Origin of the sequence: Mesorhizobium sp. B3-1-6 (genome assembly GCF_006439555.1) — a bacterium.
In the GTDB taxonomy this organism is placed as follows: domain Bacteria; phylum Pseudomonadota; class Alphaproteobacteria; order Rhizobiales; family Rhizobiaceae; genus Mesorhizobium.
Genome location: NZ_VFTM01000001.1, coordinates 226832 through 282551, shown reverse-complemented (window position 1 = coordinate 282551; position 55720 = coordinate 226832). Strand labels below are relative to the sequence as shown.

Sequence of the window (55720 nt, the reverse complement as noted above, 5' to 3'; positions counted from 1 at the left end):
CGATCAAGGGCGGCAAGAAACTGGATCCAGGCTTCTACAATGCCGGTTCGCAGATCGTGACCGCCGACAAGGTCGACATGGGCAACGGGCTGACGCCGATCTCTTTCGATGAGGCACAGAAGCTGGCGGCCGATCCGAAAGCGACCGCGGCCTATTACAAGGCCTGGACGCAGACGCTCACGGCCGACATGCTGTCGGCGACGCCGAAGCCGATTTCCGCGGAATCCGAATAAGCACCGCATCGTTTGAATGAAAGCGGGGTGGCGGAAGCCGCCCCCGATTCTGTCTGGGTCCCTTGCAAAGCACAGATGTCCGACCGGCCCATCATATCCGTGCACAACCTCGCCAAGCATTATGGCGGCGTCATTGCGCTCGACGATATGAGCCTGGCGGTGGAACGCGGCACCATCCACGCCGTGGTCGGTGAGAACGGCGCCGGCAAGTCGACCCTCATGAAGGTGCTGGCCGGTGTCGTCAGACCGGACAGCGGAACCATAGAACTTGACGGCACCACTGTCGCCATCGACGGACCGAACGCCGCACGCCAGCACGGCATTGGCATGGTGTACCAGGAGCTCAGCCTCTTTCCGGAGCGCTCGGTTCTGGCCAATTTGTTCGTCAACCGCGAGCCGGTGCGCCGCGGCCTCATCTCCAACACGGTTATGGAGGAACGATGCCGGCCGCTTCTTGACGAATTGGGGCTTCATGTCGACGTGAGGGCACCGGTCAACCGTCTGAGCATAGGTGAACGGCAGCTTGTCGAACTGTGCCGGGTGCTCCTTGAAAATCCCCGCCTGCTCATCCTGGACGAACCGAATTCGGCTTTGAACCAGCGCGAGACCGAGAAGCTGTTTGCGGTGCTGAAACGCATCCGCGAGCGCGGCATCACCATGATTTACGTTTCGCACCGGCTGGAAGAGGTTTTTTCAATCTGCGACCGCATCACCATAACCCGCAACGGTCGCGATGTGCTGACCGGGGATCGTTCAGCGCTTACCATTCCAGAAGTCATCGAAGGCATGATCGGACGCCAACGCGAGGCGCTGTTTCCGCCTGCTCTGCCTGCCAGAGCCGGAACTGCGAAAGAGATCGCCGTCAGCGGGCTCGGCGGCGGCAGGCTGCGTCAGATCGATTTCACGGCTCGGTCGGGCGAGGTCGTGGGTTTTGCCGGGCTCGAGGGATCCGGCATTTCAGACCTGTTCGATATCCTGTTTGGACTGCGCAGGGCGCGCAGGGGGGAGGTCCGCTTTCCCGACGGGCGTGGACCGCCAAAAAATCCGACGGATGCGGCCCGCCGCAATGTCTGCCTGGTGCCGGCAGACCGCCGCCGCAACGGTCTGATGCTCGACAAGTCGATCCTGTTCAACATTTCCAACATCGTGGTGGGCGCGCGAGACGACGGCCCATCGTGGTTCTCGCCAAAAGTCGCCCTGGGCCGCGCTGGCCGGCAGATCGAGGCTTTGCGCATCAAAGGCCGACCGCACGCGCTGACGAATTCGCTGTCGGGCGGTAACCAGCAGAAGGTCGTGATCGGGAAGTGGTTGGAGATAGGTCCGCAAGTCTTTCTGCTGGACGATCCGACGCGCGGCGTCGACGTCGGCGCCAAGCGAGAAATATACGGCCTCATCCGTCAGATGTCCGCCGATGGCGGCATCGTGCTGTTCAGCTCGACCGAATTGCCTGAACTCATCGGTCTCTGCGACCGCATCGTGGTTGTCTATCAGGGGCGATTGGCAGCCATTGTTTCCTCGGGCGCCATGGACAGCCGTTCCATCCTCCATCTTGTCAACACGGGCGAGATGCCGGGGAGGATTCGAAATCCGCAGCAAGAGACGAACAGGGCATGACCGAAGCCGACCGCACAGAAACAATCGCTCCACGGCTCCAGGACGGTCCGAAGTGGCGCTTTCGTATGCCGGAGGAGATCGGCGTGATCGTCGCCCTTGCCGTCATGATGGCGGTGATCGGCGTTGCCCGGCCGCGTTTCCTCAATCCGATCAACCTGTTTTCGCTGCTCGGCAACACGACGTTTCTTGGCATGCTGGCGATCGGCATGGTGTTTCTGCTGGCGATCCGGGAGATCGACCTCTCGGTCGGCTGGATGTTCAATTTCTCGGCGGTGATTGCAGCGCTTCTGATGGTCGCGGGGTTCGACCCGTGGCTTGCGGCGCTGGCCGGCATCGTGTTCGGGGCCTGTCTCGGGCTCGTCAACGGTCTGATTGCAGTTACGCTGCGTCTGCCGTCGATCATCGTGACGCTTGGCACCTATTCGATGTTCCAGGGGCTGTCGCTGGTGGTCAACCACGGCAGGGCGATCGTACCGTCCGACCAGAGCAGCAGCTTCTTCTGGGTGATTTCCTATAAACTGTTCGGAGTTCTGCCTGTGGCGGCGCTGGTGTTCGTGCTGCTGGCGATTGCAATGCACATTGTGCTTCACCGCACGCGTTTCGGTTACCGTGTGCAAGCGGTCGGCAGCAATCCGGAAGCCGCCACGCATGCCGGCATACCGACGGCCCGGGTGCGCCTTCAGACCTTGGTGCTGATGGGCGCGATATGCGGGCTATCGGGCACAATGTATCTCGGCTTTCGCGGCGCCATCGATCCGAATGAAGGCAGCGACTTCGTCCTGGTTGTCATTGCCGCCGTCATCATCGGCGGCACGCCGCTGTCTGGCGGGCACGGCACGATCATCGGCGCGGTGATCGGCATGATGATCATCCAGGTCATCTCGAGCGGGTTGATCTTCTTTGGCATCGATGCGACGTGGAGCACCTTCGTTACTGGAGCGGTGACCGTGCTCGCCGTCTCACTCGACCGATTGATCAAATATCATCGAACGCGACGTGCGGAGCTGCGGCGAGAATCCTTGCACGGTTGAGGGCGCCCGGGCACACGCGATTTTCAATTGGCGTTTCGAGGCTGGCGTCGCTCGGGCTGTTCCTTGGCTGAGTGCCCATGAACGAATTAATCGCTGACCGGCCGGCAAGAGCCGCCGAGAATGAGGTGCGTCGGAAAAGAAATGCGTTGCGCTGGTCGATCGGCCTGGCCGCCCAGCCGTTCAAGAAGAAGCAGCGCTGCCGTACGTCCTATCTCCTCGACCGGGCGGTCGATAAGCGTGATAGGGCCGGGATAAAGCATGGCCACATCGGAGCGGTCGCATCCGATAAGGGAAATATCGTTCGGCACCGAAACGCCTTGCTGCTGGAGGGCACGCAACACGCCGACCAGGATACGATTGCCTGCCGCTATGATGGCTGTCGGGCGTTCGCGCATCTGGAGCAGGGCAGTGGCTTCGCGGAAACCGAAATCCGCCGACAGGCTTTGCGAACGGATCAGATGCTCAGGCACGGCCAGCCCGCTTTTCTGGAACGCCTCGACGAATCCGCGGACGCGCTCGCGTCCTGGCCTTATGTCCTTGCCCGCCGTGATGATGGCGATGCGGCGATGACCGAGCTCGATCAAATAGCCGGTCGCCTGCCTCAAGCCCGTCGCGTGCTCGGTCAGCACCGCGTCGATCTCCAGCGGTATGTCGCGGTCGAGAAGCACGGAAGGCACGCGCAATTCCTTGAGCCGCTTGATGGTGCGCGGATCCTGTTCGTTGTTGATCGTCAGTATCATGCCGTCCGCGCGGCCGTGCTGGAGCATGTCGATGGCCGCGGCTTCGTCCGATGCCCGTCCGTTGGTGCTCATGAGGTAAAGGGAGAAGCCGCGCTCGCGCATCTGCGAGTCGACCGCCTTGAAACAGCTCGCATGCCACGGATTGGCGATATCATCGATGACGAAGCCCACCGTCATCGTGTTGCGGCGGCGCATGTTCTGCGCGCGTGAATCCGGTTGGAAACCAAGGGAATGGATCGCGGCACGTACCTTGCCGAGGGTTCCCGGCCGCACGGTATCAGGAGCATTCAGGCTGCGTGAAACGGTTCCGACAGAAACGCCGGAGACACGCGCCACGTCCCGAATTGTCGCCGGCTTGTCGATCCCTTTTCTCACCGAGCCCCCGTCAATACCGGTCGAACCAGACAACCATTTAACTGCCCAGTCTTGTTATAGAACTGCATAGTAGCGCGACGGCGACTTTGACGACAAGCGGGAAGGTCGTGCTTTGCGCTTGACCTCCGAAAGCCAAGCCCTTATTTTTGGAAACGTTTCGAAAAACGAGCGTTTCAATGTCAAGCTCCCTCAAAATAGAACGCATAGAATGCATTCCGCTCTGCATGCCGCTGCCACGTACCTTCAGGGGCAGCAACTATTTCATGACACACCGCTGCACAATCATCACGCGCGTCTACACCTCCGAGGGAATCATCGGCGAGGTCTACAACGGCGATGAGTTCGAAACCCAGGCGGAAGTTGTCAAGATCATCCTAGATGAGATCCAGCCGCTGTTGGTCGGCAAGGATGCCTTCAATATCGAAGGATGCTGGGAAGCGATGCGCAAGCCGAGCTACAATATCCTGCGTGACCGCAAACTCGCCATGTGCGCGCAGGCCTGCGTCGACAGTGCGTTGTGGGACGCTGTCGGCAAGGCGCTCGACACCCCTCTCTACAAGCTGTGGGGCGGCTATCGCGATGCGTTGCCGGTCATTTGCATCGCCGGATACTATGAGGAAAACAAGACTCTGGCGGATTTCGGCCGCGAGATGGAGCAGATACGCGCCGACGGATACGGCGGCTGCAAGTTCAAGGTGGGCGGACGGACGCCGAAGGAAGACGCCGAGCGCGTGCGCACGGCGCGCCAAGCCGCGGGCGAGGATTTCGCGCTTCTTGTGGACGCAAACCAAGGCTGGAGCCTGCGCGACGCGGTTGCGTTTTCGCGTTACGTGTCCGACCTCAACATCCGCTGGTTCGAGGAACCGGTCCGCTGGTACAACGACCGGCTCGACCTCGCTGCGGCGCGTAGCCAGACCGGTATTGCGATTGCGGCCGGGCAAAGCGAGATCAGCCGCGCCGGTTGCCGAGACCTGATGATGGCCGGCGCGATCGACGTCTGCAATTTCGATGCGAGCTGGGGTGGCGGACCGACCGAATGGCGCCGGGTCGCGGCCTTGGCGTCATGCTTCGCGGTGGAGATGGGGCATCACGAGGAGCCGCAGATTTCCGCGCACCTTCTGGCCTCGATATCCAACGGGACGTATTTGGAAACGTTTCATCCCGATCGCGATCCAATGTTCTATGCACTTGTGGCGAACCGGTCGAATTTCGACAATGGCGTCTACAAAGTGCCGCAGGGCGCCGGTTTCGGGCTTGTCCTCGACCAGAAGACGATCGGCAAATATAGACTCTGAGCCCGTTCAGCTCCTGTCGATGACTGAAATGCAGTCGACGTCACCGATCTTGCTGGTAACTCAAGGCCATAGCATACGACCGACGTGACAGCCGTCAGGCCGCTGCTTTTTCCTTGCGCCGCTTCTGTTCAAGCTGCGTGATGTCGGTGGCGAGCATCTCGACGTGCTCATAGTTGCCCACCCTCAGCGGCGCTGTCAGCATGCCCGCGGCGACGACATAGACAAGGTCGGCTGCTTCATAGACTTCCAATACTTCGGTGCAGAAGATGATGACCGTGTTGCCTGCATCGGCATAGTCGCGCAACAGCCTGTAGATCTCGGCCTTGCTGTGAATATCGACGCCGCGCGTCGGCTCTTCCAGAAGCAACAGTTTCGGGGCACAATGCAGCGCCTGGGCGATCGCGACTTTCTGCTGGTTGCCGCCGGACAGGGAACGGATGCCTTGCGTCGTCGTGCGGGTCTTGACCAGGAAACGACGCACTGCGTCCCTCGCCATGTCGCGCATCTTGCGCTTCTTCAGCGTGAGGCCGAACCCGGCGATTTCCGGATAGCCCAGCCGCACGAGCAAGTTCTCGCCGACGGAAAAATTGCTGTACAGGCTAAGCTGGCGCGTCGCCGGCACATAGGCGGTGCGATGCCGCAAGGCCGAGGCTGACGCCTCGCCCTCGATCTGCATCGTTCCCGTGCATCGCTCCAGCCCTGCAAACGAGCGGATCAGTTCGCGCGAGCCGGACCCTTCGACGCCCATCAGTGCGATGATCTCGCCGGCCCTGCCTTGCATCGATATGGCTCGGAATGCCTTGGAATGGGTCCAGTCGCGGACCGAAAAAAGCGTTTCGACCGTCGGGGAGCCGCTCGGGCGGCGGGCGGCAACGGCGTCGACAATGGCTGCGTCTGTCACCAACTGCCGCGCGATCGCGTCTTCCGTAAGCGCGTCGCCAGAAAGTATCGCCCTAACCTTGCCGTCACGCACGATCGCCACCCGGGTGCAATGCTCGACGAGATCGCCCAGACGGTGCGTGACGAGAAGCACGATCCTTCCGGTGCCGGCTAGCGCGTGCATCTCTCCGAAAAGCTGGTCCGACTCGTCTGCCGTCAAGGCGGAATTCGGCTCGTCGAAAAGGAAAACACGTGAATCGCGCGCTACCGCGCGGGCGATCTCGGTGCGTTGCTGGGTGGCCAGGGAACAATCGGCCAGTTGTCGGTCCTTCAGCCGACCGATGCCGAGCGCATCCATCACCTTGGCGTCGGCCGAACCGAGGCGCGGACGCGCGGAATTGGTGCCCTCGCGGCCAACCATGACGTTCTCCGCCACGGTCAGGTTGGGAAAGAGCTGCGGTTCCTGGTGCACGACGGCGACGGCATGCCAGTCAACCGAAGGGGACCATGGCCGGCCATCGAAGGTCAGCTTGCCTGCATCAGGCTTCTCCTCGCCGGCGATGATGCGCACCAGCGTGCTCTTTCCCGCGCCGTTCGGCCCGGCGATGCCAAGCACCTCGCCGGGCAAGATATCGAGGTCGATGCCGTCGAGCGCGATCGTGCTGCCGTAGCGCTTGGTAATCCCGCGGATGCTGATGCCTTCTGCGTTCATGCTGCGCGGCTCTTGCGCAACTTGGTCAGGAAAAGGTCGAGCGCGACCGCGCCGATCGTCACCGCGCCGAGGAATATCTGTTGCACATGCGGACCGGGAGAGAGCAGGGCGAGCCCGATCTGAAGCTCCGCCAGCAACAACGCGCCGCCCAGGGTGCCGATGATCGTGCCCTTGCCGCCGCTGAGGCTCGCCCCGCCGATGATGACGGCCGCGAAAACCGGAAATGTCTGCGACAGGCCGATATCGGGCTGGCTGGTCTGGATGAAGGAGAAGTCGAGGACGCCCGCGATAGCCGCAAGGATCGAGCACAGAATGAAGGCGAGGATCTTGTAGCGCCTGACCGGCAGGCGGGCGAGTTTACCCGCCTCGGGATTGCCGCCGATCGCCATCAGCCGGAAGCCGAACAGCGAGCGGTGCAAAAGGAAGCCAACGACAATTGCGATGCCGAGCATCCAGAAGATCTCCACCGACAGGCTGTATTTGCCGACGTTTTGGGTGAGCCCGATGAAGAAGTTCAGTTCGCCCTGGTCGACATTGCCTCCCGGCGGCGGATAATTCGGGTTGAACGTGCCGGTGTTGCTGATCCAGAGCGACAGCCCGTAGAGCAGATTGTAGCTGCCCAATGTGACGATGAAGGACGGGATTTTCAAACCCGTCACCATGAACCCGTTGAACAGTCCGACCAGGATGCCGACGCCGATTGCGATCGGGATTGCCAGGTAGACCGAAACACCCCACAGGATCCACACGACCGCCAGCGTGTTTGCCGCCAGCCCATACATCGCGCCGAACGACAGGTCGATTTCGCCGACGACGATGACCAGGGTCAGTCCCATCGCCATGATGGCGACGGAACTCATGGCTCTCAGCACCGAGACGGCGAGATTGGGATTGGCGAAGTTCGGATTGATAAAGACGAAGACGAGCGCGACCACGATAACGGCGGCAAACAGGCCGCCAATACGCAACGCCGCATCGATGGTCGCCTTTCCCGCAGCGGAAAACCCTTGGCGCCGCTCGGCTGGCTGCGTGGTTTCGCCTGAATGCATCCGTACCTCAAAGATTTTGTTGCCGCAGCGACTGCGAAATGACCGTGAGCCAGAATCGGACGGGCCGCAAGACGCAGACCCGTCCTGTCGGTGCGGTCGCTATTTTTGCGACATCGTGGTGTCGAGTTCCTTGCGCGCCTGCTCCACGCCGTCCTTCATCACCGCCTTGAGCGTCTGCGTGTTGGGCAGGATGACGCCATTCTTCAGGAATTGCGCGCAGGCCGGCGCCCCGAAAGCGGCCTGATCGGGCCAGCGCTGGTCGAGTTGGGCGACCTGGATGCCTTTCTCGATCGCGTCGAGCTGCCCTTTGGACGAATTCCAGCCAATCGTGAAGACCTTTCCTGTCAGGCCAAGGCTCTCGATCGCACGGTCGGCATGTTCGGCGCCGATGTCGACGTTCTCAATGAACTGAACGTCCGGATTGGCTGTCAGAAACGAGCGGAAGACATCGAATGTCTTGCCCGGCTCATAGCTGGTGTTGAGACCATTGGATGCCGACGTCACGAATTTGGCGTCGGGGATCGCGGCTTTGATGCCGTCCTCAAAACCTTTCATGCGGCCCTGCGCCCAGAATTGCGTCGGGTCGCCGCCGGAAACCGCGAAGACCTTGATGTCGGACTTGTTGTTGTCCTTGATCCACTTCAGCACGGTTTCGGCTGCGGTATGGCCTTCCTTGTCCGGAATCTGAGTGAAGTTGGTGAACTCATGCCCGCGCGACGTAACGCCGGCTGTAAAGACCGGAATGCCCTGATCCATCAGCTTGTTGGTGATGGCCGTCATCGCGTCCGAACTGACGGGCTCGATGCCGATGCAGTCGATCTCGCCAGTTGCAAGCTTGGCCTCGATCTGGCTGACCTGCTGGTTCGGGTCATTCTGCACCGGCGCGATCGCCGAACACTCCATCGGATAGATGTCCTTGCCCATCTTGCAGCCCATGTCGAAGCCCGCTTTGTACTGCGGCGAGAACAACGGAATGCCCGAGGCCTGGTAGGAGAAGACGTAATTGATCGACTCGCCTTTCTTGATCTTCTCGGCGATGCGGTCGGCGAGCTTGAAAGTGCCCCAATCCCGCTTCACTTCGAACGGGGCTCCGTCGACCTTTTCCCCTGTTGACGGGATCTGGCTTTCGCTGGCGTTCTGTGCGAACGCGGTCGCTGCGACTGCCAGAGTGGCGCAGCTTGCCGCTGCAAGCAACATATGACGATATGAAATACCCACTTCTTCCTCCCTGTTCTTGATCTCTTGGCGACGAGGCTGCTTTCGCGTCGCTATACCAACCCCAAGACCTTCTCGCTGCGGTAGCCCTCCACAACGTCTTCAATGACTTCGATGCCGAGCCCGGGACCCGTCGGCGGATAGACCCAGCCATCGACGTGTTCAAAGGGTTTGGTGACGAGATCGTGCTGCATCGGATTGCGCAGCGGTTTGAACTCGAACAGCTTGCACGATGGCGAGTTGAACGAAATGGCGAGGCTGGCCGCCGTTACGATGGCCGATGACCAGGCATGGGCATTGGCCTGACGGCGGTAGAACTCGCAGCGCTCGGTCACCTTCTTGAAGCCGGTGATGCCTTCGGCCCGGCCGGGATCGACGCCGATCACATCCACCGTTCCGGTCGCGATGACTCGCTCGAACTGCTCCAGCGTCCATTCGCGTTCGCCATAAGCGATACGGGTTGTCGTCTTGGAGCGAAGGTTGGCATAGCCCTCGGGATCCCAGGCGCCGAGCGGTTCCTCGATCCAGGCGAGATTGTATTCCTCCATCGCCTTGGCGCGGCGCACCGCATCGGTGACATCCCATTTGATGTTGATGCCGTTGTCGATCATCAGCATCTTGTCGCCGAGCACCTCGCGCATCGCCTTGACGTATGCCACGTCGCGCTTGTGGTCATAGCCGAGATTGGCGTTGCCGCGCTTGCCGAAGCCCGTCTTCAGCCCCTGCAGTCCCGTCGATACCCATTCGGCCGTCTCTTCGGCCATCTCTTCGATGGATTCGTAATGCGCATGGCAAGAGGCGATCGCCGGCAGCCGCTCATGAACGCAGCCCCCCAGCAGGTCGAGGACGCTGCGGCCCAGCGCCTTGCCCTTCAGATCCCACAATGCGATGTCGATCGCGGCCGTGGCGTAGGAGGCGATGCCGCCATGATAGCCGTACCACCAGGCCTGCTGCTTGTTCTGCCGCCACAACGCCTCGGTCTGCACCGGATCCTTGCCGATCAGGTTGGGCGCCATGCCTTCGATGATCGCCTTGGCGGCGAAATTCGCTTCGGGGAACTGGGTAATCGATTCACCCCAGCCGACCTGACCGTCATCGGCGGTAATCTTGGCGAGGCACAAATGCCGCAGCGCGTTGAAGTCGTTGGGTTCCGGGTAGCTGACCGGAATGGCTTCGATCCTGGCGATCTTCATGGTGGGCCGGTCCTTATCCGATCGCGCCGCGGAACAGCGGCATGCCTTCGACGCCGAGGCTTACTTCTATGAGGTTTCCGGTCATCGCGGCGCCGCTCGTATCGAACGGCCCCATGTCGCAGCAGAACAGCTTGCCGCCCTTGCCAAAGCAACAATTGAGGATGGTGCCGCCGGTTTCCAGGAACTCGACGTGCCTGCCGTCCCTGGAGAAATGGTCGACGCCACCGGCCGCGACGGCGGTGATCCAGAAATCGCCTTTCTCATCGATCTTCAACCCGTCAGGAATGTGTCCCTCCGGCATTTTGCACAACAGCGACTTGCTGCCGTCGGGTTTGCGGCGAATGACGTTCAACGTGTAAGATTCGACCCAGACGATCGAACCGTCCTTCTCGACAACGATGCCATTCGGATAGACGTGATCGAGCTCCTCGAGGATCCTGGCGACGCCGTTCTTTTCGATGACCACGATCCGGCCCGGATGCGGCTTGTCGGCCTGGTTCCAATCGCCTGAATCGGTGAAGTAAAGCCTGCCGTCCGGACCGAAGCTCAGGTCGTTCGGGCCGTCGAACTTCTTGCCGTCGGCTTCCGTCACGAGAATTTCGACTTTCCCGTTGGGCAAGGTCTTCTGGATGGACGGCGGTCTGTGCACCGGCGCGACCCACGAACCGACATTCGGGGTCTGCGTCGAATAGACTGCGCCGTCGCTGCCCAGCATGCAGGCGTTCGGGCCGCCGCCGACAAAGGCATATTGCCCTTGCTTGCCGGTCTTCGGGTCCCAGACTCCGATCTCGCTGGCGTAGGTGTTGGCGTAGATGACGCGCCCGTCGTCAAGTTCGTAGGGACCTTCGGGATGCCCGAGCCCCTTGGCCCGGATGACCTGCGGTTTCTTCACGATTCTCCTCCCTTCACCAGGTGACCATTCCGCCGGTGAAATTCACCGCCTGGCCGGTCATGTATGACGCCGCATCCGACAACAGAAACCAAATGAGGCCTGCGCACTCGTCGGCCGTCGCCGCGCGGCCCAGCGGCACGGCGCGGGTGCGAGCGCTCTCCAGTTCCGCGATCTCGGCTTGGCGCAGCTTCGACACGCCTGCCAGCACGTGATCTTGCATCGGCGTGTCGACAATGTCCGGGCAGATTGCGTTGACCCTTACAGGTCGCGATGCCAGCGCATAGGCAAAGGAGCGGGTAATGGAGGTAATGGTCGTCTTGGAAGCCGCATAGGCGGCGACCTCGACGGTTGCAGCCAGTTTCGCGGAACTCGAAGACAGGTTGACGATCGCGCCGCCCGGTTTCAGGCGCGGGCCGATCTGCTGGCAGAGGAAAAAAATCGACTCGGCGTTGACGGTCTGAATCCGCCGCCAGTCTTCAAGGCTAACGTCGAAGATCGACTTGATCAAAATAATGCCGTGCGAGTTCACCATGTAGTCGAAACCGTCGGCAGCCTCGGCAAGACGGGCGCGGGCATCGGCATCGGACAGGTCGATCGTCAATGTTTTGCATCCGGCGGATTTGACATCGGCGAGCTTTTCTTCGTCGATATCGACAGCAATGACGTCAATGCCTTGTCGCATAAGCCGCAATGCGGCGGCCTTGCCGATGCCGCTGCCGGCTCCGGTCACGACGCCGCGACGATTTCGCGCTGGCGAACCCATTCAGACGTCCTACCTCCCAGCGGCCAACCCGCGGCAGCTTCAAACCACGTCAGGAAGAAGGTGCCGTGCGATATCCCTCGAACTATATTGAAACGTTATCAAGACATGCAAGCAATTTCTGTCCGGCTCTCAAACGCGGGCTCGACGGATCACGTTCGCTTGAGCATATCCCTCTCGGCGATTTCGCCTTGAGCCGACGAAAATAGCCGCAAAATGCAGTATTCAGTCGCGGCTTGGCCAATATTTTGAGACTTTGACGCGCATGCCGGTCGAGAGCGGCGCGCCCCCTTTTCTTCCAAATCGTGCTGCAGGGGACGCTTGCAAAGAGGCTAAGTGGTGACTATGAATTGAAACGATATTTTCCCAAAGAGGCCCGACCGCCGTGGAGAATTGAGGATCATGTCATCGGCCAGAATCGCGGTCATCGAAGGAGACGGCATCGGCAAGGAAGTCGTACCCGAGGGACGTAAGGTCCTTGAAGCAGCGGCGCGTGTTTTCGGGCTGGATTTGCGTTTCGAGGCGTTCGACTGGGGTTGCGACCATCACGCCCGCTTCGGGCGTATGATGCCGGAAGCCGGCCTCGACAAGATCGCCGGGCATGATGCGATCTTCCTCGGCGCCATCGGTTGGCCAACCGTGTCCGACGTGGAGTCGCTGTGGACGTTGCTGATGCCGATCCGACGCAACTTCCAGCAGTATGTCAATCTGCGGCCCGTGCGGCTGTTCGGCGGCGTGCCGTCGCCGCTGGCAACGCCCGGCGTGATCGACTTCTACATCGTGCGGGAAAACAATGAGGGCGAATACTCCGAGATCGGCGGCCGGATGTTTCCCGGCATGGATCAGGAGATGGTCATCCAAAACACGGTGCTGACCCGCTTCGGCTGCGATCGCGTGATGCGCTTTGCCTTCGATCTCGCCATGAAGCGCAAACGCAGGCTGACCTCCGCAACCAAATCCAACGGCATCATTCACACAATGCCATTTTGGGATGAGAGATTCCGTGCTGTCGCCAAGGATTACCCCGCGGTCGCGACCGAGCAGTTTCACATCGACATTCTGGCCGCGCATTTCGTCGGACGCCCGTCGCGCTTCGACGTGGTGGTGGCAAGCAATCTGTTCGGCGATATCCTGTCGGATCTCGGCCCGGCGGTGACCGGAACGATCGGCATTGCACCTTCCGGCAACCTCAATCCGGAGCGCAGGTTTCCATCCATGTTCGAGCCCGTGCACGGCTCAGCGCCTGACATCGCCGGCAGGAACATCGCCAATCCGATTGGCCAGATCTGGTCGGGCGCGATGATGCTGGACCACCTAGGGGCGACCGAAGCCGCTGCTGCCATCGTCTGGGCGATCGAGCGGGTGCTTCTCTCAGGCGAGAACCTGACGCGCGACATGGGTGGCACGGCCTCGACCAGCGCGCTCGGCCAGGCCATAGCCGATGCCGTTTCAGCCCACCCCGCGGAAACGCGTCGCCATGGCTGAACTGCCCTTCGTCGATACGCATTTCCATCTGCACGACATGAAGCACCGGCAGCTTCGCTATGGCTGGCTGGAACCCGACGCGGTTCATGGCTTTCTGGCTGACACCGATCCACTGAAATCGCAGCATTATCTCGTCAAGGACTACATCGCCGAAATCCGCTTTTCCAACGTGCCCAAGGCGGTGCACGTTCAAGCCGCGGTCAATACGCCCGATCCGGTGGTCGAAACTGCCTGGCTGCAGGCTTTTGCCGACCAGACGGGCTATCCGCACGGCATCATCGCGGAATGCCATCTCGCCCGACCCGACGCGGCGAGCGTGCTCGACCAGCATCTGAAGTATCCGAATGTGCGCGGCATTCGCAATTTTGGCGACGGGCGCTACCTTGTCGATGCCGCCTGGCGGCGCGGCTTCGCCGAGCTTGGCTCCCGCAATCTGGTTTCCTGCATCGACACGCGAGTCGAACTGGCCGACGACATTCTGGACCTCGCCCGGGCCTTTCCGGACACGCAGATCTGTATCGACCATTGCGCGATTCCGATGGGCCGCGATCAGGCGAGCTTCCGGCGTTGGCGCTGCGCAATGGACGTGATGGCGAAGTCATCCAATGTCACCATGAAGATCTCAGGGCTGGGCATGGGCGATCCGCAGTGGACGGTCGAAACCATCCGCCCTTACGTGCTGGGCAGCATCGAGGCGTTCGGCGCGGACAGGGTGGTCTTTGGCACGAACTGGCCGGTCGACCGCATGTTCAGCTCATATCCGGATGTCATAAACGCCTATGCCGAGATCATTTCCGGCTTTCCGAAAATCGAGCAAGCAGCGATGTTTTCCGGTAATGCAGAGCGGCTGTTCAGGATTTGATGGCACGATGAGCCAAACCGCCCATACAATAGAAGCGGTGCACCACATCGGCATGACGGTGGCCAGCCTTGAAACCGCGCTCCGCTTCTGGGAGGCATTTCTGGGCAAGCCCGCGCGCTGGACCACCGTGCTCGACAGGCCTTATCTCAGCCGCGTCGTCGGTTATCCGAACGTCGCCATCAACGCGGCGTTCATCGACCTGCCTGGCGGTGGTGTGATCGAATTGCTCGATTATCGGGTTGCCGGCCGGACGGCGAATGCGGACGCGACCGCCAACCCCGGCAACGTGCATCTTTGCCTGAAAGTCGCCGATGCGCGCTCCACCTGGCAGCGCGCTGTCGATTGCGGCGCGAAGCCGATCTCGCCGGATGGTCCGGTGGCGATCGACGGCGGCCCCAACATCGGCGCTCAGGCGGCTTATCTGCGCATTCACGACGGCATTACGCTGGAACTTTTCCAGACACCGAGGAAGGATCGATCCGCATGATCAAGCGCATCAGTTTCCTGCGCCGCAAGGAAGGCATGAGCCAGGAAGATTTCTTCGCTCACTGGACAGGGCCGCATGCCGATATCGTGCGCCAGATGCCGGGCCTGCGCGGGCTTCGCTTCGGCCGCGTGCAAAGCTGGACGCCGGCGGAGGATGCCTGGGACGGCGTCGGCGAGATTTGGTTCGACAGCGTCGAGGACGCGCTGAAAGCCTTCGCCACCGAACCATTCAAGAGCCTCCTCGTCGAAGATCGGAAGAAATTCACCCGCGAAATACAGGCATGTTTCGTCACCGAGCAGACGGCGGTGCAACCACCGGCAATTGGCTGAAGGACGGCTCCATGGCTTTCAACATCGGTTCCGGGCTTGAAGGCAAAAGCGTCGTTGTCACCGGCGGCAGCGGCGGCATAGGCCGCGAGGTCTGCCTGGCCTTCGCTGCCGCCGGATCACGCGTCGCGGTCGTCGATCTCGATCAGGGCAAGGTCGTTGCGGTCGCTGCCGAAATGGAAGCCGGTCCGCATCTTCCGATCGCATGTGACCTGAAGCCGATCGCACATCACAAGACGCTGATAGAAAAGGTCGTGACCGTGTTCGGCGGCATCGACGTCCTGGTCTGCACGGCTGCGGTCCTGATCCGCCGGCCCAGCGTTTTCGACGTGAGCGAGGCGGACTGGGACCTCCAGCATGACGTCAACCTGAAAGCATCCTTCTTCCTGAATCAGGCGGTGGCGCGGGTCATGAAGGACCAGGGAAGGGGCGGCCGCATTATCAATTTCACCTCGCAAGGCTGGCAGAGTGGCGGTTTCGGCGGCTCCGTGGCGTATGCCGCCACCAAAGGCGGCGTCGTGTCGATGACGCGCGGACTGGCGCGGTCGCTCGCCAAGGACAAGATAACCGTAAATGCGGTATCCCCGGGCGCGGCCGACACGGCCATGATGCGCTCCGGAATGGATCAGGCGGCGCTCGACGCGCAAGTCGCCCAGATACCGCTTGGCTACATGGCCGCGCCGTCGGATCTGGCAGGCACGGTGCTGTTCCTGGCCTCAGACCATGCCGGCTACATTACCGGCGCTACCATCAACGTCAGCGGCGGCTGGCTGATGTACTGACGGCGACCGCAAGAAGGCCAGGTCCAGATCAGAGGAGGATGAACCGTGTCAGGATCGCTTTCGGGAAAAGTCGCGGTCGTCACGGGCGCGGGGCGCGGCATCGGCGATGCCATCGCGGGCCGACTGATTGCCGACGGCGCAAAAGTCTTTGCGCTGGACAAAATGCTTCCAGACGAGCCGCGCAGGGGCGTCACTTACATCGAGACGGATGTGACCGATCCGGCCAGTGTGGGCGCTGCGTTCAAGGCCGTCGACGACAAAGCGAGTCAAGTCGACATCCTCGTCAGCAACGCCGGCATCCAGCGTGTCGGCCTGGTCGGCAAGATATCGTTCGCCGACTTCTCTTCGGTGATCGCCACCCACTTGCACGGCCTCTTCCTGTGCGCCTCGGAAGTCGTACCGCGCATGGTCGAGCGCGGCGCCGGCGGGGCGATCGTCAGCATCGCATCCACCGCCGCTTTCGTCGGCCTGCCGGGGCGGGGGCCTTACTGCGCCGCCAAGGCAGGCATTCTCGGACTGACGCGCGCGCTGTCGCTTGAAGTCGCGACCGCGGGCATAAGGGTCAATGCGGTGGCCCCCGGCTTCACGCGCACCAAGTTCATAGAGCAGGGTTTGAAGGATGGCTCCTTGCAGGAAGACTGGATGGTGGCCCGTGTACCGATGAAGCGGTTGGCGCGGACCGAGGAGATCGCCGAGGCCGTCCGGTTTCTTGCCGGCGACGAGTCGTCCTACATGACGGGTCAAACGGTCGTGGTTGACGGTGGCTGGATCGTACAAGGTATTCCCGAAGCGCCGACCTGGCTGCAAACGCCAGCCTCATGATGCCGGCAAAGCTAAATCTTGCGGAATATTGCATCGGCCGCGCGGCTGCGATGAGTCCGGGCAAGACCGCGCTTCTTGTCGTGAGCGACGCCGACAGGCCGCAGGATGCCGAGCGTTGGACCTATGCGGCGCTCGATCTTGCCGTGCGCCGGGTGGCGGCAGGTCTTCTGGCGGAAGATCTTTCGCCCCGCGATCGTATCGTGCTGCGGTTGCCGAACACGAGCGACTATGCCCTGCTGTTTCTTGGCGCGATGGCGGCCGGCCTGGTGCCGGTTCCCATCTCGGCACAACTCACCGGCAGCGAAACGGCGTTCCTTGTCGGAGATTCCGGCGCTGCGGCGATGGTCGAGACATCGTCGCTGGCCTCCGTAACCGCTCCTTCCGCATGCAAGGTTCTGGATGACGCGGCCTTGATACGACTGAAAAATACAGCGGAGCCGGCTGGCTTTGCCGATACCGACGCCGAAGCACCGGCCTACATGATCTATACGTCGGGAACGTCCAGTCGGCCCAAAGGCGTCGTCCACGCGCACCGCACGGTTCTCGGGCGAAAACCAATGCACATCGACTGGCAAGGCCTTTCGGCATCCGATGTCGTGCTGCATGCCGGCGCCTTCAACTGGAGCTATACGCTCGGTGTCGGGCTCCTCGACCCTTGGGCATGCGGCGCCACCGCAGTGCTCTACAACGGGCCAAACGACATCGCGGTCTGGCCAAAGCTTGTCGATGCCGTGGGTGCAACGCTGTTTGCGGCTGTGCCTTCGCTGTATCGCCAGATGCTGAAATATTGCAGCTTGCAGCCAGGATGTCTGCCGACGCTTCGCCACGCGCTTGCTGCCGGCGAAGCGCTGAGCCCGGCGATCCTCCACGGCTGGCACGCCGCCACGGGCAAGCAACTGTATGAGGCTTTCGGGATGAGCGAATGCTCGACCTTCGTGTCCAATCATCCGGGCATGCCCGTCAAGCCGGGCAGTCCCGGCAAGCCGCAAGCCGGACGGCCGATCGCGGTGTTGCCGCTGGACGGCGGCGTGGAACCGGTTGCTGCCGGCGAGACAGGTTTGCTTGCCATTCACCGCAGCGATCCCGGTCTGATGCTTGGCTATTGGCAGCGGCCCGAAGAGCAGCAGGCTGTGTTTCGCGGTGATTGGTTTGTCGGCGGCGATCTCGCTGCGTTCGATGGCGACGGCTATCTCTGGCATCGCGGGCGTGCCGACGACATCATGAATGCAGGGGGCTATCGCGTGTCGCCGCTGGAGGTCGAGGCCGCGCTGACCGGATGCGCGGGGGTTGCCGAGATTGCGGCGGCTGAGCACCATGTGCGGAGCGACGTTACCGTGATTGCCGTCTTTGTCGTGCGTGACGGAGACGGCAGAACAACAGCCGATGACATCATGGCGATCGCCGAGCGGCGCCTTGCCGCCTATAAACGGCCGAAGCAGGTGTTCTTCGTCCCGAGCTTGCCTCGCAATGCCAATGGGAAGCTCTTGAGGCGCCAGCTTTCATTGGTGGTGGCTGGCGGTTGATCTTCCTGGCATAAGCCAAACATCAGCTTTCGGCTTTGGAGCTGGTGGCTGCAAAGCGGTCGAGCACCGCCTTCGTATCCGCGTCGAATGGACGTCCTGCATGGCGCACGCGGCCGGGCGTCTTCGAAAATCCTGCGACGACGTTTTGCATTGCGACGCCGTCAACCTGCGTGATCATGTTGCGGGCGCGATAATGCTCGTCGGCAAAGATATCCTTCATGTCGAGCACCTTGGCGATGGCTGCGTCGACGCGGCGGAACTCGCGGATCACTTCTTGCGAGGGTCGCGACGCCACCCAGTCGGCGACGTAGACCTCGAGCGCTTCGCGATTGCGGCTGCGGCCCTGGAATGTCGAGAAGCGGTCGTCGCTGCCCAGACCAACCAGCGCCAGCACCCGTTTGGCGATCGAATCCGCCGAGCTGGAAATCGCCACCCAGACGCCATCGGCGCATCGGTAAGTGCCGCGCGGCACCGTATAGGGAATACCCGAGCCAAGCCGCGGCTGCAGATAGCCCATATGGGCATAAGCCGAGGGCAGCGGACCCATGATCTGGAACATCGAGGTCAGAAGGTTGACGTCGATCGTTTGTCCCTCGCCGGTACGCTCGGCGTGGCGGAGCGCGGCCAGCGTGGCGAAGGCGCCGACCAGGGCCGTCACCTCGTCGGTCAGCGCCACCGGCGGCAGCAGCGGCTGGCCGCCTGCCTCACCCAGCAGATTGGAAAATCCGCTCATCGCCTCGGCGATCGTCGCAAAGCCCGGGTGCAAGGCATAAGGCCCGTCCTGGCCGAAGCCGGTCACGCGCAGCACCACCATCTTCGGATTGCGCCGCTGCAATTCGTCCGGGCCGAAACCGAGCGCTTCGAGCTTGCCCGGGCGCATGTTCTCTATCAGCACGTCGGCGCCTTCGAGCAGCGACCAAAGATTGCGCTGCCCGCTCTCGGTTTTGAGATCGAGCGAGACGACTTGCTTGTTGCGGTTCACCAGCTTCCAGAAATACGAATCGGTCTCGTCCGGGCCGGTCCAGCCCATGCGACGGGTCGGATCGCCGTTGGGACCTTCGACCTTGATCACTTCGGCGCCGTAGTCGGCCAGGTATCGCCCGGCACCCGGTCCGGCGACGACGGTGGCGAGTTCCACGACGCGTATGCCATCAAGAGGCCCGGGCGTCTCGCGCGCCAATTCGGGATCAGCCTTGTCCGTCATGCGATCGCTCTCCGCCGCCGACACTTCCATGCAAATGCGTTTTGACCCATGCGTTGCGCATCAGGTTTCGGCCGCCGCCGAAGCCGTCCGAGCGCGACCAGCCGGCCGGCCGGCGCGCATCGGCAAAAGCACGGCGCGGGTGAATGTGCAGACCTTTGCCCGGTCCTGGTTGAAGCCATCGGTGCGAACGGTGAGAATGCCTTCGCCGGGGCGGGAGGCGGATGGCCGCGTCTCAAGTATCTCGGTCTGGCCGTAGAGCGTGTCGCCATGGAACAGCGGCTTGAGATGGCGAAGTTCGCTGACGCCGAGATTGGCGATGGCGCGGCCGGAAATGTCGGGCACGCTCATCCCCAGCAGCAGCGAATAGATGTAGGTGCCGACAACGATGTTGCGGCCCTCGGCCATCTCCGTCTCCGCGAAGCGCCGGTCGATATGCAGTGGGCTGGCGGCCATCGTCAAAAGACAGAACAGATGGTTGTCCGCCTCCGTGATGGTCTTGCCCGGCCAATGTTCGAAAACATCGCCGGTCCGGTAGTCGTCGAGATACCCACCGAACCTTTCGTCGCGCGCGGAGTGAACTTTCGCCATTTCAGCCCTCGAGCACCAAAGTCGGCGCGCCGGTCCGGACGTCGTCGCCGACCTTGATCAGGATTTCCGCAACGGTGCCGGCGAACGGGGACGGGATTTCTACCTGGGTCTTGTCGGTCTCCACCACGAACAGGGTCTGGCCTTCGTTGACCTTGGCACCGACCTGGACCTGGATCTCGTTGATCACCACCTCGTCGACCGCGTCGCCGACCTTGGGCATCTTGAGCGTGGAACGCATTATCTGATCTCCATCAAAACATTGCCAAAAGGAGGATTTTCGCCAATCGAAACTTTGCCCTGGAAACGGAAGACGGCGTGCAAACCGCGACCGCCGGCCGTAATTCCCAGCAAAATCAGAATGGCTTTCCTCCCTATCACAACGCCTTGCCCGTGCTGCTATCGAAAAGGTGGATCCGCTCGCCGTCGACGACGAGTTCGAGGCTGGTTTCGCGTGCCGGCACGCGGCTGGCTCCGACGCGCAGCACGAGAAGCCGGGCGTCGATACGGACCAACTCCGCCGGATCGACAACCGCGCCGCGGGCGTAGTCGTCGGCTGTCCGGATGATGACCGAGGTGCTTGCGGGCGATACCGCGATGAACGATTCCGGCTCCAGTTGTTCGACCAACTCGACCTTGGCCGGAATGCCGGCGCCGCTGCCGGCAGGCTGCCAGGACAAATGCTCGGGCCTGATGCCAAGTATGACGGTGTCGCCGGCCGCGAGCCCAGGTTCTTTCACCTTTGGTCGCACGCTGACCTGCCGATCGCCGATAGATACAACGAGAGCATCGGCTTGCGTCTCGATGACCTTTGCTTCGAGGAAGTTCATGGCAGGGCTGCCGATGAAGCCGGCGACGAATATGTTGGCCGGTGCGTGGTACAGCGCGTGCGGCGTGTCGTATTGTTGCAGCGTTCCGCGCGAGAATACGGCGACGCGGCTGCCGAGCGTCATCGCCTCGACCTGGTCATGGGTAACGTGGATCGTCGTGACGCCAAGCCTTGTGTGCAGACGCGACAGCTCGGCCCGCAATTGCACGCGCAGCTTGGCGTCGAGGTTGGAGAGCGGCTCGTCAAGCAGGAACGCTTCCGGATTGCGGACGATGGCGCGGCCCATGGCGACGCGCTGACGCTGGCCGCCTGAGAGTTCGCGCGGCTTGCGGTCGAGCAAGTCCGACAGGTCGAGGATGCGGGCGGCTTCGGCAACCCGTTTATCGATCTCCGACTTCGGCGTCTTGCGCAGTTCCAGCGCGAAAGCGATGTTCTCGCGCACGGTCATCTGGGGGTAAAGCGCATAGTTCTGGAAAACCATCGCGATGTCGCGGTCGCGTGGCGACACGTCGTTCATGGTCTTGCCATTGATGCTGATCTCTCCCGACGTGACCGATTCAAGCCCGGCGATCATTCTCAGCAACGTGGATTTTCCGCAGCCGGAAGGTCCGACGAAGACAACAAATTCGCCGTCGCGTATTTCCAGGTTGACATCCTTCAGGGCCTGCACCGGGCCGTAGAGCTTACCAACCTTGCGAAGACCGATCGACCCCATCCAGAAACTCTTCGTCGCCTCAAAATTCGTGCCGCGATCCCGGTTGGGACCGCGCGCCGATGATGCCGAACCGGTACCTGAAACAAGGGCCGCAAAATGCCCTTGGACCCGTGAACGGAAGTCGAGACTAGGCAATCGCGAAAACCGTGTCAATCGTTTGACTAACGGCAATCAATCGGTTGACCGAGCAAAAATGCGTCGTTATGGTGGCGGCAAATTCCCGGCTCGGCCGGGCCCTTGGGAGGGGATGGAATGCCTAGTCCTTCTACTGTTGTCGACGTCAGCGTAGCCACCATTCAGGCTCAGCTGCCGGCGCCGGTGATTTTCGGCGACTGGGTCATGAAGATGCGCGAATTCGCCACGGTGCGGATACGCACGTCGTCGGGGCACGAGGGGTGGGCGTTCACGCTGACGCGCGACGGCGCCGTCGCCGAGCAGATCCGCAAGAGCATCGCTCCGGTCTATGCCGGCACCGACATCGCCGACCGCGAAGCGACCTTCCGGACCGCGAAGGGACGCACCTATGGTTCGCATAGCGCCGGCGTTGGTCTGCGGGCGCTTTCGATCGTCGACCTCGCCGCCTGGGACGCGGCCGCGAAGATCGCCGACAAGTCGATCGCCGAGTTCCTCGGCGGCAAGGTGAAGCCGATGCCTGCAACCTGCATCATCGGCTATCCGCCCGCGATCATGCCGCCGGACAAGACCGGCGCGCAGGCGGCTGATTTCTACGCCAAAGGATGGCGACGCTTCAAAGCCCCGATGGCGGCTACCTGGGAGCTGTCGGCCGCGCGGCTGCGCGCGGTGCGCAACGCGGCACCCGATGCCTGGCTCGGCACCGATCTTGTCTGGATGTTCAAGACCGTCGACGAGGCAGCCGCCTACGCCGACAGCATCGCCGACATCGACATGGGCTGCATCGAAGACATTTTCCCGCCCGGCAATGCCGGCATGCTCGCGGCGCTCCGCAAGCGCGTTCCCATGCCGATCTGGCAGGGCGATGAACAGGGTGGCTCCTACTACCCGGAAGCCCTGATCATGGCTGGGTCCGTCGATCGCGTTCGCGTCGACCTGACCTGCATGGGGGGTATCACCGGCGGCCGCGCCGTCATCGACGAGTGCCTCGCGGCGGGCGTCGATTTCGGCCCGCACATGTTCCCGCATACCCACAGTCAGGTGTTCAGCGCCTGGGGCTTCGACGACAAGCCGATCGAATGGGGCGTGCCGTGGACAGGGGTGCACCCTTATGACGATGCCCTCGCGCAGCCGCAGATCATGGCAGGCGGACTGATGAAGCCGCTGCCGCAGGGGCCGGGATTCGGCAAGATGATCGACAAGGCGTGGTGCCTGAGCCAGCCGCACCAGGATCCAGACAACATCCTGCAGTAGGAACGCACCGGTACAGGCGAGAGCTGTCATGGCGGACGATGAGATCACAGTACCCGCGAACTATACGGCAGGTCTTTTCGACATTTCTGGCCGCGTCGCCGTCGTCACCGGCGCCGGCAGCGGGCTGGGCGCGGCGATCGCGATCGGTTATGCGCAACTCGGCGTCACTGTCGTGCTCGCCGATATCAACGCCGCGGGAATGGCGGCGACGCTGGCGACGATCACCGAGCAGGGCGGCAAGGCCGTCGCTGCCGAACTCGACGTCACCAAGCGGGATCGCTGCTTCGACCTCGCCAGGAAAGTCAAAGCGGACCATGGCAGCGTCGATATTCTGGTGAACAGCGCCGGCTCCGCCTTCCGCAGTCCAGCCGAGGAGTTTCCGGAGGACAAGTTCAACTTCATCCTCGATCTCAACCTCAAGGGAACCTACTTCTGCTGCCAGGCTTTCGGCAATGTGATGCTGGCGCAGGGCAGGGGCAGCATCATCAACCTCGCCTCGATCGGCTCGTTCAACGCTTATCCCTGGGCCAGCGCCTATCTGGCCTCCAAGGGCGGCGTGCTGCAGATGACCAAGGCACTGGCGCTGGAGTGGCGAGACCGCGGCGTGCGCGTCAACGGCATCGGTCCGACGCTGATGGAATCGCCGCTCACCAAGGCCGCGGCTTCCCGCTCGTCGATCACGGCGGATTTCATCAAGGCGCGCATGCTGCGGCCCCGGCTCGGGCTGCCGCGCGAGTTGATCGGAACGGCCGTGTTTCTGGCGAGCGATGCGTCCGAACTCGTCACCGGGCACATCGTCATGTGCGACGACGGATATCTAACGGCATGAACACCGAACGCATAGGCCGACCACCGGCCGGAGGCTGACTTGGCAAGGATCACCAAAGCCCATCATACCGGATTCACCGTGCGCTCGCTCGAACGCTCGATCGCCTTCTATCGCGACATACTGGGCTTCGAGCTGGCCTTCCAATGGAACCCGCAGGCCGAATACATCGGCGAGCTTGTCGGCTATCCGAGCGTGGATCTGCACGGCGCCATTCTTCGGCTGCCGGGCACGGATGTATGCCTCGAGCTGCTCGAATACCGCAATATCGAACAGGTCCGGGTCGACATGCGCAACGGCAACATCGGCAATGGCCACATTGCGTTCAACGTCGACGACCTGTTGAGCCTCTACGAGGAGCTGGTGGCCAAAGGCGTGAAATCGGTCTCCGCCCCGGTCACGCCGACGATCGGTCCGAACAAGGGCGGCAAGGCGGTTTATCTCATCGATCCAGACGGTTTCCGCGTCGAACTGATCCAATCGGCGCAAGCCTTCGGGAGCTATAAGCCGGAGTGATCCCGATCAAATAAAAACGTTTCCAAATTTCGTTGCCTGCGCTAGCTTCGCAAGCCTGCACCAACCATCCGACCTGCGTATTGGGAGAATTTCGCCTTGGCTAAGATATGGGTTCGGCAAGCGGTCCTCAGGGCCCTCGATGATGCGATGACGGAAGATCCGACCGTCATCATGATGGGGGAAGACATTGCGGCCGCGGGCGGCCCGTTCAAGGTGACGGAGGGTCTGCTCGCCGTGCACGGTCCGCAGCGTGTCATCGACACGCCGATCTCGGAAATGGCCTTCATGGGGGCCGCCGTCGGTGCCGCTGTCTGCGGGCTCAAGCCGATCGTCGAGATGATGTTCATCGAATTCATCGGCGTGGCTCTCGACCAATTGACGACGCAGGCGGCGACGATGCGCTATCTTTCGCGCGGCAAACTGACGACGCCGCTGGTGGTGCGCGCTTCGGCCGGCGCCGGGCAGGGTTTTGGCTGCCAGCATTCGCAGATGCTCGACCACTGGTTCCGCGGTACCCCGGGCCTCAAGGTGTGCGTCACCAGCAACGCCCGCACGACCTACGGCTTGCTGCGCTCGGCGATCGAGGATCCGGATCCGGTGGTCGTGCTCGAACCACGTATTCTCTACGCTGAACGCGAGGAATACGAATTCGACAGCAGCTACCGCATCCCGCTCGGCAAGGCCGAGATCGTCAAGGCGGGCAAGGATGCGACGCTGCTCGCCTGCGGGGCGATGGTGCGGGTGGCCAAGGAAGCCGCCGAAAACAGCAGCGCCGACATCGAGGTGATCGATATGCTGACGCTGTGGCCGTGGGACCGCGATACGATCATGGAATCGGTTTCAAGAACCGGTCGTCTGGTGACGCTCGAAGAGGCCACCGCCGGCAACGGCTGGGGCGCCGAAGTGGTGTCTTCCGTCGCTGTCGAGGCCTTCGGTTCGCTGAAGGCGCCGCCGCACCGCATCACCTTGCCCGATGCGCCGGTGCCCTACAGCGGCAAGCTGGAAGCGCGCTTTCTGCCCAGCGCGGCCTACGTCGCCGAGCAGGTGTCCGCCCTGGTGTCGACCAACAAAACGCCAATGCCCTGGTGGAGGAACGCAGCATGACGCTCTCCAATTCCAACTCGCCGCTGGCGCGCCGGGAAGCCCTCGACGACAGGCTGGAGCAACTTCGCCGGATGATCGAGATCCGCTTCGTCGAGGAACGCATTCAGAAGCTGTTCGCGGAAGGCCACGTGCGCGGCAGCACGCATCTGGCGAGCGGCCAGGAAGGCGTGTCGGTCGGCATCGCACGCTCGATCGACCCCGACGACATCGTCACCTGCACTTATCGCGGCCACGGCCATGCGTTGGCATTGGGCCTAACGCCTGCGGGCGTCATCGGCGAGATCTGCGGCCGCGTCATCGGCTGTGCCGGCGGGGTTGGCGGATCGATGCACCTTGTCGAGCCGGCGATCGGACTGCTGCCCACGGCGGCCATCATCGGCGCCGGCCTGCCGATCGCCTGCGGCGCCGCGCTGGCGGCGCGCGCGCGCGGCACGGACCGCGTCGCGGTCGCCATCTTCGGCGACGGCTCGGCCAATATCGGGGCCTTCCATGAATCGCTGAATTTCGCCGCGATCCAGAAGCTGCCCGTGGTCTTCGTCTGCGAAAACAATCTGTACGGCGAATATACGCGCATCCAGCTGTCGACGCCGGTCGAGGACATCGCGATACGCGCCGCCAGCTACAACATGCCAGGGGTCATCGTCGACGGGCAGGACGCCGACAAGGTTGCGGAAGCGATGGCGACGGCCGTTGCGCGGGCGCGCCGCGGGGAAGGACCTTCGCTGGTCGAGATGAAGACATACCGCTATTCCGGCCATTCCCGCTCGGACCCGGCGACCTACCGGCCGGCCGGCGAACTCGACGCCTGGCTGAAGCGCGACCCGATCGACATCTTCGCCGAGCGCCTGACCGCCGAGACGCTGTTGGCGGCGGGCGGCCTCGATTCGCTCAAGACCGAAGTGCGCGAGGCGGTAGAAACGGCGACGGCGGAGGTGCTGGATTCGCCGGCGCCGGAACTCGGTGAGATCATGGCGCATGTCGGCGCTTACTCTGCAGGCGGCGATCAGCGCCATTTGTTTTGGTCGAATTGACCTGGCCGTTTTGGTGACGCAGGTCGCTGCAAAGCAGCCTGCGTCGGAAGGAATTTCTGACCGCACGCTGCCGGAGACGATATCCGGCGGCGATTTTATCGACTGCTGGCGCCCTTTGTCGGCGCAGGCCGGAGCAGAATGGGCACGCGTTCCGACATAGGCTTCGACGGCCCGCTTTTCGACGATCTCGCGATCGGCGACCGCTTCGACAGCGCGCCGACGATGCGGCTGACGGAAGGTCTGGCCGCCGTCCACCACGCAATCGTCGGCGGACGCCTGCGGTTGGCCTTCGATGCCAGGCTGTCCGAGGCCGTGACGGGGCAGGCATCGCCGTTTGCCGCGCCGGCTTTCGTGTGGGATATCGCCATAGGACAATCGACGCTTGTCACCCAACGCGCCGTCGCGAACCTGTTCTATCGTGGTTTGGTGTTCCGCCGCGCACCGGCGATCGGCGACAGCCTGACGACATCCACGACCGTCATTGGCTTGCGTCCGGCATCGGCAAAACCTGGCCGCCCACCGCGCGGACTTGTTGCCATGCGCATCGCGACGGTCGATCAGGAGCAGCGTCCGATCCTCGATTTCTGCCGTTGCGCCATGCTGCCCGCGCGCTCGGCCGATGCTGTGGCGGCGCAAGGCCAGACGGAGCTGCCGAAATCCGATTTCACCCAGACGCAACTGTTGGAAGCGGTATCAGGCTGGAATCTTGACGCTTTTCGCGATGCCACGCACGGTCCGCATTTTGATGACCTCGAAGCGGGTTCAGTGCACGATCTTGCCGGAGGCGACGTCGTCAGCAGCGCTCCGGAACTGGCCAGGCTGACCATGAATCTGGCGGTCATCCATCACGACCGTATCGCAGCAGGCGGACAGCGTCTGGTCTATGGCGGCCACACGATCGGCATCGCCGCCGCACAAATCACGCGCGTCTTCCCCGGCCTGGTGACCATCCTTGCCTGGCATGACTGCGACCATCTCGGCCCGGTGCATGAGGGCGATACGCTGCATTCGCAGGTCATCGTCGAACGCTGCCAGCCGCTGCCTGGCGGCGGCGGACTGGCGCATCTTCGCTGCAAGGTCCGGTCGACCGACGGTGCCAGTGAGACGTCGGACGTGCTCGACTGGCGGTTGGTAGGGCTGTTTGCATGACGCGAGCCATCCTGAGCGGCATGTCCGTGGTCGAAGGCTCGGCCTTCGTCGCGGCGCCGCTTGGAGGAATGACGCTGGCGCAGCTTGGCGCCGATGTCATCCGCTATGACCAAATCGGCGGCGGACTAGATTATCGCCGATGGCCGGTGACGGATAGCGCACAAAGCCTGTTCTGGGCCGGCATGAACAAGGGCAAACGCTCGATCCAGATCGACCTGCGTTCCGAGGAAGGGCAGGAGATCGTCGCCGCGCTGATAACCAGGCCCGGCACTGATCAAGGCTTCTATCTTACCAATTTCGCGGCGCGCGGAGCATTGTCCTACGAGGCATTGAAGGCACGGCGGACCGATCTCATCATGGTCGCCTTGAGCGGCAACGCCGACGGGTCGAGCGAGGTGGACTATACGGTCAATGTCGCCACGGGGTTCCCCGACATCACGGGTTTGCCTGGGTCTTGCGGCCCCACCAATGGCGTGCTGCCGGCCTGGGATATCGCGATGGGCGAACTCGCCGCGGTTGGTCTGCTTGCCGCCGACAGACACCGCAGCCGCACAGGCGAGGGTTCGCTGGTAAAGCTCGCTTTGTCCGACGTCGCTTTTGCCACCGTCGGACATCTGGGGCGTATCGCGCAGGCCGAACGCGGCGGCAGCGCGGCGAAGGACGGCAATTTCCTGTTTGGCGCGTTCGGGCGCGACTTTGCCACAAACGATGGTCGGAGGGTTATGGTCGTTGCGTTGACGGAACGGCAGTGGAAGTCGCTGGTCCAGGCCACAGGTATCGATGCCAAGGCGCTGGCCGCGGCGACCGGCGCCGATCTTGACAGCGAGGGAGGACGCTACGCTGCCCGCCATGCCATCGCGGACGCGATAGCGCCGTGGTTCGCGGCGCGTCGTTTCGACGAGGCGACGAAGGACCTGTCAGCCGCGGGGGTCTCCTGGGGGCCATATCAGAGTTTCCAGCAACTCGTCGCCGAAGACCCACGCTGCTCGCCGGCCAATCCGCTGTTCTCACCCGTCGATACGCCAGGCATCGGGACGGTGCTGACGCCCGCGTCGCCGCTCTACTTTTCGGTGGCGGATCGGCTGCCGGCCATGCGTGCGCCGGTGCTCGGGGAACATACCGACGAGATCCTAGCAGGTCTGGGCATCAGTGATGGCGAGATCGGCCGCCTGCACGACCGCGGCGTCGTCGCAGGAGCCGAGCGCCGCCTTTAGGACTTTATCTTTGGCGGCGGCCCAACGGATTCGCGCATCACCAGTTGCGGCGCAATGTCGATCACGACGTCCTGCGGCTCGCGGCCATGGACCATGGCGTCAAGTTCGACCACGGCGCGGGCGCCCATCTCGCTCAGCGGCGTGACGATGGCAGTCAGCGGCGGCGCGGTGAAGATGGCGTCTTCGCCGTCCAGAGAGACAACCGAAAGGTCACGCGGCACCTGGATGCCGCGTACGCGCGCCGCTGCCAGCGCGCCGATGCCGACCAGCATGTTGAAGGCGAAGATGCCGGTCGGCGGCGCCGGCTCGCTCATGATGTGGTGCAGGGCGTCGTAGCCGCCGCGCCGCGACACCGGCGCATTGGCGACGATCGCAGGCCCGAGGCCGGCAGCCTTGCAGGTTTCGATGAAGCCAATATGGCGGCGTCGCGAGGTATCGAGTTCCGGCATCGAACCGATGAAGCCGAGCCTCGTGTGTCCAGCCTCTATGAGCGTGCGCGCCGCCAGCCGGCCCGAGGCATGGTCGTCCACGGTGACGCTTCTGCCGATCGTGGAACGCCGGTTGACGAAGACGTGCGGCACCGGATTGTTCGCGATCGCCTCGATCATTTCGCGGCTCTCGGCCGTCACCGCGATGATCAGGCCATCGATGCGCCGCTCGCTGACCAGTCTCAGATAGGCCGCCGTCGACCGCTGCTCGTCCGCAACCTCGGCGATCAGCATGACATAGCCGGCTTTTTCAGCCTGCCGCATCGCACCGCGCACGGTCTCTGCGTAGACCGGGTTGGTCAGGTCGGGCAGCAGTATGCCAAGAGCGCCCGTGCGCTGGGTGCGCAGATTGCGCGCCAGCGCATGCGGCCGGTAGTTGACGCGCCCTGCCTCGTCCAGGATAGCCTGACGGGTCTGCGCGCGCACGCTGATGCCGCCATTGTTCAGCACTTTGGACACCGTCGAAACGTCAACGCCGACTGCGCGCGCTATATCTTTCAGCGTGGCACGTGCAGACGGAGGCGCAGCTGGTGTCGATGTTTTCACGAGACCTTCCCGTACCTCTCTAGCAGAGCTGCGTCCGGCTCGTAACGATAGCAGCGGGAGGTCAGGCCGCCATCGACCGCGAGAGACTGGCCGGTGACGAAGGAGGCTTCCGACGAGATAAGCCATGACACCGCCGCCGCTATCTCCTCCGGTTCGCCTATGCGTTCCAGCGGATGCTGGATGGACATTTCCCGTTCGGCGCGCGTGCTGTCCGGGCTATCGCGGATAACCCGCCGCACGAGCGATGTGCGCACCGCGCCGGGCGCCACTGCATTGGCTCGAATGCCCACCGGTCCGTATTCGACCGCGATGTAGCGGGTCAGCGCGTCAATGCCGGCCTTGGCGACGTCATAAGCCGCCCACATGTTGAAGGCGGAGCGGCCATGCACCGACGAGACGTTGACGATCGACCCGGCGACGCGGTCTCTCACCCATGTCTGGATCGCTTCCGAAGAGCCCCAGAAATGCGACATCAAATTGACCGCAAAGACGCGCTCGACATCGGCGTCTTTCGGTTCATGCAGATTGCCCATCAGTGCGACACCGACATTGTTGACCCAGCCTCGCAGGGGCGCGAGCTTTTCGGCGGCCTCTCGCGCTTTCTTCAGCACGGCACGGTCGGAGGCGTCGCCGCAAAGGCAGCCATGTCCCTTGCCCAGCTTCTTGCCCAGGTCGGATGCCGTTTCGGGGTTGATTTCAAGGCCGACGACGTTCCATCCATCGGCCGCCAGACGAACGGCTATGGCATGGCCGATGCCGTCGCCGGCTCCCGTTACGACAACGCTTCCGAGACTCATCGAGACCTCCCATTGGATCCGGGCGGGCGGCTCGGCTTGTCGACGCGCCATGGGTTTGTTGGTCGGCTTCAAGGGTCGTGCAGGACACACAACTAGAAGCTGCCCCCAACGCCTGTCAAGCGCATGGTTCCGGACCGTGCTCGGTTGCACTACAGCTCTCAATTATCACGCCGAATATGTTTGAGCAATCGATTGACTGTTGGGTTGTTCGGATGCACTGTTGCGTCAAGCCGGATGAATGAAACCGGCGGCGAAGAGAAAACCGGGGAGAGAGAATCATGGATGGAAAACTGGATAACAGGCATCTCGCCAAGGCCAAATCCGGCCATGCCGACGCTGCCGGCCTCACGCGTCGGGATCTGATGCAGCGCGCCGCGATGCTCGGCATCGCCGGCGCCTTCGCCAATTTCGGCTTCCCGGCGCTCGCCGCCGATTTCGACTGGAAGAAGCATGCCGGCACCAAGCTCAGCATCCTGATGACCGGCGACGAGAACGACCACCGGGCGTTGGGCGACATGTTGGACAAATTCAAGGAAGACACCGGCATGGAACTGGAGATCACGTCTCCGGCGCTGGGCGCGCTGATCGAAAAGACGCTGCAGAACCTGAAGGCCGACCATTCTTCGTTCGAGCTCATCGAATATCTCGGTTTCCTGACCACCCAGCAGGTCGGCGCCGGCTATTACGAGCAGCTCAATTCCTACATCGACGATCCGTCGAAGACCCCTCCGGACTGGGACGTCGCCGACTTCCTGCCGCCGGCCATGTCCAATGTCGGTATTTTCGACATGGCATCCGGGACCGTCGGCAAGGGCAAGGACATCTATGGCATTCCGGGCCTGCATTCCGGCTCGGTCATCTACTTCTACCGCAAGGATCTGTTCGAGGCGGCGGGCCTGAAGCCGGCCACGAACTGGGACGAGTTCAAAGACGCGGCGATGAAGCTCAACAAGGACGATGTCGCCGGCTGTTCCTTCATCGGCGCCAATGATTTCTCGCTCGCCGCCGTCGACTGGTACACGCGCTTCATCACCACGGGCGGCAAGCTGATGAGCGGCAGCCCGAAGGAAAAGAACTTCAAACCGAACGTGAATTCGCCCGAAGGCATCGGCGCGCTGCAAATGCTGATCGATCTTCTGCCCTACGCGCCGAAGAACGTGACGAAATACGGCTTTGCCGAGAACGTCGACGGCTTTTCCACCGGCAAGATCGCGCAGATGATCTTTTGGTCGACCATCGCCGGTCCGATCCTCAACGGCGACAATTCGATGGTGTCGGACAAGACGGGCACCGGTCCAGTGCCAGCCAAACCGGGCGAGACGGCGCGGGCAATTCAGGGCGGCTGGGGCATGGGCATTCCGAAGAACATCGATCCGGCCAAGAAGGATGCTGCCTGGCTCGCGTTGACCTGGATGACCAGCAAGGCGTTCAACAAGTTCGAGGTCGAGAAGTACCAGATCGACGCCAGCCGCACCTCGGCGTTCACCGATCCCGACCTGGTTGCCAAGCTACCCTATCTGCCGGACGCGCTGAAAGCGGCGTCGACGGCGGAGATCATTCCAACCTCGCTGATCCCGGAATTCTTCCAGTTGAACGACATCATGAATGTCGAGTTCAACGCCGCGCTGATCGGCACGCAGGATGCCAAGACCGCCTGCGAAAAGGTACAGACGCAGTGGGAGGCCATGCTGCGCAAGGCCGGCCATCTCGCCTGATCGGCTCACGATCGTCGGTTTGGAAGTGAGTGATGAGCATTGCTGCGCCGGCGTCGGCGAAATTCGTGTTCGGCACGCGCGACAGGCCGGGGAGGTCGGTATGGCTGCTCCTCGGTCCGTGCATCGCCTATCTCGTCATCTTCAGCATCTATCCGCTGTTCCACAGCCTGCGCCTGTCGCTGACCGACCTCACCGCGGCGACAGGCACCGGCAATTTCGTCGGTCTCGACAATTATCGCGCATTGCTGGTTGATCCGCAGTTCTGGAACGCGGCCTGGAACAGCGCCGTCATGGTGTCCTTGTCGGTGGCGATCCAGGTGGTTCTCGGCGTTGCGCTCGCCATGTTCTTCAACCTCCAGCTGCGCGGGTCGTGGATTGTGCGCGGCATCCTGCTCTTGCCGATGCTGATGACGCCAATCGTCGTCGGCGTCATGTGGCGGGCACTGCTCAATCCCGACTGGGGACTTGTCGATTGGGCCATCAAAGCGGTCGGACTGACGCCGCCCGACTGGCTGGGTACGGTCAGCATGTCGATGGTTACCGTCATCATGGTCGACTGCTGGCAATGGACGCCGTTCGTGTTCATGATCGTCTTCGCCCGACTGCAAGCCCTGCCACAGGAGGTGTTCGAAGCGGCGCAGGTCGATGGCGCTGGCCCGATCGTTACCTTCCGCCGCATCACCTTGCCGATGTTGAGGCCGGCGATCGTCTTTGCCGCCGTCTTCCGCGCGGTGGACGCCTTCCGCTCCTTCGATCTGATCTACGGGCTGAGCTATGGCGGTCCAGCGCGCAGCACCACGACGCTGAGTTTCTTTTCGTTCCAGAACGGGTTCCAGTTCCAGAACTACGGCTATGCGGCTGCGGTCGCCTATATGATGCTGATCATCCTCGCCGTCGGCACTACGGTCCTGCTGCAATACGTTCAGCTGCGGCCAGGGAATTCACGATGAAGTTCCGGCCCGGCAGGATCATCGCCTATCTGTTTCTGATCGTGCTTGCGGTCGTCGGCGCAGCACCCTTCCTTTATCTCGTCGTGCTGTCAACCAAGAAGCGCATCGAGATCCTGGCGCAGGTGCCGCCGAAGCTGACGTTCACCTGGGTGCAGGCGGCCAAAAACTACAACGAGGTGCTGTTCAGCCAGGGCATGCTGAGCTTTACGTTGAACTCGCTGATCGTGGTCAGCATCGCCACGGCGATCGCGCTTGTCATCGGCACGCCCGCTGCCTACGCGTTTTCGCGGCTGCGCTTCAAGAACAGCGAGCGCCTTGCCAGCACCATTCTATCTATGCGTTTCATGCCGCCAATCGCGGTTGCGATCCCACTTTTCCTGATGGTCAAGGCCGCGGGCCTGCAGGACAGCTATCCCGGGCTGATCCTGCCCTACGTCGCCTTCTCGCTGCCGCTTGTGGTTTGGATCATGATCGGCTTCTTCGACGAGATCCCAGGCGAGATCGACGAGGCGGCCCTGATCGACGGCTGCACGCGCGTCAGCGCGCTCTGGTACGTCATGCTGCCGATCGTCAGGCCCGGCCTCGTCACGGCCGCGCTGTTCGGCGCGCTGTTCATCTGGAACGAGTTCCTCGTCGCGCTGTATGTCATCGATTCGCGCGCGTTCCAGACCATCTCGCTCGGCGCCGCGACGCTGGTCAGCGCACAGCGTCCGATCGACTGGAACATCGCCGCAACGGTGGGTGTCGTCACGGTCATTCCGATCCTCATCTTCTCGCTCTTCGTCCAGCGCTACATTGTGCGCGGAATAACCGCCGGAGCTGTCAAATGAACTACGATCTCAAGCCGGAACTTGTGACTTCGGATCTCGGCTGGCCGGAGGGGCCGACCGTGATGCCGGACGGCAGCGTTGTCTTCGTTGAGAGCTACCGCAGCCAGCTGACCCTCGTCGGCGAGGACGGCAAGGCCAGGCAATTCGCCTACGTGACCGGCGCGCCGAATTCATGCGTGCTGGGTTCCGACGGCGCGCTCTACGTTTGCCAGAACGGCGGCACGGTCGGCCCGTGGCGCGCAGCCGAGATGACCTTGCCGTCGATCCAGCGGGTGCGGCCAGGCGGCAAGCCGGAAATCCTGGTGAGCGAAGTCGACGGCATCAAGATGAATGGGCCGAACGATCTGGTCTTCGGGCCGGATGGCACACTGGTCTGGACCGATCCGGGGACCTATAATCCGGCCAATCCCGATCCGAGCTACATCTATGCACTATCGCCGGACGGCAGGGCCAGCGTGAAGGTCGCGTTTCCCGCGCCAACGTTTCCGAACGGGGTCGTCGTCGAGGCCGACGGCTCGATCGTGTGGGATGAATCCTACACCGGCCATGTTTGCCGGCTGAAAACCGACGGAACGATTGAAGATCTCGGCAGGATGCCAGGCAAGAATCCCATTCTCGATGGCATGGCGATCGCCAAGGACGGCTCCCTGCTCGTTACCGACCTCGTTGGCGAAGGGTTTCACGTTTTGGCGCGCGATGGCACGCCGAAGGGCTTCGTGCGCACCGGCGGCTGTCCGACCAATCTTGCCTTCGATGGCGAAACGCTTTGGGTAACGGACGCCAGCGTCCTGGCTAGCAGCGCAGAGCCCAATTATGCGGGGCGATTGTGGCGGCTTACATTTCCTGGCGGCGGCGCTCCGACCTACAAGGGCTCGATCGAGATGAAGGTCAAGGCATGAGTGCGCGAGAAGCCTTTCCGGGCCTCTCCTACAAGGGAAAGGTTGCGTTTGTCACCGGTGGCGGCTCCGGGATCGGCCGCGAGACGGCGCTGACGCTCGCCGATTTGGGCGCCGATGTCGCGGTCCTCGATTGGACCGCCGGCGCGGCCGATGCCACGGCCGAGGCTGTGCGGAAGATTGGGCGCAAGGCCGTTGCCTTCAATGGAGATACAGGCGACGAGAAAACGGTTGTGGATGCCTTCGCGGCGACGCGCCAACAGCTCGGCGAGATCGACGTTGCGGTTGCCTGTGCCGGGATACTGGGCGCCGGCGGTCCGGTGTTCGAAACCTCGGTCGAGGATTTCGAGCAGGTAATGGCCGTCAATGTGCGTGGCTCGTTCCTGGTCACGCGCGAGGCCGCCAGCGGCATGCGACAGCGCAAGCGAGGCGCGATCGTGCTGCTGTCCAGCCTGGACGGCCTGCAGGCAGAGCACGGCATGTTTTCGTATTGCACATCCAAGGGCGCGCTCCTCAATTTGGCCCGCGCCGCCGCGCTCGATCTGGCGCGCGACGGTGTAACGGTAAATTGCGTGTGCCCGAGCGTGACGCACACGCCGCTGCTTGCGGGCCGCCTAGCAACACTGCCGAACGGCGACGAGATACTTGCCTCCTATGCAGCGCGCCATCCGCTCGGCCGGGTGTTGACGCCGCGCGATATCGCCTCCGCGATCGCTTTTGTCGCGTCGCCGATCGCCAATGGCATCACCGGGGCTGCGATCCCGGTCGACGCCGGTATCGGCGCGACCTGGGACAACTACCGCGATCCGCCGTGGATCGCTGCTGGCTGAAACGGGCGTCGGGCAATGCGGGACATTGATGCCTTTGGCCCACGAAAAGGCCAGCAAAATCAATACCCGTGACACATCCTCCGGGCCTACCATTATCTTTGATTCAATTGATGGAAGACCTCGGCCAAAAACGTTTTGGGCTCATTGTGGGCCGGCGTAAAGACATTGCTGGACCTGATGCCGATGCGCGCTTTCGCCGACACGGCTGATGTGGTGGCGGCGGTTCTGTATCTGGCGTCACCGGCTGCCAAGATCGTCACCGGCCATGTCCTGGCGGTTGACGGTGGCTATCTTGCCCGTTGAGTTCCCGATCACAAACTGTCGATGCTGATCGTTAGCGCGGGCGATTCGAGCTGTGGCACGTTGGCCCCTGCGGGTCCGGGCCCAGCAACATGCGAACAGCTCTGCCATTCTTGAGGGCGCGCCGGGTCAAGAGCGCATCGGCAATTCAATTGGTCTTCAGCGGACCCGCCCGGTTTTCGGCGATCCACCGCGCGGCCAGCACCAGCGCCCCCATGCTGAAATCCTTGCCGTGCTTGGCAACCATCTCTTCCGACAATTTGGCAAGGCGTTCGAAAAAGGCGTCCTTGCTCTTTTCCTCTGCAGTGAGCTCGGTTTGCATTCCATCCTCCTGTTGTCGGGCTTCGCCCTGGCTATTTGAAAAGCATTGCCGGGAAGGTGACGATCGCAGCAGTTCCATCCACCATGCCCACAGCCAAGTGCTGTCCATCGCCGGACCAGGCCAGCGCTGTGATCGCGCTGCCTGAAAATTTCACGACGAGCTCGTCACGCGAGCCGATCTGGGCGACTGTGATGCGGCCGTTGGCGTAGCCGGCGGCGATAAGGCTTCTCACCGGATGCGCCGCCATTGTTTCAACTGGAACAGGTGCCGCACGACCCGTTTCCAGCGCGCCGGAAGCCGCATGCTCAAATGGCGGGACAGCCATTGACCAGCCAGCAATACGGAATGCGCCGGACGCAAACAGCGTGTTCTCTTGCGTGCTCCAGCACACGGTCCGGACCGGCGAAGGAAATCCGCCGACTACGCCCGATCGGCCATCTGACAGGCGCACAAGGCCAAAGCCTCCTGTCTCAAGTCCGCAGGCCAGCCATGAGCCGTCGTAGCTCCAGCGGATGGAAGCCGGGCGTGAGGGAGTGGAAAATTCGTTGATGAGCCCGGGACCGCCGTCGACCGCCCAGATCGACAGCCCGTTGCCGGAATCGAACGCGAGCCGGTTCGCGTCCGGCGAGAACGCGATGGCGTGCGTCGATGAGGACGCTGCCTGGCGCAGCCTTACCACTTCATCGTTGGCGCGCGCCAGGAACACATCATGTCCATCGCTGAAGGCCGTCATGGCCTTCGGGGCACCATGGGCGATAGCGAGGATCGGTCCGTCGATCTTGATCGGCGTTGGCGCAATCGCGCCGTCGGGTGCCAAATGCGTGGCTTCACCCGCACTCGTGCCGACGAGGAAGCCAGAACTGCGATAAGCGACGATCGGGACATCGCCGTCCCCAAGCGATGCGGAAGCGATCAAAGGTGCGAGCGGCTTCTCGCGGGGCCGGATCGTCGTCTGTCCGAGATCGCCGCTGACCCGGATCCTTGCCTCCGGCGGTTCCTGATCCGCCACCTTGCCGATTGCGACGGATCCGTCCACGGATGTGAATGCGATGGCGGAGCCATCGGCGCTGAAGCACACATCGGCAACCGCGGCCGGGCGCCGCCAGCTTCGTGCCAGCAGGTCGAACAGCGCCAGGTTCTGCGTTGTTTGCTGGTTCACGGCTTGTCTCCCCTAATGGCGCTCGTTGCTTCGGCAAGCGCGCGGTCGACATCCGCGACCTTGCCTTCGATTGCCAAGATGCGTTCCTCGCTTTCGATGCATGCCTGCCTCATGGCCTCGGCACTCGCTTCAGCGTCATGCAAATCCCGCACCAGTTCAGCGCCGCCGCCATGCTTCCCGATTTCGAGCTCCAGGCGCAGCACCTCGATCTGGATGCCGGAGAGCTTTTGATTGAGCCGCTGCGCTTCGGCGGTGAGCGCCGAGACTTCGGCGACGAGAGCCAATCGTTGAGCGACCAGCACGGCCAGCCCAGCGTCGCGTCTTGTGCCGCCGCTCATCACTTTTTCTCGGCTGGTTTTTCGAAAGCGGACAGCAATCCCGGCAGGCCGTCTACCTGTTTCTGGAACTGCTTTTCGGCGGTTTCGATATGGCTCTTGAGTTGATCCCATATGTCGACGCGGATCATGGACGGGGTGTCGCCGGTAAGATGCTCGATCTCGGCGATGCGAAACTGGCGCGATAGCGATACCCCGGAAAACACGAAGTCGCGCAACAGGATCGCGTGGCTTTCAACGAACAGATGGATCATCGGATGCGTCTCCGTGGTGACGCCGCTGGCGGCAAGCTCGGCCCGGATGAAATCCTGGAAATGGCCTTGCAGACGGTGCTGGCTCTCACCCATGAATCGCATGACGAAAACGAGGTCACTCGGCATCAGCCTGACGAGTTCGGCGGTCACGTCGTCCGGTTGGCTTGGCCGGGGAAGGCCGGGGCTGTCATTGTTGCCTGGCATTGTCTTTCTCGGCATTGCCTCCCGCTCGAGATGGTCATCAAATCGAGATCGGTATCAAATAGTGTATGAAATAATCGAAATGAATAGGTGCGGACTATTTTATTCGTACCGCCTTTTCTAAGATTATATATTGCAGTGCACAAAATAGCACAAATATTACATATGTAATGTACAGATGTAAAATATCGTTACAATCATCTGGATGTTCGCCGGAGACAGCCACGACGGTCTCCGCCCAGGCGCTGCTCATAGGCCCGATTTTCAAACTGGCACGGCGCTTGCTTTACCTATTTGCATAAGAAGCCCATCGCGTTCCGACGCGGTGCCAAAAGAACGAAGGACCGGAGGAAGCCGCAGCACACGCGCTTCGATACGCCCATCGCAAGATGCGACTGGGGTGTCGCAGCGCTCCGCAGTCCACCTCGAGAACCTTTGCCGCGATCCACTTGAATGGCTGGACCCTGTGTCGCGCCTGACGGCGCAACCGTTGTCATGCCGTTCGCAAACTCACCGGCGGCGTTGTGTGCCGTCTCATGCCTGGATCGAGGGATCCATGGCTCAACCTGGTGGAGGCTTATGACGATGTCGTCGTTGACACTTAACAAGATTACCTCGCAGCGCGGTATTTCCGTGGGCGAGGCGACCAAGAAGATTTCCGACCTCGGTTGGAACCCGACCTATGTCCAGGAAGCGATGACGTTTCCGACCGACTACAAGATCGCCAAGGCGCCGCGCGATCCGATGAAGCAGGTGCTGCGCTCCTATTTCCCCATGCAGGAGGAAAAGGACAATCGCGTCTACGGCGCGCTCGACGCCGCTCTTCGCGGCGACATGTTCCGCAATGTCGAGCCGCGCTGGGTGGAGTGGATGAAGCTCTTCCTCGCCATCATTCCCTTCCCGGAGATATCCGCCGCCCGCTCGATGGCGATGGTGGCGCGGCTGGCGCCCGGCGAGGATCTCAGGACCGGCTTCACCATGCAGATGGTCGACGAGTTCCGCCACTCGACCATCCAGATGAATCTGAAGAAATGGTACATGGAAAACTACATCGACCCGGCAGGGTTCGATATCACCGAGGAAGCCTTCGGCAAGTGCTACGCGACCACGATCGGCCGCCAGTTCGGTGAAGGCTTCATCACCGGCGACACGATGACGGCCGCCTGCATGTACCTGACCGTCGTCGCCGAGACGGCGTTCACCAACACGCTCTTCGTCGCCATGCCTTCGGAAGCCGCGCGCAACGGCGACTATGCGCTGCCGACCGTGTTCCTCTCGGTGCAGTCCGACGAGAGCCGCCACATCGGCAACGGTCACTCGCTGCTGATGGCCGCGCTGAAGGAGCCGGAGAACCACCTGCTGCTCGAGCGCGACATGCGCTACGCCTTCTGGCAGAACCACGCCATCGTCGACGCCGCGATCGGCACCTTCATCGAATACGGCACCACCAACCGCGACAAGAACAAGGAGTCCTACGCGGAAATGTGGCACCGCTGGATCTACGAGGACTACTACCGCACCTACATGCTGCCGCTCGAGAAATACGGCATCAAGATCCATCACGACGACGTCCAGGCCGCCTGGGAGCGCATCACCAAGAAGAACTACGTCCACAAGGTCGGCCAGTTCTTCGCTGTCGGCTGGCCGGTCAACTTCTGGCGCATCGAGGCGCAGACCGACAAGGACTTCGAGTGGTTCGAGCACAAATACCCAGGCTGGTACGCAGAGTTCGGCGACTTCTGGAAATGGTACGCCAAGCTCAGCCACAAGGGCGAGAAGGTGCTCTTGTTCAACAGCGATGTCGGCTACGTCTATCCGCACCGCTGCTGGTCCTGCCTGGTGCCTTGCCTGATCCGCGAGGACATGGTGGTCGACGAGATCGACGGGCAGCTGCACACCTTCGCCCACGAACTCGACCGCTGGACCGCTGTCGAAGCCTTCGCCGATGAGTATCAGGGCCGTCCGACGCCCGCGATGGGCCGCTTCAGCGGCAAGCGCGAGTGGGAGACGCTCTATGACGGCTGGGATCTCGCCGATGCGATCAAGGATCTCAACTTTGTCCGTTCCGACGGCAAGACACTGATCCCGCAGCCGCACCTGCGCTTCGGCGCCGACGAGCAGTGGACGCTCGACGACGTGCGGGGCAACATCCTCGGATCGCCGCTCAATGCGCTCCGCGGCATGTCGCCGGCCGATCGGGAGAAGCATCTGGCCGAGTATCGGGCAGGCTTCACCATCACGCCCATCAACTGACCATCCGAGCGCGGGGGCCGGGGTTTCCGACCCCCGCGACATTCCAGAGGAAGGCCATCTCCTGTCCTGCGGACGGGCCGGAGAGGAATTGGGAGGTTATCGATGACTGGTGCTTACACGGTGCGCCTGGAGCCGGTCGGCGTCGAGTTCGAGGTCGAACACGGCGAGACGGTCCTGAACGCGGCTTTCCGCCAGGGCATCGCGCTGCCGCATGGCTGCAAGGAAGGGCAATGCTCGGCCTGCAAATGCGTGCTGCTCGAAGGCGAAGTCGACATGCTTAAATACTCGACCTTCGCGCTCAACGACACGGAGAAGGAGAGCGGCCACGTCTTGTTGTGCCGGTCGATCGCCTATTCCGACATGCAGGTCGAGCTCCTCAATTACGACGAGGAGGTTCTGGCGAAATCAATCGCGGTGAAGACGTTCAAGGGCCGGATTTCGAAGTTCGAGCATCTTACCCACGACATCCGCGGCATCGAGATCGAGCTCGGCTCGCCGATAAAATTCTGGGCTGGCCAATATGTCGACATCACGGTCACCACGCAAAAAGGGGAGACGATTACGCGCTCGTTCTCCATGGCAAATACGCCGGACGAAACCCAAAAGCTCTCCTTCATCATCAAGAAATACCCCGAAGGAAAGTTCTCCGGAGAGCTCGATTCCGGAGGTATCCGCGTCGGAGCCGAGGTCAGTGTCGCCGGGCCCTATGGAACCTGCTTCCGGCGGGAAGGACGGCAAGGCCCCCTGATCCTGGTCGGCGCCGGCTCCGGCATGTCGCCGGTATGGTCGATCCTCAACGATCACCTGAAGAGCGGCGAGAAGCGGGACGTCTACTTCTTCTACGGCGCGCGGACCCCTACCGACCTGTTCTATCTCGACAGGATCGCCGAGCTTGCCGGCCGCCACCCGGAGCTGAATTTCATCCCGGTGCTGTCGCATGTGAATGGCGAGGCGTGGGACGGCGAGCGCGGCTTCGTCCACCAGGGCGTCGACGCCAAGCTCAAGCAGCTCGCGGTCGACGGGCAGGGCGACGTCTATGCCTGTGGTCCGCCGCCCATGATCGATGCGCTGCAGCCCGTGCTGTTCATGAACGGCTTCGAGACCGAACGCATCTTCTTCGACCGGTTCACCACATCGTCCAACGCCGTCCCGGCTCATTGAGGCGGGCCGGAGCGCAACATCAGAGCAACTGCAACAAAGGGAGTGAAGACAATGGTAGCAACGTCGAGTTCAGTAGGATCGGGAGCCGCGGGAGCCGCGATCTTCGCCGATTCGGACAGCCGCAAATATCGGTATTTCGAGCCGAGAGGCCAGCGCGCCACACACTATGAGGATGTCACGGTCGACGTGCAGCCCGACCCCGAGCGCTACCTGATCCAGGACTGGATCATCTCGTTCTCGAACGGCAAAGGCGCCTACATCAAGGACAACACTGCCGCCAGAAGCTCGAACTGGCATGCTTTCCGGGCTCCCGACCAGGAGTGGGAACGCACGCACTACCAGCGCCAGTCGAAGATCGAGACGATGGTGCAGAGCGTCATCACCAATGCCCGCCGCGCCGGCGCGCCGAAGACCTTCGACAAGGTCTGGGCCAAGCTGCTGCAGGCGCATCTCGGAGCTTGGAAGCATGCCGAGTTCGGCCTCGGCACGTCGCTCATGCAGGCGCAGCGCTACGGCTACACGCAGATGATCAACAATGCGACGCTGACCAACTCCTCCTACAAGCTGCGGCTCGCCCAGGACATCACGCTCTATCTCGCCGAGATCGGCATGGACATCGCCGGCTGGGACGACGAGCTCGGCAAGAAGCATTGGCTCGAGGACGGCGTGTGGCAGAGCACCCGCGAGGCGGTCGAGACCATCATGGGCACGACCGACTATCTGGAACAGTACTTCGCCATCAATATCGTGTTCGAGCCGCTGGTCGGCGAGTTGTTCCGCTCCGGTTTCCTGATGCAGGCGGCGGCGGCCAACCACGACTTCATCACGCCGCCGGTGATTTCGGCGGCTGAAGCCGACTACGAGCGCAACCTCGCCAACACCATCGACCTGGCCTACCTGCTCGCCCGCGACGAGAAGCATGGCGCGGCAAACAGGAAGCTCTTCCAGGGCTGGGTGAACAAGCATGGCGCGCTTGCCGACAAAGCAGCCGCCGGCCTCCAGCCGATCTGGTCGATGCCGCATTCCAAGCCGGTTTCCTTCACCGACGTTCGCGCCCAATCCGAGGAACGGATCGGCCGGATCCTCGGCGAACTCGGCCTCAAGCGCTGAACAGGGGAGAAAAGATCATGTCAGTAGCAGCACGCGACGCCTCGCAGTCCAACATCTTCAAGTCGATGAAGGACATCACCTTCGAACAGACGATTTCGCACCAGTGCGGCGTCACCATGAACGACTCGGTCGAAGCCCGCGCCATCGCCGAGTTCATGGGCAAGAAGCCTGGGGTCATCGTCACCTACCAACCGGCCATGATCCGCATCGACGGCGACGGCAAGCTGATCTTCAAGATGGACGAGATCAGCGAATATCTCGGCCGCGACATGACCGCCGAGATCTTCGAGGTCAACACCTCCACCCACTACGGCCGCATGGTGCGCGTCGACGACAACACCGTGATCCTGTTCGGGAACATGGACGAGGTCTTCGAATACATCTGACCAAGTCCAAGGACCCGGCGCGCCGCTCGGCCGCGGCGCGCCGGCCCCAGTCAACACGACGCCCTATCAACATGACGACTGCGGAGGCAAGAAATGTACAGGACACCGGAAGGCAAGGACATCTTCGTGGTCGACGGCCACACCCATTTCTGGGATGGCAGCCCGGAAAACCAGAAGAACATCCACGGCAAGCAGTTCATTGACTGCTTTTATGCCTATCACACGGGCTTGAGCCCGAAGGAACAGCTCTGGGAGAAGGGCAAGTTCGAGAAATACAGCGCCGACGATCTCTACCGCGACCTGTTCATCGACGGCCCGGACGACGTGGCGATCGTCCAGTCGACCTATCTGAAGGATTTCTACAAGAACGGCTTCAACACGATCGAGCGCAATGCCGAGGTCGCCAAGCGCTATCCCGAGCGCTTCATCGTCAACGGCGCCTTCGATCCGCGCGACGGCGAGAAGGCGCTGGAATATATCCACTTCCTCAAGGAGACCTACGACGTCAAGGGCGTGAAGATGTACACGGCCGAATGGAATGGCGCCTCCAAGGGCTGGAAGCTCACCGACCCCGATGCCTACAAATGCTTCGAGCTGTGCGAAAAGCTCGGCATCAAAAACATCCACGTCCACAAGGGCCCCACGATCATCCCGCTCAGCAAGGACGCGTTCGACGTGCATGACGTCGACCATGCGGCGACGGATTTCCAGGGCCTCAACTGGATCATCGAGCATTGCGGGTTGCCGCGCCTCGACGATTTCTGCTGGATCGCGACGCAGGAAACCAATGTCTATGGCGGCTTGGCGGTGGCGCTTCCCTTCATCCATTCGCGCCCGCGCTATTTCGGCGAGGTCATCGGCGAATTGCTGTTCTGGATAGGGCCGGAGAAGATCCTGTTCGGCTCCGACTACGCGATCTGGACGCCCCGCTGGCTTGTCGAGAAATTCTGGGCCTACCAGATCCCGCAGGACATCGCCGCGGAACGCGGTGTGCAACTGACCGACGAGATCAAGGAGAAGATCCTCGGCCTGAACGCCGCGCGTCTCTACGACATCGACATCGAAGCCAAGAAGAAGGCGCTCGCAAGCTCGCCCTTCAGCATCGCGGCGGAGTAGAAGCCATGGCAACCGCCAGTGTTTCCGACAGCCGCGAGAAGGAACTCTGGCGGCGCCTTGGCGAGGTCAACGACCCGGAACTCGACGAACCCATTACCGAGATGGGCTTTGTCGAGCGGGCCGAGATGAAGGGTGACGGCAGCGTGGAGGTCGATTTCCGCCTGCCGACCTACTGGTGCTCACCCAACTTCGCCTTCCTCATGCTCGACGGCGTGCGCAAGGCGCTCGACCACCTCTCCTGGTCGCCCGCCTATCGTGTCCGGCTGCACGACCACATGTTCGCCGAAGAGGTCAATCGCGGCATCGAGGAAGGCAAGACGTTCGGCGATATATTCGCTGGACTCGCCGGCGATGAGGATATCGGCGCGCTGCGCGAGACCTTCAGCATGAAGGCTTTCAAGCGGCGTCAGGAAGCTGTGCTGCTCGCCCTGAGAAAGCAAGGGCTGACGGATCGCGAGATCCTCGGCATGGACCTTGCCGCGTATGATGTTGCCCGGCTCGGGTCCGGCGACGCGGCAAGGCAGAAGGCGCGATACCGGACAGCGCTTGTCGAGCGCTTTCCGGCGCGAAGGCAGGGCGACCCCGTCTTCCTCACCTGGGAGGGGCGCCAAATCTCGGCCGAGGCCCTCGATGCCCATCTCGCCGAACTGCGCGCCGTGCGCATCAACATGGAGTTCAACGGCGCGCTTTGCCGTGGGCTCAAGCAGGCAAGATACAAGGAGCTGGACGTGATCGACGGCGAGCCGACGCTGGTCGACTTCATCATGGATCGCGTGCCGGAGCGAAGCGCGCCGGCCACCTAATGCATGTCGCCCAAAAGTGCGTAGCGGTTTTGGGAGAACGACATGCATCAAACAAAGACTTAGAGCGCGTCGCCTGAATCCGTTTCTGCGCGACGCGCTCTAAGCAGAACCGAAGCAACGGCCTCCCACGCACGAGGCCCCCAACCAACAACCCGCCCGTAAGGCGGAAGGAGGAGTCATGCCCAAAATTATGCTTCACAATTCCGAGGCCCGCCGCGCGCTGGCCCGTGGTGTCTTTCGGCTCGCCGCGGCCGTCGAGCCTACGCTCGGTCCCAAAGGCATGAATGCCATGATCGACCGGCCGATCGGCACGCCGATGGTTACGCGCGACGGCGTCAGCATCGCCTCCGAGATCGAACTGCACGACCGTTTCGAGAACATGGGCGCGCAGGTCGTCCGCGAAGTGTCGATGCAGACCAACGAGGTCGCCGGCGACGGCACCACGACCGCCATCGTGCTCGCCAACGCGCTGATCCAGGGCGGCATCGAGGCGAATGAGCGCGGCGCCAAATCAGTCGACCTGTGCAAAGGCATCGAACTCGCCGTAACGGCGGTTGTGGATGCCCTCAAGGCATCGGCCAAGCCCGCCAAGGGCAACGGCATTCTCGCCTCCGTCGCCAATATCGCCGCGACCGACGCCAAGCTCGGCGCGTTGGTCGCGGAAGCGCATCAGCGCGTCGGCGCCGAAGGCGTCATCACCACCGACTTCAGCGTCACCACCGAGACCACGCTCGACGTGGTCGAAGGCATGTCCTTCGACCGCGGCTACCTCTCGCATCACATGGTCACGGACCAGGAGAAGATGGAGGCCGTGCTCGAGCGGCCCTTGATCCTGATGACCGATCTCAAGATCAAGGAGCCGCAATCGCTCGAGGCCGCGCGCCGCATCGCCGACGAGGCCGGCCGGCCGCTCTTGATCGTGTCCGAGGAAGTGTCGCCGGAAGTCGTCGTGACGCTGCTCGGCAAGCAGGGGCCAGGCAAATACCTCATCGTGCATCCGCCGGAATACGGCCATTGGCGCAAAGCGATGATGGAGGATCTGGCGATCATCACCGGCGGCAGGGTGATAGCCCGCGATCTCGGCGGCCGCTTGGAGGATATCACGGTCGACGATCTCGGAACCGCTGACCGCGTGAAGACGAGTTCGTCATACACTTCGATCATCCGCGGTGGCGGCAACCATGATGCGATCGCCTCGCGGCGTGCGCAGGTGCAGCGGCAATATGAGGCCGCCCCGCCGAACATCGAGCAGGACAAGCTGCGCGAGCGCCTGGCCAAGCTTTCCGGCGGCACCGCGATCCTCTATGCCGGCGGCGTCACGCCGGTCGAGCAGAAGCGGACAATCCAGCTGATCGAGGATTCGCTGAATGCGGTGCGCGCGGCTTCCGAGGAGGGCGTGGTCGCCGGCGGCGGTTCGGCGCTCGCCCAGATCGCGCCGCTGCTCGACAAGATGGCGACCGGTGTCGATGGCGACATCGCCGAAGGTGTACGCCTGGTCCGCTCCGTGCTGACGCGGCCGCTGTGGCGCATCGCCGCCAATGCCGGTGCCGATCCCGAGGCCGTGGTGACCGAGGTGACGCGCATCAATGGCGGCTACGGCTACAACGCGTCCGCCGGCAGCTACCAGAACATGTTTGAAGCCGGGATCATCGATCCCGTCCGCGTCACCTATACGGCACTCGCCAACGCGGCGTCCGTGGCGACGCTGATCCTGACCACCGAGACATTGATCGGCGATCTTGCCGAGGACGAGGACCCGACGGCCGGGCCGGCGCTCGGCGGCGGCGCGGAAAAGCTTGGCCGCGCCTGAAACAATTCCCGGAACCGAGAGGACACGACGATGAAAGCTGCCAGACTCTACGAATACGATCCGAAAATGAACGTGAAGCTCAAGATCGAGGATGTCGCCGCGCCGACGATCACCGCACCGGATGAGGTGATCGTGCGCGTCGGCGCCGCCGGGCTGTGCCGCACCGACCTCCATATCATCGAAGGGGTGTGGAAGCCGACGATGGATCCCGACGGCAGCCTGCTGCCCTACATCATGGGGCACGAAAATGCCGGCTGGGTCGAGGAGGTCGGCAGCGGCGTCAGGTCGGTCAAGCGCGGCGACGCCGTGATCTGCCATCCGTTCCGCTCGTGCGGCATCTGCCTCAACTGCCGGCACGGCGAGGACATGTACTGCGACAATGGCCAGTTTCCCGGCCTCGGCATGAATGGCGGCTTCGCCGAGTATTTCATCACCAGCGAGCGCTCGCTGATCAAGCTCAACGCCAACGTCACGCCGATCGAGGTGGCGCCGCTGGCCGATGCCGGCATCACCGCCTACCGGGCCGCCAAGCGAGCGGCGAAGCTCCTGCGTCCGGGGAGCTACTGCGTCCTGCTCGGCATCGGCGGGCTGGGCCACATCGCGTTGCAGTCGCTGCACGCGATTTCAGGCTGCCGGATCATCGCCGTCGATCGCGAACCGGCAGCGCGCGTGCTGGCCAAGGATCTCGGCGCCGACTTCGTGCTCGATGGCGGGCCGAACGTCGTCGAGGAGGTCAAGGCGATCACCGGCGGCGGCGCCCATGTAGTTCTCGACTTCGTCGGTGAGCTCGGCGTCGAGAACATCTGCTGGAAGATGGTCCGCAAGGGCGGCCAGTTGTTCGTCGTGGGTTACGGCGGCGCCATCAATGTCCCGACCGCGCATCTGGTCATCGAGGAGATCAACATCGGCGGCAGCCTGGTCGGCAACTTCACCGAGCTTGTCGAGCTGATGGAGCTTAACGCCGACGGCAAGGTGAAGATGCACTACACCGAGTACAACCTCGCCAGCATCAACACCGCGCTCGACGACTTCAAGAACCGGCGGTTCACCGGCCGCGGCGTCATCGTTCCCTGAGAAAGTCCTGGACCGGATGCCATGTGGAGAAGCGCCGGCGGGGCGGCGCTGTCGCAACTATGGCTCTATATCGTTGCCCCTTGCCTTGGTGCTGCCGCAGCCGGACTGGCGCTACGCGTCGGCGTGGTCGGTTCCGGCGAACAGGCGCCGCAGCCTGCCTGATCGGCCGCCGATCCATCATTCTCCGTCGACTGAAATCGTCAATCCCATGGCGCGAATGCCATGGGGTTTTTTTGCGGCCGCTCAGACGAACCCGCGTCGGATGCCGTACTGCTCGAGCTTGCGGTAGAGTGTCGGCCGGGAAATGCCGAGCCTAAGGGCGACTTTGCTCAAGTTCCCGCCCTCTGCGGCAAGCGCGTTCCTGATCGCCTGCCGCTCGGCATCCTCGAATGTGCAAACGGGTGCCTCGAGCATGGCCGCGGGATTATCGCTGTGCATGGTTGTGCCGCTGCCGTGGCCTGTCGTGATTTCCCAGGGGAGATCCTGGAGGTCGATGCTGCTGTCGCGCGCCAGAATATGCAGGCGCTCCATCATGTTTTTCAGTTCACGTACGTTGCCCGGCCAGCGGTAGGCAAGCAGCGCGTCGAGCGCTTGGGTTGAAAATTGCAACGGATTGTTGCCTGCCTTGGCAGCAATCTGGCGGTTGAAATGCTCGACCAGCAACAGCACGTCATCGCCACGTTCGCGCAGGGCAGGGACACGGATCGAAACAGCCCCAATGCGGTAGTAGAGATCGCTGCGGAAGCGCCCGGCCACGACTTCCTGCTTGAGATCGCGGTTGGTCGAGGCGACCAGGCGGACGTCCACCGGCCGCCCCCTGCTGTCGCCGATGCGATGAACCACACGCTCTTCCAGCACGCGCAGCAAGAACGGCTGGATCTCGAGCGGCAACTCACCAATCTCGTCGAGGCTGAGCACGCCACCATTGGCTTGTTCGAAAACGCCTGCCTTGCCGTCACGTGAGGCACCGGTAAAGGCGCCGGCCACGTGGCCGAACAACTCGCTGCCAAACAGCTCCCTGGTGATGGCGCCGCAATTCAAGGCGATAAACGGGTTGGTGTCGCTGCGCTGGCTGCCAGCATGGACAAGCCGGGCAAACAGCTCTTTGCCTACGCCGGTTTCGCCTTCTATCAGCAACGACGTCACACCGCTCGACCGGGCCACGCGGGAAGCGACGTCGACGGCGGCCAGCAGCTTTTCGCTTTCGCCGACGATCATCGACGTCGCAGCCTGCAGCCGCTTGTCCGCCGCGCGGTTGATCGCCGCCACGCCCGAAACGATTGGCGCTGCCGGGAACACCAGGGCCGCCCCACTTAGGTTTCCGTCCAGCTTCAGCGGTGTGATGTGGCAAGACCTCAGATGCGCCGGGAGTGCCTTGGCGAGATCGCTGTCGGAACCGGACGCCGGCAGGTTCATGAGCCAGCGACCGCGGCCCGGCTCCATCGGGCCGTCCGTCATCTCGGCTGTATCGCCATTGGGCACGTTGTTGCAGAAGATCGCTCGGCCACGGTGGTCGACGATCACCAGCCCGTCTTTTCCGCGGTAACCGGGTGCGGAGGAAATGAAGGCTTCGAGCAGGCGGGTGCGCTGCTGCTGCTGCTGCTCGGCCAGCGCCTTTTCAATCTGCCTGGCAGTGGCGGCGACAAGCGCGGTGTTGTGGGGACGGAAGATCGGCGAATAGCCCGACAGGTCGACGACGCCGACGATCTTCCCGTCCAGCGGGTCGCGGATCGGCGCGCCGGCGCAGGTCCAGCCTTTGATGCCAGCGCAGAAATGCTCGGCCGCGTGGACGAAGATCGGTTCGCCGGTCCACAGCGCGGTGCCGATGCCGTTGGTTCCGACGGCGCCCTCGTTCCATTTGCCGCCGATGGCGAGATGGATGTCCATGCCATCATGCAGGGTCTTCTTGTCACCGATGGCTTCGATCAGCACGCCGTCGCTGTCGGCGAGCACCAGCATCGCTCCCGTCCCTTCCAGCAGTGGGCCGAGAGAGGCGAACGGCCGCCGCGCCGCCGAAAGCAGCTCGGCGTTGGCGCGGGTCAGATACTCGATCTCGTCGCGGTTGCTGTTGAGCGGCGCTTCGACGCCCTGCGCATTTATCCCGCCAGTAGCGCTGCGGAACCAGGAATCGTGGATCAACGAGCGGACCTGGACCGGATCACGCGCGCATTTCGGAGGATCGGACAGGAAATTTTCCCAGGCGCGCATGGTGGCGCGCTCGTCATAGTCGATGGTATCCAATACCAGCTGTCCGGCGGCCGTCGGCGCACGCGCCGGAAGCGCTCCGGTCTTCATCTGGTTGGTATCGATCCCGCGTTTCATTCAGCCATCACAGAACCTTGGGGGCACGATATTTCTGTATGCTGTTGTGCTGCAGTCTCGCGAGTTAGGACGCCTGATAATCGGTTCGCAAGATGCGTTAGGCGATGCCGAGTTTCAATCCAATATCGGCGGCAAGCTGTTCTTCGGTGTAGGAGGCCGCGAGCCGCGACCCGTCCAAGCCGGCAAGCGCTTGTGCGATGGTTTCGTCGACCGGCGAGAAGTATCCGTTCTGCTTCGTCGCCAGGACGAAGACCTGCTCGCCATTCCGGTTGCGGACATCGCCGATATGGTGAAGCTGGTGGCTTGTATTCCGGTCCACTGCGATCACCCTGCCGTTGAGGGTGACGCGGATGGATGGTTCTGCCTCGGCGGCGACCGGTGAACCACCGCCGACATGGATGATCAGGCCTTCGGCTTCCGGTTTCTGGCGCGGCTTCCTGGATGCTGAATAGCCGCCGCTGCTGATCTGGTCGGCAAGGCGCACAATCGTCGAGCGGTTCTGTTCGATCAGCCGCCTGACCTGAACGTCCTCGCGCCGGGGGCCATCCCGCTTGGAGATGATTTCGACCATGAATCCTCCCAGATTCACTCGCCTTCTTCGTGCCTGGGTCGCATCTTTTTTCTGACCCTATACGACGTCGGTAAGGCTCGCCATTCGTTCATTGGCTAACACAGAAAGTCGTGCAGCAGGTAGCAGGCGGCTGCTACAGGTCGCTCCGGACAGTCGACCATTCCGCCATCGATCCTTGCGAACCTTTCCGGCCGTGAGCCCGGTACGAACAGCGGCACGACAGGCGTCATCAACTCACCATTGGGCCGTGGCCTTGACCGTCACATGTCCATCGGATGCCCGCACCTCCATTTCCATCTCGCCCTTTCCACGAGCCGTTCCGCTCAAGAGCAAGGTCTGCGGGCCGATCGCGGGACGCACGCCGCGAAAGGAGAAGCGGCGTGGCGCTTGCCCGGCAATGACCGCGGCGAAGTTTATGAGCAATGTCGCCTGAAGCGGCCCGTGGATGACAAGTCCGGGGTAATGCTCGACATTTGTGGCGTAGGGCGCGTCGTAGTGGATGCGATGCCCGTTGAATGTCAGCGCGGAGTACCGAAAAAGCAGAACCGGATCGACGTCGACGATCCGTTCATGCGATGCGGGCGACCTTGGATCCGGCAGCGTCAGGGGCGCAATGCCAGCTTCCGCAGGGCGATAGACAATGATCTGGTCTTCCTCGACGACAGGGCCGGCGGCATTGGAGATATCGTGACGGACAGTGACGAAGGTAAGCCGGCCGGTGCGCCCTTGTTTTTCCTCGACGACGCCTAGCGTCGAGTGGCGACGGATCGTGTCGCCGCTGCGGATCGGCGCCAGAAAACGGATGTCGCTGCCCGCCCACATGCGGCGCGGAAGCGGCACCGGCGGCAGGAACCCGCCCTTGGCGGCATGTCCGTCCGGGCCCAGTTCACTTGCGTCGGCAATGTCGGGCGTCAGGCACCAGTGCAGGCCGGGCGGGGCCTCGTCGCGGCGCGCCGCGTGAGGGCCAAGCATTGCCTCGAAGCTGGCGACAAGGCGAGGGGTCACGATGTCGTCGACCTCGCGGGTGCGCCCGACCCATTTCTGCAGCGTCGCGCTCGCATCGAGGCTCATTTGACGCTCTCCTCACACCGTGAATTCGGACCGGATCCGATCGGAGTCGGCGCCAAGGGCGGGAACTACAGGGGTTTTGCCGAGGCCTATGGGGCGGCCTGCGGGCATCGGCACGGCGATCCGTTTGCCGTCCGGCAACTCGACCTCCATCCGGCGCAAGGCCCTGTGGCGCGAAAGGTCGCGCATCTCGCTGACCCGGCCCCAGGCGATCCGGGCCTCGTCAAGGCGTCGAATGGCTTCCTCGCAGTCGATCGCTGCGAAAAGCGGTTCGATCTCGGCATCCAGCGCGGTGCGATTGGCCACCCGCCAGGCATTGGTGGCGAAGCGTTCGTCGGCAAATAGATCCTGCCTCCGCAGCACCACCTCGCAGAAGCGCTTCCATTCGCTGTTCTGCTGGATAGAGACCACCACGGCGCCATCGCGGCAGGCATAGGGTCGGTAGGGATAGATCGAGGCATGCGCCAGCCCGTAGCGGCCGGTCTCGCGTCCGGCATATTCGTTATGCAGCAGCGGCACCGCCATCCAGTCGGCCATGCCATCAAACATGGCGATCTCGACGATGCGGCCGCGGCCAGTCTTGCCGCGCGCCAGCAGCGCCTCAAGTATCGCCGCGTGCGCGTTCATTCCTGTCGCGATGTCGGCGGCCGACACGCCGATCTTGCAAGGCGTCTCGGCGGTGCCGGTCACCGCGCAGATGCCGCTTTCCGCCTGCACCAGCATGTCGTAGGCGCGCATCGACGCGGTCGCGCGGCTGGTGGCCTGACAAGGGTTACGGCGGTTACGGCGCGACGAAGCCTTCGTGCCCCTGCAGGAAGCGCAGGAAATCCTCGCCGCCCAGGATGAGGTCCTGCTCCATGGCGGCGCGCGCCTTTTCCGAATTCTTCTCGCGCAAGCCCTCTATCACCGTCTCGTGCTGGGCGGCGCCGACATATTTGTGCTCGCCTTCCTTGAAGAAGACGGTCAGCATCGGCCCCATCGAGACCCACAGGCTCTCGATATGAGCGACCAGCATTTCCATGCCGGAGAGCCGATAGACGGAGAAGTGGAAGTCGCGATTGTAGCGGAATGAAAGTTCCGGATCGCTGGCCCGGTCCGCCTTCTCGAACACTTTCTGGATGGCGGTCAGCTTGTCGATGTCATCCTTCGTCGCATTCTGGGCCGCGAGCCCGGCGGCAAGGCCCTCCAGCGACAGCCTTATGGTGCGGACCTCCATGTAGCGCGCCAGCGTCAGCGCCGGCACGGTGACGAAACGCCCCGAGCGCAGCTCCAGGCCGCGTTCGCTGACCAGCCGCAGGCAGGCTTCGCGGGCAGGGGTGACGCTGGTGCCGAGCTGGTCGGCGAGATCCTGCATCACCAGGCGCTGCCCCGGCCGGAACTGCCCCGCGATCAAGCCTTCGCGAAGGGCGACATAGGCGCGTGCGGAAAGGTTGCCTTGCTCGAGCGGCTGAATGTTCACGGCAAAGGTCTCCTCGGCATTGTTGTCTGGCGTCTTCTGCCGGCAGTGATTCTACAGGATATAACCAATAGACGCTTTTTCCTTCACTGTATTGTGGAGCCTGCTAGAGCAGGATGACGTTACGTTGAATCGTCATCCTGCTCAGCTGTTTGTTGGGAGCATGATCTTTTCCCACTTTTCGGGATCATGCTCTAAGCGAGCAGGGATTGCGCGACGCTTTCGACGCCGGGAGCGTCGAGCTTGTAGTGGCGATAAAGGTGGGTCGGCGGCGCGATCAGGCTGTATTCGTCCTTGATGCCATGCCGCACAAGCCGTGCGCCGCCGCCTTCCTCGGCCAGCACTTCGGCGACGGCGCCACCCAAGCCGCCGAGGATATTGTGTTCCTCGACGGTCAGGATGAAGCGCGACTTGCGCGCCGCCGCCATCACCGCCTCGCGGTCGAGCGGCTTGATCGTGTGCATGTCGATGAGGCCGACGGAATGCCCCTTGGCGTTCAATGCTTCCATCGCCTGTTTGGCCGAGTGCACCGCCATGCCGCAGGCGATGATGGTGAGGTCGTTGCCGATGCCGTGGACCACGGCCTTGCCGAATTCGAACGGCGCGTCTTCGGCATAGACGACCGGGTCGTGGCCGCGCGAGATGCGGAAATAGATCGGCTGCGGATGGTTGACGGAAGCGCGCAGCGCCGCGGCGAATTGCGGGCCGTCCGCGGTGGAGACGACGGTGAGGTCGGCAATCGAGCGCATGATCGCGATGTCTTCCGTGGCGTGATGCGAGGTGCCGTAGAAACCGAGCGAGATGCCGGTGTGGTGACCGATCAGGCGAACCGGCTGCGCGCAATAGGCGACGTCCATGCGGATCTGCTCGCAGCAAAGCAACGCCAGGAAAGACGCGAAGGTCGCCACATAGGGCATGACGCCGGTCGTCGCCATGCCGGCCGCGGCCGAAACCATGTTCTGCTCGGAAATACCGAATTGCGTAAAGCGCTCGGGAAAGCGCCGGGCAAAGCCGACGAGTCCGTTGGAGTGCTGCAGGTCGGCGGTGCCGGCAATGACCGGATGGCCGGCTTCGGCAAGCTCGATCAGCGTGTTGGCCAAAGTGGCAAGCGAAGGCGCGCGCTTGTTCAACTCGCGGTACTGCCAGCTGTCGGGATGCAAGGCCGCGCTCATTCCGCACCTTCGAGGATCATATCGCGGGCACGCGCTTCGTCCTCCGGCGCGAGATAGCCGAGATGCCAGCCGGGTTCGGTTTCCATGTAGTCGATGCCTTTGCCCTTGACCGTTTTCGCGATGACGCAGCAGGGCTTTTCGCGGCCGGTGTCGGCCTTGACCTTGCGCAGCAGGTTGGCGAGTGCGACGACGTCGTGGCCGTCAACCTCATGCACTTCCCAGCCGAAGGCACGCCACTTCTCATCGAGCGGTTCGATCGTCGCGACGTCGTCGACCTTGCCGTCGAGCTGGTAGCCGTTGCGATCGATGATCGCGACGAGCTTGCCCAGCCGGTGGGTGGCGGCGCTGATGGCCGCCTCCCACACCTGCCCTTCCTGCATCTCGCCGTCGCCGAGCAGGACGAAGATGTTGAAATCCTTTCCGTGGAAGCGGCCGCCCAGCGCCATGCCGACGCCATTGGACAGGGCATGGCCGATCGAACCGGAGCTGAAGTCGACGCCGGGCACCTTGCGCATGTCGGGGTGATCGCCGAGCGGGCTGCCCAGGCGGGTGTAATCGTCGAGCCAGGAACGGTCGAAGAAGTCGAGATCGGCGAGGATCGGAAACTGGCCGACCGCCGCATGACCCTTGCCCATCAGGAAACGATCGCGTTCCGCCCAGCCCGGCTCGCCGCGGCGCAGCCGCATCGTGTCGTAGTAGAGCGTCGAGAAGATCTCGGCGCAGGAGAAGACCGACGAGTAGTGGCCGACCTTGGCGATCGAAATCAGCCTGATCGTCTCCAGCCGCACGAAGCGCGCGCGCTCGCGCAGGCTGGCAGCCTGTTCGTCCGATATCCCGTCATTGCCGCCGTTGCTCGGCCATCGGCTCGCGCCTGAAGACGCCATGCTCAATCTCCTCCGTTTCGAGTTATCCGACCCTCGACAACTTATAAGTTATAAGATATCTGGTTGAGCCGCAAGAA

General features: G+C 62.6%; 57 protein-coding genes (1 of these 57 only partly in view). 33 read left to right on the top strand and 24 right to left on the bottom strand.

The annotated features are described in order from the left end of the window. From FJ414_RS01315 to FJ414_RS01305, 3 genes are all read left to right on the top strand, one after another. A protein-coding gene (locus tag FJ414_RS01315; RefSeq protein ID WP_140640505.1) for a sugar ABC transporter substrate-binding protein crosses the window boundary here: on the top strand, positions 1–233 show its final stretch. Its footprint begins 838 nt before the window's first position; the window shows 233 of its 1071 coding nt (coding positions 839–1071); its start codon lies off the left edge, out of view; it ends in the stop codon at positions 231–233. A gap of 75 nt (positions 234–308) precedes the next feature. Then, positions 309–1847 (top strand): sugar ABC transporter ATP-binding protein, encoded by a 1539-nt coding sequence (locus FJ414_RS01310; RefSeq protein WP_140640503.1) that lies wholly within the window; start codon positions 309–311, stop codon positions 1845–1847. After that, entirely contained in the window at positions 1844–2878 is a 1035-nt protein-coding gene (locus FJ414_RS01305) for an ABC transporter permease (protein WP_140640501.1), read from the top strand. The genes FJ414_RS01310 and FJ414_RS01305 overlap by 4 nt, the downstream gene beginning before the upstream one ends. A gap of 86 nt (positions 2879–2964) precedes the next feature. Here FJ414_RS01305 and FJ414_RS01300 read toward each other — a convergent pair whose 3' ends face one another. Further along, entirely contained in the window at positions 2965–4026 is a 1062-nt protein-coding gene (locus tag FJ414_RS01300) for a LacI family DNA-binding transcriptional regulator (protein WP_140640499.1), read from the bottom strand. Positions 4027–4256: 230 nt separating this feature from the next. Here FJ414_RS01300 and FJ414_RS01295 point away from each other — a divergent pair, with 230 nt between their 5' ends. Further along, the gene (locus FJ414_RS01295; RefSeq protein ID WP_246672266.1) at positions 4257–5288 is read left to right on the top strand and encodes a mandelate racemase/muconate lactonizing enzyme family protein; all 1032 of its coding nucleotides are present in this window, start codon (positions 4257–4259) and stop codon (positions 5286–5288) included. A gap of 94 nt (positions 5289–5382) precedes the next feature. On the opposite strand, the gene FJ414_RS01290 is transcribed toward FJ414_RS01295, so the two are convergent. The 6 genes from FJ414_RS01290 to FJ414_RS01265 form a co-directional block, all read right to left on the bottom strand. Beyond that, positions 5383–6879, bottom strand: a complete 1497-nt coding sequence (locus FJ414_RS01290; RefSeq protein WP_140640495.1) for a sugar ABC transporter ATP-binding protein — start codon at positions 6877–6879, stop codon at positions 5383–5385. Then, positions 6876–7928 (bottom strand): ABC transporter permease, encoded by a 1053-nt coding sequence (locus FJ414_RS01285; RefSeq protein WP_140640493.1) that lies wholly within the window; start codon positions 7926–7928, stop codon positions 6876–6878. Before FJ414_RS01285 ends, FJ414_RS01290 begins: the two co-directional genes overlap by 4 nt. 99 nt (positions 7929–8027) lie before the next feature. Further along, complete coding sequence (locus tag FJ414_RS01280; protein ID WP_181175572.1) at positions 8028–9005, bottom strand: sugar ABC transporter substrate-binding protein; 978 nt, start codon at positions 9003–9005, stop codon at positions 8028–8030. Between the two features lie 191 nt (positions 9006–9196). Further along, complete coding sequence (locus FJ414_RS01275) at positions 9197–10336, bottom strand: mandelate racemase/muconate lactonizing enzyme family protein (RefSeq protein WP_140640489.1); 1140 nt, start codon at positions 10334–10336, stop codon at positions 9197–9199. 13 nt (positions 10337–10349) lie between these two features. After that, positions 10350–11228, bottom strand: a complete 879-nt coding sequence (locus FJ414_RS01270; protein WP_181167040.1) for an SMP-30/gluconolactonase/LRE family protein — start codon at positions 11226–11228, stop codon at positions 10350–10352. A 13-nt stretch (positions 11229–11241) separates the two neighbouring features. After that, entirely contained in the window at positions 11242–11991 is a 750-nt protein-coding gene (locus tag FJ414_RS01265; RefSeq protein ID WP_140640485.1) for an SDR family oxidoreductase, read from the bottom strand. A 399-nt stretch (positions 11992–12390) separates the two neighbouring features. Here FJ414_RS01265 and FJ414_RS01260 point away from each other — a divergent pair, with 399 nt between their 5' ends. From FJ414_RS01260 to FJ414_RS01230, 7 genes are read left to right on the top strand one after another with little or no spacing between them, the layout of a single operon-like run. Beyond that, complete coding sequence (locus FJ414_RS01260; RefSeq protein ID WP_281405787.1) at positions 12391–13473, top strand: tartrate dehydrogenase; 1083 nt, start codon at positions 12391–12393, stop codon at positions 13471–13473. Continuing rightward, the gene (locus tag FJ414_RS01255; RefSeq protein WP_181181487.1) at positions 13466–14335 is read left to right on the top strand and encodes an amidohydrolase family protein; all 870 of its coding nucleotides are present in this window, start codon (positions 13466–13468) and stop codon (positions 14333–14335) included. Before FJ414_RS01260 ends, FJ414_RS01255 begins: the two co-directional genes overlap by 8 nt. Before the next feature lie 7 nt (positions 14336–14342). Continuing rightward, complete coding sequence (locus FJ414_RS01250; RefSeq protein ID WP_181181486.1) at positions 14343–14822, top strand: VOC family protein; 480 nt, start codon at positions 14343–14345, stop codon at positions 14820–14822. Continuing rightward, entirely contained in the window at positions 14819–15151 is a 333-nt protein-coding gene (locus FJ414_RS01245) for an EthD domain-containing protein (protein ID WP_140640479.1), read from the top strand. Before FJ414_RS01250 ends, FJ414_RS01245 begins: the two co-directional genes overlap by 4 nt. Before the next feature lie 11 nt (positions 15152–15162). After that, positions 15163–15930 carry an SDR family NAD(P)-dependent oxidoreductase gene (locus FJ414_RS01240; protein ID WP_181181485.1) on the top strand — a complete coding sequence of 256 codons (768 nt, stop codon included), beginning with the start codon at positions 15163–15165 and terminating at the stop codon, positions 15928–15930. A 45-nt stretch (positions 15931–15975) separates the two neighbouring features. Then, on the top strand, positions 15976–16752 hold the full coding sequence (locus FJ414_RS01235; RefSeq protein WP_140640475.1) for an SDR family NAD(P)-dependent oxidoreductase: 777 nt from the start codon (positions 15976–15978) through the stop codon (positions 16750–16752). Next, complete coding sequence (locus tag FJ414_RS01230) at positions 16749–18275, top strand: AMP-binding protein (protein ID WP_140640472.1); 1527 nt, start codon at positions 16749–16751, stop codon at positions 18273–18275. Before FJ414_RS01235 ends, FJ414_RS01230 begins: the two co-directional genes overlap by 4 nt. 22 nt (positions 18276–18297) lie before the next feature. Here FJ414_RS01230 and FJ414_RS01225 read toward each other — a convergent pair whose 3' ends face one another. The 4 genes from FJ414_RS01225 to ugpC form a co-directional block, all read right to left on the bottom strand. Continuing rightward, complete coding sequence (locus tag FJ414_RS01225; RefSeq protein WP_140640470.1) at positions 18298–19479, bottom strand: CoA transferase; 1182 nt, start codon at positions 19477–19479, stop codon at positions 18298–18300. A 60-nt stretch (positions 19480–19539) separates the two neighbouring features. Further along, positions 19540–20067 carry a MaoC family dehydratase gene (locus FJ414_RS01220; RefSeq protein ID WP_140640468.1) on the bottom strand — a complete coding sequence of 176 codons (528 nt, stop codon included), beginning with the start codon at positions 20065–20067 and terminating at the stop codon, positions 19540–19542. A gap of 1 nt (position 20068) precedes the next feature. Further along, a complete protein-coding gene (locus tag FJ414_RS01215; RefSeq protein ID WP_140640466.1) occupies positions 20069–20305 on the bottom strand; it encodes a biotin/lipoyl-containing protein in 237 nt (78 codons plus the stop codon). A gap of 136 nt (positions 20306–20441) precedes the next feature. Beyond that, positions 20442–21608 (bottom strand): sn-glycerol-3-phosphate ABC transporter ATP-binding protein UgpC, encoded by a 1167-nt coding sequence (ugpC, locus tag FJ414_RS01210; protein WP_140640464.1) that lies wholly within the window; start codon positions 21606–21608, stop codon positions 20442–20444. Positions 21609–21860: 252 nt separating this feature from the next. On the opposite strand from ugpC, the gene FJ414_RS01205 reads away from it, so the two are divergent. The 7 genes from FJ414_RS01205 to FJ414_RS01175 all read left to right on the top strand — a co-directional run bounded on the left by FJ414_RS01205 (position 21861) and on the right by FJ414_RS01175 (position 28834). Further along, on the top strand, positions 21861–22994 hold the full coding sequence (locus FJ414_RS01205; protein ID WP_140640462.1) for an enolase C-terminal domain-like protein: 1134 nt from the start codon (positions 21861–21863) through the stop codon (positions 22992–22994). A 28-nt stretch (positions 22995–23022) separates the two neighbouring features. Further along, complete coding sequence (locus FJ414_RS01200) at positions 23023–23823, top strand: SDR family oxidoreductase (protein ID WP_140640460.1); 801 nt, start codon at positions 23023–23025, stop codon at positions 23821–23823. Positions 23824–23862: 39 nt separating this feature from the next. Beyond that, positions 23863–24336 (top strand): VOC family protein, encoded by a 474-nt coding sequence (locus tag FJ414_RS01195; RefSeq protein ID WP_140640458.1) that lies wholly within the window; start codon positions 23863–23865, stop codon positions 24334–24336. 96 nt (positions 24337–24432) lie between these two features. Further along, a complete protein-coding gene (locus tag FJ414_RS01190; RefSeq protein ID WP_140640456.1) occupies positions 24433–25440 on the top strand; it encodes a transketolase C-terminal domain-containing protein in 1008 nt (335 codons plus the stop codon). After that, positions 25437–26471, top strand: a complete 1035-nt coding sequence (locus FJ414_RS01185) for a thiamine pyrophosphate-dependent dehydrogenase E1 component subunit alpha (RefSeq protein WP_140640454.1) — start codon at positions 25437–25439, stop codon at positions 26469–26471. Before FJ414_RS01190 ends, FJ414_RS01185 begins: the two co-directional genes overlap by 4 nt. 138 nt (positions 26472–26609) lie before the next feature. Further along, the gene (locus FJ414_RS01180; RefSeq protein WP_140640452.1) at positions 26610–27620 is read left to right on the top strand and encodes a MaoC family dehydratase; all 1011 of its coding nucleotides are present in this window, start codon (positions 26610–26612) and stop codon (positions 27618–27620) included. Continuing rightward, positions 27617–28834, top strand: coding sequence for a CoA transferase (locus tag FJ414_RS01175; RefSeq protein WP_140640450.1), 1218 nt, complete (start codon positions 27617–27619; stop codon positions 28832–28834). The genes FJ414_RS01180 and FJ414_RS01175 overlap by 4 nt, the downstream gene beginning before the upstream one ends. Here FJ414_RS01175 and FJ414_RS01170 read toward each other — a convergent pair. Together FJ414_RS01170 and FJ414_RS01165 are read right to left on the bottom strand one after the other, a co-directional pair. Continuing rightward, complete coding sequence (locus FJ414_RS01170; protein WP_181181484.1) at positions 28831–29868, bottom strand: LacI family DNA-binding transcriptional regulator; 1038 nt, start codon at positions 29866–29868, stop codon at positions 28831–28833. The genes FJ414_RS01175 and FJ414_RS01170 overlap by 4 nt on opposite strands. Continuing rightward, on the bottom strand, positions 29865–30665 hold the full coding sequence (locus FJ414_RS01165) for an SDR family oxidoreductase (RefSeq protein WP_140640446.1): 801 nt from the start codon (positions 30663–30665) through the stop codon (positions 29865–29867). Before FJ414_RS01165 ends, FJ414_RS01170 begins: the two co-directional genes overlap by 4 nt. 278 nt (positions 30666–30943) lie before the next feature. On the opposite strand from FJ414_RS01165, the gene FJ414_RS01160 reads away from it, so the two are divergent. The 6 genes from FJ414_RS01160 to FJ414_RS01135 all read left to right on the top strand — a co-directional run bounded on the left by FJ414_RS01160 (position 30944) and on the right by FJ414_RS01135 (position 36189). After that, positions 30944–32380: an extracellular solute-binding protein gene (locus FJ414_RS01160; RefSeq protein WP_140640444.1), complete on the top strand. Its 1437-nt coding sequence runs from the start codon at positions 30944–30946 to the stop codon at positions 32378–32380. A 32-nt stretch (positions 32381–32412) separates the two neighbouring features. Then, on the top strand, positions 32413–33330 hold the full coding sequence (locus FJ414_RS01155) for a sugar ABC transporter permease (RefSeq protein WP_140640442.1): 918 nt from the start codon (positions 32413–32415) through the stop codon (positions 33328–33330). Next, positions 33327–34160, top strand: coding sequence for a carbohydrate ABC transporter permease (locus FJ414_RS01150; RefSeq protein WP_140640440.1), 834 nt, complete (start codon positions 33327–33329; stop codon positions 34158–34160). The genes FJ414_RS01155 and FJ414_RS01150 overlap by 4 nt, the downstream gene beginning before the upstream one ends. After that, entirely contained in the window at positions 34157–35059 is a 903-nt protein-coding gene (locus tag FJ414_RS01145; RefSeq protein WP_140640438.1) for an SMP-30/gluconolactonase/LRE family protein, read from the top strand. Before FJ414_RS01150 ends, FJ414_RS01145 begins: the two co-directional genes overlap by 4 nt. After that, the gene (locus FJ414_RS01140; protein WP_140640436.1) at positions 34987–35886 is read left to right on the top strand and encodes an SDR family oxidoreductase; all 900 of its coding nucleotides are present in this window, start codon (positions 34987–34989) and stop codon (positions 35884–35886) included. The genes FJ414_RS01145 and FJ414_RS01140 overlap by 73 nt, the downstream gene beginning before the upstream one ends. A gap of 165 nt (positions 35887–36051) precedes the next feature. After that, entirely contained in the window at positions 36052–36189 is a 138-nt protein-coding gene (locus FJ414_RS01135) for an SDR family oxidoreductase (protein ID WP_140640434.1), read from the top strand. 145 nt (positions 36190–36334) lie between these two features. On the opposite strand, the gene FJ414_RS31300 is transcribed toward FJ414_RS01135, so the two are convergent. From FJ414_RS31300 to FJ414_RS01120, 4 genes are read right to left on the bottom strand one after another with little or no spacing between them, the layout of a single operon-like run. After that, complete coding sequence (locus FJ414_RS31300; protein WP_181167035.1) at positions 36335–36508, bottom strand: hypothetical protein; 174 nt, start codon at positions 36506–36508, stop codon at positions 36335–36337. A 31-nt stretch (positions 36509–36539) separates the two neighbouring features. Then, complete coding sequence (locus tag FJ414_RS01130) at positions 36540–37667, bottom strand: WD40 repeat domain-containing protein (RefSeq protein ID WP_140640432.1); 1128 nt, start codon at positions 37665–37667, stop codon at positions 36540–36542. Further along, positions 37664–38005 (bottom strand): hypothetical protein, encoded by a 342-nt coding sequence (locus tag FJ414_RS01125; protein ID WP_140640430.1) that lies wholly within the window; start codon positions 38003–38005, stop codon positions 37664–37666. The genes FJ414_RS01130 and FJ414_RS01125 overlap by 4 nt, the downstream gene beginning before the upstream one ends. Beyond that, complete coding sequence (locus FJ414_RS01120; protein WP_140640428.1) at positions 38005–38460, bottom strand: hypothetical protein; 456 nt, start codon at positions 38458–38460, stop codon at positions 38005–38007. Before FJ414_RS01120 ends, FJ414_RS01125 begins: the two co-directional genes overlap by 1 nt. Before the next feature lie 576 nt (positions 38461–39036). On the opposite strand from FJ414_RS01120, the gene FJ414_RS01115 reads away from it, so the two are divergent. The 9 genes from FJ414_RS01115 to FJ414_RS31295 all read left to right on the top strand — a co-directional run bounded on the left by FJ414_RS01115 (position 39037) and on the right by FJ414_RS31295 (position 48332). Further along, positions 39037–40710, top strand: a complete 1674-nt coding sequence (locus FJ414_RS01115) for an aromatic/alkene/methane monooxygenase hydroxylase/oxygenase subunit alpha (RefSeq protein WP_210239389.1) — start codon at positions 39037–39039, stop codon at positions 40708–40710. A 102-nt stretch (positions 40711–40812) separates the two neighbouring features. After that, positions 40813–41871: a 2Fe-2S iron-sulfur cluster binding domain-containing protein gene (locus FJ414_RS01110; protein WP_140640424.1), complete on the top strand. Its 1059-nt coding sequence runs from the start codon at positions 40813–40815 to the stop codon at positions 41869–41871. A 51-nt stretch (positions 41872–41922) separates the two neighbouring features. Further along, positions 41923–42981, top strand: a complete 1059-nt coding sequence (locus FJ414_RS01105) for an aromatic/alkene monooxygenase hydroxylase subunit beta (RefSeq protein WP_140640422.1) — start codon at positions 41923–41925, stop codon at positions 42979–42981. A 17-nt stretch (positions 42982–42998) separates the two neighbouring features. Further along, positions 42999–43367 carry an MmoB/DmpM family protein gene (locus FJ414_RS01100; RefSeq protein WP_140535648.1) on the top strand — a complete coding sequence of 123 codons (369 nt, stop codon included), beginning with the start codon at positions 42999–43001 and terminating at the stop codon, positions 43365–43367. A gap of 93 nt (positions 43368–43460) precedes the next feature. Next, a complete protein-coding gene (locus FJ414_RS01095) occupies positions 43461–44483 on the top strand; it encodes an amidohydrolase family protein (protein ID WP_140640420.1) in 1023 nt (340 codons plus the stop codon). A gap of 5 nt (positions 44484–44488) precedes the next feature. Further along, positions 44489–45286 (top strand): iron-sulfur cluster assembly protein, encoded by a 798-nt coding sequence (locus tag FJ414_RS01090; protein WP_140640418.1) that lies wholly within the window; start codon positions 44489–44491, stop codon positions 45284–45286. Between the two features lie 178 nt (positions 45287–45464). Further along, on the top strand, positions 45465–47096 hold the full coding sequence (locus tag FJ414_RS01085; protein ID WP_140640416.1) for a molecular chaperone GroEL: 1632 nt from the start codon (positions 45465–45467) through the stop codon (positions 47094–47096). A 30-nt stretch (positions 47097–47126) separates the two neighbouring features. Then, entirely contained in the window at positions 47127–48170 is a 1044-nt protein-coding gene (locus FJ414_RS01080) for an NAD(P)-dependent alcohol dehydrogenase (protein ID WP_140640414.1), read from the top strand. Positions 48171–48191: 21 nt separating this feature from the next. Beyond that, positions 48192–48332, top strand: a complete 141-nt coding sequence (locus tag FJ414_RS31295; RefSeq protein WP_181181483.1) for a hypothetical protein — start codon at positions 48192–48194, stop codon at positions 48330–48332. 81 nt (positions 48333–48413) lie between these two features. Here the strand turns inward: FJ414_RS31295 and FJ414_RS01075 are convergent, their stop codons facing one another. The 7 genes from FJ414_RS01075 to FJ414_RS01045 form a co-directional block, all read right to left on the bottom strand. Further along, on the bottom strand, positions 48414–50492 hold the full coding sequence (locus FJ414_RS01075; RefSeq protein WP_140640412.1) for a sigma-54-dependent Fis family transcriptional regulator: 2079 nt from the start codon (positions 50490–50492) through the stop codon (positions 48414–48416). Between the two features lie 97 nt (positions 50493–50589). Then, on the bottom strand, positions 50590–51063 hold the full coding sequence (locus tag FJ414_RS01070) for a hypothetical protein (RefSeq protein WP_140640410.1): 474 nt from the start codon (positions 51061–51063) through the stop codon (positions 50590–50592). A 234-nt stretch (positions 51064–51297) separates the two neighbouring features. Continuing rightward, entirely contained in the window at positions 51298–52134 is an 837-nt protein-coding gene (locus FJ414_RS01065; RefSeq protein WP_140640408.1) for a MaoC family dehydratase N-terminal domain-containing protein, read from the bottom strand. 12 nt (positions 52135–52146) lie between these two features. After that, positions 52147–52869 carry a CaiB/BaiF CoA-transferase family protein gene (locus tag FJ414_RS01060; protein ID WP_140640406.1) on the bottom strand — a complete coding sequence of 241 codons (723 nt, stop codon included), beginning with the start codon at positions 52867–52869 and terminating at the stop codon, positions 52147–52149. A gap of 43 nt (positions 52870–52912) precedes the next feature. Beyond that, positions 52913–53590, bottom strand: a complete 678-nt coding sequence (locus tag FJ414_RS01055) for a GntR family transcriptional regulator (protein WP_140640404.1) — start codon at positions 53588–53590, stop codon at positions 52913–52915. Positions 53591–53781: 191 nt separating this feature from the next. Further along, positions 53782–54759, bottom strand: a complete 978-nt coding sequence (locus FJ414_RS01050) for a transketolase C-terminal domain-containing protein (RefSeq protein ID WP_140640402.1) — start codon at positions 54757–54759, stop codon at positions 53782–53784. Then, positions 54756–55643: a transketolase gene (locus FJ414_RS01045; RefSeq protein WP_140640400.1), complete on the bottom strand. Its 888-nt coding sequence runs from the start codon at positions 55641–55643 to the stop codon at positions 54756–54758. Before FJ414_RS01045 ends, FJ414_RS01050 begins: the two co-directional genes overlap by 4 nt. Between the last annotated feature and the right edge of the window lie 77 nt (positions 55644–55720).

What these genes read in the sequence shown, in the direction of transcription:
- FJ414_RS01310 (WP_140640503.1), top strand. Translation starts at nt 309, where the DNA reads ATGTCCGACCGGCCCATCATATCCGTGCACAACCTCGCCAAGCATTAT.
- FJ414_RS01305 (WP_140640501.1), top strand. Translation starts at nt 1,844, where the DNA reads ATGACCGAAGCCGACCGCACAGAAACAATCGCTCCACGGCTCCAGGAC.
- FJ414_RS01295 (WP_246672266.1), top strand. Translation starts at nt 4,257, where the DNA reads ATGACACACCGCTGCACAATCATCACGCGCGTCTACACCTCCGAGGGA.
- FJ414_RS01290 (WP_140640495.1), bottom strand. Translation starts at nt 6,879, where the DNA reads ATGAACGCAGAAGGCATCAGCATCCGCGGGATTACCAAGCGCTACGGC.
- FJ414_RS01285 (WP_140640493.1), bottom strand. Translation starts at nt 7,928, where the DNA reads ATGCATTCAGGCGAAACCACGCAGCCAGCCGAGCGGCGCCAAGGGTTT.
- FJ414_RS01275 (WP_140640489.1), bottom strand. Translation starts at nt 10,336, where the DNA reads ATGAAGATCGCCAGGATCGAAGCCATTCCGGTCAGCTACCCGGAACCC.
- FJ414_RS01265 (WP_140640485.1), bottom strand. Translation starts at nt 11,991, where the DNA reads ATGGGTTCGCCAGCGCGAAATCGTCGCGGCGTCGTGACCGGAGCCGGC.
- FJ414_RS01260 (WP_281405787.1), top strand. Translation starts at nt 12,391, where the DNA reads ATGTCATCGGCCAGAATCGCGGTCATCGAAGGAGACGGCATCGGCAAG.
- FJ414_RS01255 (WP_181181487.1), top strand. Translation starts at nt 13,466, where the DNA reads ATGGCTGAACTGCCCTTCGTCGATACGCATTTCCATCTGCACGACATG.
- FJ414_RS01250 (WP_181181486.1), top strand. Translation starts at nt 14,343, where the DNA reads ATGAGCCAAACCGCCCATACAATAGAAGCGGTGCACCACATCGGCATG.
- FJ414_RS01245 (WP_140640479.1), top strand. Translation starts at nt 14,819, where the DNA reads ATGATCAAGCGCATCAGTTTCCTGCGCCGCAAGGAAGGCATGAGCCAG.
- FJ414_RS01240 (WP_181181485.1), top strand. Translation starts at nt 15,163, where the DNA reads ATGGCTTTCAACATCGGTTCCGGGCTTGAAGGCAAAAGCGTCGTTGTC.
- FJ414_RS01230 (WP_140640472.1), top strand. Translation starts at nt 16,749, where the DNA reads ATGATGCCGGCAAAGCTAAATCTTGCGGAATATTGCATCGGCCGCGCG.
- FJ414_RS01225 (WP_140640470.1), bottom strand. Translation starts at nt 19,479, where the DNA reads ATGACGGACAAGGCTGATCCCGAATTGGCGCGCGAGACGCCCGGGCCT.
- FJ414_RS01220 (WP_140640468.1), bottom strand. Translation starts at nt 20,067, where the DNA reads ATGGCGAAAGTTCACTCCGCGCGCGACGAAAGGTTCGGTGGGTATCTC.
- FJ414_RS01215 (WP_140640466.1), bottom strand. Translation starts at nt 20,305, where the DNA reads ATGCGTTCCACGCTCAAGATGCCCAAGGTCGGCGACGCGGTCGACGAG.
- ugpC (WP_140640464.1), bottom strand. Translation starts at nt 21,608, where the DNA reads ATGGGGTCGATCGGTCTTCGCAAGGTTGGTAAGCTCTACGGCCCGGTG.
- FJ414_RS01205 (WP_140640462.1), top strand. Translation starts at nt 21,861, where the DNA reads ATGCCTAGTCCTTCTACTGTTGTCGACGTCAGCGTAGCCACCATTCAG.
- FJ414_RS01200 (WP_140640460.1), top strand. Translation starts at nt 23,023, where the DNA reads ATGGCGGACGATGAGATCACAGTACCCGCGAACTATACGGCAGGTCTT.
- FJ414_RS01185 (WP_140640454.1), top strand. Translation starts at nt 25,437, where the DNA reads ATGACGCTCTCCAATTCCAACTCGCCGCTGGCGCGCCGGGAAGCCCTC.
- FJ414_RS01180 (WP_140640452.1), top strand. Translation starts at nt 26,610, where the DNA reads ATGGGCACGCGTTCCGACATAGGCTTCGACGGCCCGCTTTTCGACGAT.
- FJ414_RS01175 (WP_140640450.1), top strand. Translation starts at nt 27,617, where the DNA reads ATGACGCGAGCCATCCTGAGCGGCATGTCCGTGGTCGAAGGCTCGGCC.
- FJ414_RS01165 (WP_140640446.1), bottom strand. Translation starts at nt 30,665, where the DNA reads ATGAGTCTCGGAAGCGTTGTCGTAACGGGAGCCGGCGACGGCATCGGC.
- FJ414_RS01160 (WP_140640444.1), top strand. Translation starts at nt 30,944, where the DNA reads ATGGATGGAAAACTGGATAACAGGCATCTCGCCAAGGCCAAATCCGGC.
- FJ414_RS01155 (WP_140640442.1), top strand. Translation starts at nt 32,413, where the DNA reads ATGAGCATTGCTGCGCCGGCGTCGGCGAAATTCGTGTTCGGCACGCGC.
- FJ414_RS01150 (WP_140640440.1), top strand. Translation starts at nt 33,327, where the DNA reads ATGAAGTTCCGGCCCGGCAGGATCATCGCCTATCTGTTTCTGATCGTG.
- FJ414_RS01145 (WP_140640438.1), top strand. Translation starts at nt 34,157, where the DNA reads ATGAACTACGATCTCAAGCCGGAACTTGTGACTTCGGATCTCGGCTGG.
- FJ414_RS31300 (WP_181167035.1), bottom strand. Translation starts at nt 36,508, where the DNA reads ATGCAAACCGAGCTCACTGCAGAGGAAAAGAGCAAGGACGCCTTTTTC.
- FJ414_RS01125 (WP_140640430.1), bottom strand. Translation starts at nt 38,005, where the DNA reads ATGAGCGGCGGCACAAGACGCGACGCTGGGCTGGCCGTGCTGGTCGCT.
- FJ414_RS01120 (WP_140640428.1), bottom strand. Translation starts at nt 38,460, where the DNA reads ATGCCAGGCAACAATGACAGCCCCGGCCTTCCCCGGCCAAGCCAACCG.
- FJ414_RS01115 (WP_210239389.1), top strand. Translation starts at nt 39,037, where the DNA reads ATGACGATGTCGTCGTTGACACTTAACAAGATTACCTCGCAGCGCGGT.
- FJ414_RS01110 (WP_140640424.1), top strand. Translation starts at nt 40,813, where the DNA reads ATGACTGGTGCTTACACGGTGCGCCTGGAGCCGGTCGGCGTCGAGTTC.
- FJ414_RS01105 (WP_140640422.1), top strand. Translation starts at nt 41,923, where the DNA reads ATGGTAGCAACGTCGAGTTCAGTAGGATCGGGAGCCGCGGGAGCCGCG.
- FJ414_RS01100 (WP_140535648.1), top strand. Translation starts at nt 42,999, where the DNA reads ATGTCAGTAGCAGCACGCGACGCCTCGCAGTCCAACATCTTCAAGTCG.
- FJ414_RS01095 (WP_140640420.1), top strand. Translation starts at nt 43,461, where the DNA reads ATGTACAGGACACCGGAAGGCAAGGACATCTTCGTGGTCGACGGCCAC.
- FJ414_RS01090 (WP_140640418.1), top strand. Translation starts at nt 44,489, where the DNA reads ATGGCAACCGCCAGTGTTTCCGACAGCCGCGAGAAGGAACTCTGGCGG.
- FJ414_RS01085 (WP_140640416.1), top strand. Translation starts at nt 45,465, where the DNA reads ATGCCCAAAATTATGCTTCACAATTCCGAGGCCCGCCGCGCGCTGGCC.
- FJ414_RS01080 (WP_140640414.1), top strand. Translation starts at nt 47,127, where the DNA reads ATGAAAGCTGCCAGACTCTACGAATACGATCCGAAAATGAACGTGAAG.
- FJ414_RS31295 (WP_181181483.1), top strand. Translation starts at nt 48,192, where the DNA reads ATGTGGAGAAGCGCCGGCGGGGCGGCGCTGTCGCAACTATGGCTCTAT.
- FJ414_RS01075 (WP_140640412.1), bottom strand. Translation starts at nt 50,492, where the DNA reads ATGAAACGCGGGATCGATACCAACCAGATGAAGACCGGAGCGCTTCCG.
- FJ414_RS01070 (WP_140640410.1), bottom strand. Translation starts at nt 51,063, where the DNA reads ATGGTCGAAATCATCTCCAAGCGGGATGGCCCCCGGCGCGAGGACGTT.
- FJ414_RS01065 (WP_140640408.1), bottom strand. Translation starts at nt 52,134, where the DNA reads ATGAGCCTCGATGCGAGCGCGACGCTGCAGAAATGGGTCGGGCGCACC.
- FJ414_RS01060 (WP_140640406.1), bottom strand. Translation starts at nt 52,869, where the DNA reads ATGCGCGCCTACGACATGCTGGTGCAGGCGGAAAGCGGCATCTGCGCG.
- FJ414_RS01050 (WP_140640402.1), bottom strand. Translation starts at nt 54,759, where the DNA reads ATGAGCGCGGCCTTGCATCCCGACAGCTGGCAGTACCGCGAGTTGAAC.
- FJ414_RS01045 (WP_140640400.1), bottom strand. Translation starts at nt 55,643, where the DNA reads ATGGCGTCTTCAGGCGCGAGCCGATGGCCGAGCAACGGCGGCAATGAC.